This is a genomic window from Nostoc sp. DSM 114161, from assembly GCF_052692665.1.
On sequence record NZ_CP195141.1, the window covers coordinates 7,452,843 to 7,510,513 of the forward strand.

Below are 57,671 nucleotides of genomic sequence, written 5' to 3' on the forward strand. Positions count from 1 at the left end.
TTTACCAGTTGCTAGTTCTACTTTGATGATTGTGCCGCCTGCTTTTTGAATGCGTTGCTGTTCGCGGAACCAGTTCTCATAGGGAACTAGCTTAGTGAAGTAGGTGTTTTGCAGTTCGCGTTGGGTACGAATTCGGGTTTGGCTGGGAACTAGAGCAGTAATCTTAAACAAACGGGCCATGTTCTGAAAATCTCCTGTATTGTTTGTGGAAACTTTTTTATCTCTAAATCTTGAGTGCAAATCTTTAAATTATTTTTTCCAAGGCTGGAAATCAAACATCAATACTAGACCACCAACACTCATCACTGATAATTGACCAAGATAAGCAATATAACGTTCTAGCACTCACGGTTGATTTCCAGACCTTAATAAAGCCGCACCTAAATTCTTAAGCGCAAACCAGCTCTTAGCTTAAGCCAGAGGAGATATAGTCTAAGTAAACGCCCATTTCTTTACCGGCGTCAGAACCTACCAAACTAGCGGTTACTTCCTTGATTGCTTGGATAGCTTGCACGGTAGCACCAACGGGTACACCCAAGGAGTTATAGGTTTCCTTCAAGCCATTGAGTACGCGCTCATCTAGGATGGAAGGATCGCCAGCCAACATAGCGTAGGTGGCATAGCGGAGGTAGTAGTCTAAGTCACGAATGCAAGCAGCATAGCGACGGGTGGTGTACATGTTGCCACCAGGACGGGTGATGTCAGAGTACAGCAAAGATTTTGCTACAGCTTCTTTGACAATGGTAGCAGCGTTAGCACTGATGGTGCTAGCAGCACGTACCCGCAGTTCGCCAGTAGAGAAATAGCCTTTTAGCTTCTCTAAAGCAGCAGAGTCGAGGTATTTACCTTGAACGTCTGCAGAGTTAATGACAGCGGTAATTGCGTCTTGAGCCATGTTGTTAATTCCTTATTTCCAACCGTATTGCAATACTTCTGTTTCAACAGCTAAATAGCTTCAGCCTACAGTAGGGCGCCAACTAGATAGTCGAAGTAGCCACCAGCTTCAGCAGCATCTTCAGTAGATAGCAGTGTAGCAGCGCCATTCTTCAACCCACGGATACCTTCAGCAACACCATCGATAGGAGTTCCCAAGGACTTGTACAGTTCGCGGGCGCCGATAACACCAATTTCTTCGATGGGGGTAACGTCACCAGCAACGATACCGTAGGTAACGAGGCGGAGGTAGTAATCTAGGTCGCGCAGACAAGTAGCTGTCAATTCTTGACCGTAAGCATTACCACCAGGGGACACAACATCAGGACGCTTTTGGAACAGTTGGTCGCCAGCTTGCTTAACTAGCCGTTCGCGATTTTCTGTCAAAACTTGAGCAATCCGCAGACGGCGCTCACCAGCCGCTACAAAGGATTTGATCCGATCCAATTCACCGGGGCTTAGGTAGCGGGCTTCTGCGTCAGCATTCACGATCGCTTTCGTGACGATACTCATTAATGGATTCCTCCAATACGAATGAAACCAGGATTTGATTAAACTGGTGCGACTTTGATTTGGTTAACTGAGTTTATTTTCTCATTGTTTTAGACACAACAGTTTCATAACTGCTACGGCTAAGAAATTACGAGTTTGCTTGAGCCAACATCAGTACACAAGCTTTTAAACTCAGCTACCTTCCGCAAAACATTTTCCGGCATTCTGTTGAGCATTTATGACTGCTCTTAACACTTTGTAATATTACTTTTCAGATTTACTCTTTTAGCTGCAATCTGAGAGCAGTATTACGAAAGGTTGCGAAGGCTATTAGGGACTGGGGATTGGGTACTGGGTACTGGCAAGAAGATAGTAGGACAAAGAGAAAGACTTTTTGTAACTTGTCTCCTTGTCTTCCTAGTCCCCAGTCCCCAGTCCCTAGTCCCTAGTCCCTATTCCCTATTCAGCCGCCTGCACGCTGCCAAGGTAGTTACCTGCTGGCACAGATGGAAAGCGGTTGTAAGGCACAACATCTTCACCAAAGTAGCGGCTGTATTCTAAGCTTTCGACTATTGCTTTTACAGCCCCTGGCAAACCGCTATCATCTAGCAGTTTGTTGTACTGGCGAATTTCTTCTTGAGTCGCGGGTGCGCGTCCCAAGAGATGACGGAAGAGGAATTCAATTACCTTGGCACGCGGATAAGGTAAAAAGAAGCGCTGGCGATAGATTTCGGAACTAGCCAATTGGCAGACAAACTCGCGGACAGAAATTTCACCATTCTGGAGTTTGCTATCTAGGTCAGTCAGGCGGAAATTATCCGGCACTTGACCGCTGTAGATATCCAATACCTGAGAGTAAATGGCGTTAAGAGCCTGTTGTCTTTCTGCAAAGCTCGTACTTTCTGTCAAACGGTAAATACGTGCATGTTTTCGCACGCCCAGTTCTACGGGTTGTCCGCTACCATTGCTGTAAGAACGACCCAGTTCGGCATAGGAGGGCTGGCTCGCCTTTTGGCTTGCGATATCTGCGATCGCCTGGGCTAAAAGCGGTGTATCGCTAGATCCGGGACGGGTTTGCACGGGCTTAAAGCTCGGTACAACTACGTCGTCATTTTGCTTGGTCAGCTGATTGTAAAGCTTCTCGGTATTCGGGAAGTTTGCTGCTGGTAGGGTCGGGAAGCGACGGTAAGGTACAGTATCTTCACCGAAGACCTCGTTATATTCCACACTATTGACCAAAGTAGCGATAAAGGCACGAATACCTTGAGTCGCCAAAATCTGGTTATACTTGCGGATTTCTGCTTGGTCTAGTGGCGCACGTCCCAGGAAGTGTTTGGTTCCCAACTCAATTACTTTCGTGTTGGGGTAGGGTGTGTAGAATTCTTTCAGGTAGAGATTTGAGTAACCCAAACCTTCAATAAATTCTTTCACGCTGATTTCGCCATTACCTAGCTTGCTTTCCCATGCCGAAAATTCATTTTTGGCAATGTAAGGTGCAATATCGCGTTCAAAAATCTGACGATAGGCAGCGCTAATCAAAGTTTTCACTGCAACTTTGTCACCGGTATTCGCCACCAACTTGAAGATTTTGGTTTGTTCGCGCTGTTTGCTAACACCTTGGTTAATCCGGAACTGAATATCTGGTTCTGTCCGTTTTTCACTAACAGTACCCAGTGTCACAAAGCTCGGTGTTTGTTCCTTCTGGACATTCGGGGTAATATCTTCACGAATAGTACCAACGCGCAGTTGCCGCCCTGATACACCAGCAGGGGTCAGATATCGTTCGTAAGGAACTGTATCTTCACCAAATGCTTCGCTGTATTCTACGCTGTTAATGATGGTGTCAACCACCGCGTAAAAGCCTTGCTTAGCGGCGATATCAAAGTACTTGTTGATTTCTTGACGACCGTAAGTAGGACGACCCAACAAACGACGGTGAATGTACTCGATCGCTTTACAAACATACAGCGATGACCAGTACAAATTACGGAATACATCCGACTTAGCCAAAGCACGGACAAACTCCCGCACGGAAATATCACCGTTTTCCAGCTTGATTTCCAATACCTTTTGCCGCTGGCCTTCGTAAACATCCCGACCGAAAACTTGTAGGTAGGCAGCTCTAATCACTGCTTGGGTAGAGCTTTCGGAAAATCTGATACTAGAATTTTTCGGAGCCTTTCTACCAACAGTCCCAGGCAATTGATCCAGCTTGAACACCTTGCGTCCAAGGCTACCAGGAGCTTCACCCCGTGCCAAGGGATTGCTATTTTGGTTATTAATCCCTGGCCCTTGGTGAATCAGGATGCGTTTGGTATCCTTGCCAAAAGGAGCGGGACTGGTGCTGGGGTTGCGGGTTTCTTTCGGGAAAATCGCCCCAAATTGAATTTCTAAGGGGTCATTACCAGAACCGTAAGGATGTTGGTCTGGTAGCGGTTGCTCGTAAGCCGCGAATGTGGTGATGAACTGAGGTATCTTACGGAAAGGCGCACTGTAGTTAAACAGGTCTTGTTGCGGCCCCCAGTTGCGACATTCTTGGGCTTCTTGACCCAGACCCCGGAGGTAAGGTACTGTCTCTTCGCCAAAATAGTCACCGTATTCCGCAGAATCTACTAAAGCATCTACTAAAGCTGCCAGACCACCGGTAGAAATAATTGAGAAATATTTTTGTACTTCTTCGCGGCTACTCGGCCCCCGTCCCAGAATGTGACGGAAAGCTAGTTCGATGACTCGACTGTTAATAAAAGGCTGGTAAAACTGTTTTTGGTAAAGAGGAGATTTAGCTAGACGACGAACAAACTCCTTCATGGAGATGTCGCCATTCTTGACTTTGGATTCTAAGTCAGAAATAGACAAGCTGTAAGCACGGGTAATATCGCGCTCAAAGATTTGCCGATAGGCTGCTTTTACTACCTCATTTTTTTCGGTAGCTGACAACCCAGGTTTCATGACAAACTTGGGACGCCGTTCTGCCGCATTAAAGTAAATTTGTGGCAGTTGCAAGCCTTGTTGGTCGCTAGAAGGACGCTGGCGCAGTTTATTGGAAGGTGTGGCTGCTTTGAATTCTGTAAGCAAAACATCCATGTACTGAGACACAATTTCTGTAGCCTCAGGATCTCTACGGAAAAATGAAAGTGACGCGGCTTTAATTTCTTGCAAAGCCACTATTGTCGCTTCACCAGAGCAGGCATTTTCAATTATTTCCCGCAAACCGCGTGTATTCACTGCGATGATGTTGGGGTCGCCAGCAACGATCGCATAAGTAGCATAGCGTAAGAACCAGGATAAATCCCGCAAGCTCTTGGCCATGTTGCTCGGCCCGTAACGAGCAATGTTAATTGGTCTAAAACCTGGAGGTGTTGGGCCTGAGGGGGATGAGTTAAAGATTGAGCGTAAATTTTCTAGGAACCCACCACGGCTTTCAACGTAAGTTATTGTTCCTAGTTGCATCCCCTGTTGAACATCACCACTAGCAGCACTAGCAGCTACTAGTTCCGGTTCTCTGGGCTTTTCTAAAAAAGCCATTGGCGAACCACCGACAAAAATCCGGTTGGCAGCTCGAGATACGATGATCTCGGAATTCTCCGTGAGCGTCTGGGCAATTTCTAGACGCTTTGCTCCAGATGCAAAATAGCTTGCCAGTTCATTTAGTTCACCAGTACCCAAAAAACGGTCTTGCTGCTCCGCTTGGGTAATTGTAGCTACAGCTAGGGTTTGATATAGTTGCGGACGCGCAACTGAGCTTCCACCACTTGCCTTAACACTCATCGGATTTGTAAAACTCCCATCATAATCGTTTATGTGTTAAGTCTGGGTCGCTTTGAGGCTTGACACATTGGTGCGTCTATGCTTATGAGCCTAAGAGTACTGCCTGCAAAACTGCCAGTAAATTAACCCAGTTAGCTTTTAGATTAAAACGTTTTGGGTTCTTAAGGCTGCTTTATTAAGAAGTATGTAGAATATGTAGCTTTAATGCATCAAATCCCAATAGATAATCTTGTTTGCCTGAGACAAAACTAAGTTTTGTAACTAATTGTTATGGTCATTTGTCCTATGGCTAATGAAGAATGGGCAACCTTTGTACAACTGCCCTAGAGTCACCTCAGTGGACAGTGGTTATTAGTCAGTGCTAAGTTTTTTTTGCTACTAACAGCTTAATATTCATAAAATAACGTTACCGTGCAAATTCATCTTAATTCATGGAAATTAGGCTTTAGGTATCAACATTTTCTATGGTGAAAATACGTATGAGCAAAAGTTTTAAGCTGAACTATTTATTCAATGCTACTGTGTCTGCGATCGCAATTCTACTGGCTGTCACTCCTGCAAACGCGCTTCCCGGTCAAAATATCAACACCGTTGTCAAGTGGGCAAAAACAAGACCTCAACTACCCGCTTTGAGATACAACAGCGAAGCCCACGGCTATGACGGTACAAAGGGAAAACTCTACTTTTATGCGGATGTTACTTCTGAAGATGGGACTGTAACAAAAGAAGGAATCACTGTTAGTGGTGGCGGTCTCAAATTCACCACAAAAAATGCCAATGCTGTGAAATTGTTACAAAATATTTATAATTCTCAGATTGCTAATGACTTCCAGAAGTCTCGGTATGTGACCAAAGTTGGTCGCGACCTATATTATCGCGGGCAAAAGTTTGCTTACATCACTGCTGAGGTGCAAGACGGGTCGTCATTGCAGATAATACCCTTGAGAAGCTTGCAAGAATTTATCGACAATGCAAAATATTGTCAAACTAATCAATGTGACCTTTAAAAATCAGAATTCAGAATGAATTAATCAGGGAGTTACTTTCTTGCTGATTAATTCTATAGTCTGGAATTTACGTAAGCATTATCAATCAACAAGGGTACGCAATTACTAATATTAAATGCAGCCGCCAGTTCAACATCTGGTTCAAAACCTTTTTCTATCAACTCTTTACCAGAACCGCATTTTTTCAAATATCCTACTAAATCCTGCTGGAAAGCTTGAAATGCTGCTACGGCTGCTTTGGCTTCTGGGGATAAACTACCAGGTAAGTAGCTAAGAATTGCTCCAGCACCAATCAAATCTTCAAATGCAGGCCGGAGGCTACCATCATCTTTCCACCTCTCACCAGCAGGAATCACTGCGATTTTGTCACCATACTTTTGGGCAAACTCGGCTACAGCTTGGCAATTTCGCAAACAGCCAGCCAAAGTTGGTGTATTTCCAGTATGCAAAGTTAAAAAAGAACCATTAGGTGAAGGCAAAACTAATCTAGTTCCAGCGGGAATTTGTTCTAGTGACTTTGGAGAAAGAGAATATCCAGTTATTGTCCAACGTTGTCTATGACTCGCCAATTCTGCTTGTAGAGATTTGGCATAATCTATAACTGATTCATCTTTATATGCGTAGGGAAAAATTATTGCACCATTGTTCGTGGCAATTTCTACACAAGTAGAAAAAGAGAGAACATCAACTATTATTACTACATTGCTGATAGAAGCAAGTTGAGAAACTCCTTGTGCGCCCCATTCGCAACGTAAATCAAACTCTGATTGCTCGTAAATCATAAGAGCGATCGCTTTTATACAATATTATAGAAATTCAACCATAGATAAGTAAGCAAGTGTAAATAATTAAAGGTTTGTAGTAACCACTTTAGTGCTTTAACCCTGATAATATATAAATTAAATTTTTTACTATCTAGTTGATTACTTTAAAATAGTGTTTTTATTTAAACAAAATCCATACTTAATAAAGTTGGAATAATCAAGCGTCACATTTTCTGATAGCGATCGCAAGCAATTATCTGTCTACCCTGAAGTGTCCAGTATTCGATAAACTCAAAACTGCTGCGTTATTCCTCATCATGTCGGATTCCCAAACTGTTAGTGCTGCCGTTGCCAAACTCTACAATACCTACCCCTTTCCGCCAGAAGCTTTGTTGGATGAACCACCTCCAGGGTATAATTGGCGATGGAATTGGCTAGCCGCTTATAATTTCTGCACTAGTCAAAAACCCCAAAAGCAAGATGTCCGCATTTTAGATGCTGGTTGCGGTACCGGTGTAAGTACAGAGTACTTGGTTCACCTCAATCCTCAGGCTACTGTTGTGGGGATTGACCTCAGTAGCGGTGCTTTGGATATTGCAAAAGAGCGTTGTCAGCGTTCTGGGGCTACCCGTGCTGAATTTCATCACCTAAGCTTATTTGATGCGGAACAGTTACCGGGTGAGTTTGATTTAATTAACTGCGTCGGCGTTTTGCATCATACCGCCGACCCGATTGGTGGTATTCAAGCCTTGGCGAAAAAGTTAGCTCCAGGCGGCTTGATGCACATTTTTGTCTACGGTGAGTTGGGACGCTGGGAAATTCAACTCATGCAAAAAGCGATCGCACTTCTCCAAGGCAACAAACGCGGCGACTACCGCGATGGTGTCCAAGTCGGACGCAAGATATTTAATTCTTTACCAGAAAACAATAGACTTGTCAAGTATGAAAAACAGCGTTGGTCGTTAGAAAATCACAAGGACGAACACTTTGCTGATATGTACGTTCATCCCCAGGAAATTGACTACAATATCGAGACGCTGTTTGAATTAATCGACGCTTCGGGATTAGAGTTTATTGGTTTCTCGAATCCGAGTTTTTGGAATTTAGAAAGACTTTTGGGTAAAGCGCCAGAGTTGATAGAACGGGCACAAGGTTTGAGCGATCGCCAACGTTATCGGCTGATAGAATTACTAGATCCAGAAGTTAGCCATTACGAGTTTTTCCTCGGTCGTCCTCCCTTAGTTAAAGCCGACTGGTCAGACGATAACGCGCTATTGGCAGCAATTGGGGAACTGAATCCTTGTATCGAAGGATTTCCCAGTCAATCTTTCTTTAATTACGATTATCAGATTGTGAAATTGTCAGTTCCAGAGTTTGAATTTATGCAAAGGTGTGATGCTAATTCCACAGTGGCAGAAATTTTGTCAGGTGTGGAATTGGAATTAGATGGCGTTAGAAGGCTTGTTCAACAGCAGTTGATTTTATTGACACCTGCTTAATGACAGTTTAATTTAGAGTTTTGGTGATGGGCGATCGCTCATCACGAATTTTGGCAAATCTGATGTAAATTAGAAAAGTGCCCCATCAACTGAGTGTTGCACGCTCAAAAAGTTAGAATTTTCTGGAATTCAGCAGTGGTGCAAAGTCAAACAACAAGGCGCTACTTTACAAATTCTGCTTTGCAGTTAGCGTCTTTACTCCTCAATAACGACTTAGTTTCAACACCAAGATGCTGATGATACAAAAATCTTGGAGGACAATTATTCACTAAAAAAACCAAAATTTGCAGAAATTGGGAATTCTTCAGGCATTAATTCTTGATTATTGCCACATTTTCTGATAGTACCTCATGGAACGCTCTATTAATACAACAGAGCGTGACTTTGTTTCGTTTTTCACATTGGATAAGAAGTTAATTGTTTTTTTCTAAAGTATTGTTACCGGATCGTGATATGATTCAGCTGACTGAATGTGCAGTCATCCTCTTTAGCTGTACTACTTTCGAGTTCCGTGAGCTTGTCAGAAGAACCAATTGCACCGACTCCGACGACACGACAAGATGCTAAAACTGATTCTGATAACGCAGAATCAGATAACAGTATGGGAGAGTTCTATCAACTTTACCAGAAGTTATTTGTAATCACACTTGTCTTGACGGGGATTATTTTTATCTCTGTGTGGATTTTTTATTCCTTAAACATTGCTCTCAATTATTTGATTGGAGCGTGTACAGGTGTGGTTTACTTAAAAATGCTGGCTAAAGATGTCGAGCAACTCGGTAGTGAGAAAACCCGTTTGAGCAAAACTCGTTTTGCGCTGTTTATTGGGTTGATTGTATTAGCAACTCAATGGCATGAGCTAAAGATTGTGCCCATATTTTTGGGATTTTTAACCTACAAAGCGACGCTCCTCGTCTATATGGTGCAAACTGCGTTCATTCCTGATTCTTAAAAAATCAGGCTCACTAAAGACAATACTCCCAATCCTCGCTCGTTGGGGAAATGCTTGAAGAATGCAAATGCTTAGTGTCTTAAACGCCTTTAATTCTTTTCCCCTAGCCGAATTAGAAGTAGGTCATCATTTCTACTGGCAGTTGGGCAATCTTAAAATTCATGGGCAAGTTTTTCTGACCTCGTGGTTTGTGATTAGCATTTTAGTAGTGGCGTCAATCGCTGCTACTCGCAACGCTCAAAGAATTCCCAAGGGTATCCAAAACTTGATGGAATATGCCCTGGAATTTATTCGAGATTTGGCAAAAAACCAACTTGGTGAGAAAGAGTACCGCCCTTGGGTACCATTTATTGGTACTTTGTTCTTGTTTATTTTCGTATCGAACTGGTCAGGTGCGTTAATTCCCTGGAAGCTCATCAAGCTACCTTCAGGTGAATTGGCAGCTCCCACCAATGACATCAATACGACTGTTGCATTGGCATTGCTAACTTCTTTAGCGTACTTTTACGCGGGTTTTAGCAAGCGGGGTTTGGGCTACTTCAAGAAATACATAGAGCCAACACCTGTTTTATTGCCGATCGCAATTCTCGAAGATTTTACCAAGCCCCTCTCCCTAAGCTTCCGTCTATTCGGCAACATATTGGCGGACGAATTGGTAGTAGCGGTGCTGGTTCTGCTAGTTCCTCTATTTATACCTCTGCCTGTAATGGCTCTGGGTTTGTTTACTAGCGCCATTCAAGCCCTAGTTTTTGCTACCCTAGCCGGAGCCTACATTCATGAGGCGATGGAGGGACATGGTGGAGAAGAGCATGAGGAGGCACATTAGAGTCCCTCAGTTGATGTAATGTTAGATTTTGGATGCTCAATTTGGATGCAATTCCAAATCTCAACACAAAAATTGTTCGTTTTGTACTCAAGGTAAGGTAAATCAACATGGGTTCATTAATTTCTGCTTCTTACGTTCTTGCGGCAGCCGGCACTATCGATCCTTTAATTTCTGCTGCTTCAGTTCTAGCTGCTGCTTTGGCGATCGGTTTAGCTGCAATTGGCCCTGGTATCGGTCAAGGAAACGCTGCCGGCCAAGCAGTAGAAGGTATCGCTCGTCAACCTGAAGCAGAAGGAAAAATTCGGGGTACTCTACTGTTAACCCTGGCTTTCATGGAATCCTTGACAATCTACGGTCTAGTTATTGCTTTGGTGTTGCTATTTGCTAACCCCTTCGCATAAAAGGTAAAAATTTCTGAGATTGTAGAGACGTGAATTATCGCGCCTCTACCTTCTAAAGATTTTGGGCAATATGCCGAAGCTTGTAGATAGAAGAAATCCCAAATCACTAATCTAAAATACCCAGAGCAACGTATCCTTGGGTTGGTGTTAATCTAAAACCGCTCGCTCTAAAATCCAAAACCCCTTGACCCTTGTTGGCTATCGGCCTGTAAAAATATCAAAGGTTGGATGATTTTGCTAGCCATGAAAACTGCTACTCCAGCCAAAGAGGAGAGAAATGTTTGATTTCGATGCTACCTTGCCCTTCATGGCATTGCAGTTCCTGTTATTGGCAGCTTTGTTGAATGTAATTTTCTATAAGCCACTCACCAAGGTACTAGACGATCGCGATAACTACATCCGGACGAATACCCTTGATGCAAAAGAAAGCTTGGCAAAAGCCGAGCGGTTAGCCGCAGAATACGAGCAGCAGCTCGCAGACGCTCGCAGACAATCGCAAGCTACTGTAGAAGCAGCTCAAGTTGAAGCTAAGAAAATTACTGCACAAAAAATCGCTGAGGCGCAAAAAGAAGCTCAGTCTCAACGAGAACAAGCTGCTGTTGAAATAGAACAACAAAAGCAGGAAGCTTTGCGTACCTTAGAGCAACAAGTTGATGGTCTAAGTAGACAGATTCTAGAAAAACTATTGGGACAACCGGTAGTTAGATAAGCTGGCACGAGTAGTTCTGTGTCAGCATAGGCGCAGCTGGACACTAGTTCCAGAGCGCTAAATTAAGTGTCAAAAAAAAGGCACTTTTTTCCTTCGGAATGAAAGATACTTGATTTCCCTTCAGGATTTATTTACCTGATTCCCTTACGGGATTTATTTAGCTAATTCCCTTAGCGGAAAACACTAACGTACAGCAAGCAGCGCACTTGTAAATGGGTATCATGGGCACATTCTTATTACTTGCCGCAGAAGCGAACGCTGTTGGCTCTGAACTGGCAGAAGGCGCAGCAGAAGGTGGTTTCGGTCTAAATCTAGACATATTAGAAACCAATCTGATCAATCTAGCGATTCTGGTTGGCATATTATTCTACTTCGGACGTAAAGTTTTAAGCAATATCCTGAACGAGCGACAATCCAATATTGCCAACGCCATTCAGGAAGCAGAAGGGCGCTTAAAAGAGGCCAAGGTTGCCCTATCCCAAGCGCAAAAGCAGTTAACCGAAGCTCAAGCAGAGGCAGAACGCATCCGCAAAGCTGCTGAAGAAAACGCCCAAAAAGCAAAAGAAGCTTTATTGGCGAAGGCAGCACAAGACGTAGAACGCTTGAAACAAACAGCAGCAGCGGACTTAAACACCGAACAAGAGCGGGCGATCGCCCAACTGCGCCAACGGGTAGCTACACTAGCATTGCAAAGAGTCGAGTCGCAACTCAAAGGCGGAATTGCTGACGATGCTCAACAAAGTTTAATTGACCGCAGCATCGCACAATTGGGAGGCAGCATATGACAAGTCAAGTAGCGGCAGTCGAAGTAGCCCAACCGTATGCACAGGCACTTTTGTCAATAGCGCAATCGAAAAATTTGACAGAAGAGTTCGGAGAAGATGCGCGTACTCTCCTCGGTCTGCTCTCAACAAACAAAGAGCTACAAAACTTCTTGGGCAACCCATTTATTCAGCCTGAGAACAAAAAATCTCTTATCAGACAACTAGTCGGTGAAGGCGGTAATCCCTACTTACGCAATTTTTTGCTGGTACTGGTAGATAAGCGACGCATTGCTTTCTTGGAACCGATTTTACAGCAATATCTAGCGCTGTTGCGGCAGCTGAACCAAACCGTATTGGCGGAAGTAACTTCAGCCGTTCCCCTCACAGAAGCTCAACAGCAAGCAATTAGAGAAAAAGTGATTGCCATCACTAATGCTCGTCAAGTCGAACTGGAAACCAAAGTAGACGGCGAATTAATTGGTGGTGTGATTATTAAAGTCGGCTCCCAAGTAATTGACGCCAGCATTCGGGGTCAGCTGCGCCGCCTTTCTTTGCGCTTAACTAGTGGTTAGAAAGTTAGGAGTTAGGAGTTAGGAGTTAGGAGTTGAGAGTTAAAAGTAAAGTAGACAGTAGTTTATTTTGACTTTTAATCTTTGCTTTTTTAACTCACCACTCTTAATTCATCATTCCTAACTCATCACTCCTAACTCTTAACTCCTAACTAAAATTACTTCTTCAGTCTCGCAAGCAAAAAAGATAGACACATGAGCATATCAATTAGACCAGACGAAATCAGCAGCATTATTCAACAACAAATCGAGCAATACGACCAAGAAGTCAAAGTTGCTAACGTCGGTACAGTTCTACAAGTTGGTGACGGTATTGCCCGGATCTATGGTCTGGAAAAGGCTATGGCTGGGGAACTTTTAGAATTTGAAGATGGTACAGTTGGTATCGCCCAAAACTTGGAAGAAGACAACGTGGGCGCAGTACTGATGGGTGAAGGGCTGGAAATTCAAGAAGGTAGCTCTGTAACCGCCACTGGTAGAATTGCCCAGATCCCCGTGGGAGAAGCCTTAATCGGTCGGGTTGTAGATGCTTTGGGTCGTCCCATCGATGGTAAGGGAGACATCAAGTCCTCAGAAACCCGCTTGATTGAATCTCCAGCACCCGGTATCATTGCCCGTCGGTCTGTACACGAACCCATGCAAACGGGTATCACAGCTATCGACTCCATGATTCCCATCGGTCGCGGACAGCGGGAATTGATTATCGGCGACCGCCAAACCGGTAAAACTGCGATCGCCATTGACACAATCATCAACCAAAAAGAAGAAGATGTAATCTGTGTCTACGTTGCAGTTGGGCAAAAAGCTTCCACCGTAGCTAACGTAGTCCAAACACTGCAAGAAAAAGGCGCACTCGACTACACCATCGTCGTTGCCGCTAATGCCAGCGACCCAGCCACCTTACAATACTTAGCTCCCTACACAGGCGCAACCATCGCTGAGTACTTTATGTACAAAGGCAAAGCTACCCTGGTAGTTTACGATGACCTCTCCAAGCAAGCCCAAGCCTATCGGCAAATGTCCTTGCTGCTGCGTCGTCCACCCGGACGGGAAGCTTACCCTGGTGATGTATTTTACATCCACTCCCGCTTGTTAGAACGGGCAGCCAAGCTCAGCGATGAATTAGGTAAAGGCAGCATGACCGCCCTCCCAATCATCGAAACCCAAGCTGGTGACGTTTCGGCATACATCCCCACTAATGTAATTTCTATTACCGACGGCCAGATCTTCCTATCTTCTGACTTGTTCAACGCTGGTATCCGCCCCGCTGTAAACCCCGGTATTTCCGTATCCCGCGTAGGTTCTGCGGCTCAAACCAAGGCAATGAAAAAAGTTGCCGGTAAAATTAAACTGGAACTAGCGCAATTTGACGACCTACAAGCCTTCGCGCAATTTGCTTCTGACTTAGATAAAGCCACCCAAGACCAGTTGGCACGGGGTCAACGCTTGCGGGAATTGCTCAAGCAACCCCAAAATGCTCCTCTTTCCGTATACGAGCAAGTAGCAATTCTCTATGCTGGCATCAACGGTTACTTAGATGATGTACCTGTAGATAAAGTTACCAGCTTTACTCAAGGTCTGCGTGAATACTTAAAGACAGGTAAACCCCAGTACGCCCAAGCAGTACAAACCAAGAAAGTACTCGATGCCGATGAAGAAGCAGCTTTGAAGGAAGCACTCACCGAATACAAGAAGACCTTCAAAGCAACAGCGTAATTAGTCATCGGTCATTAGTCATTAGTCATTGGTAACAACTAATGGCTAGTGACAAAGGACAAATGACAAATGACTAAGGACTAAGGACAAAAATATGGCCAATCTTAAAGCAATACGCGATCGCATTCAGTCGGTCAAAAACACCAAAAAAATTACAGAAGCCATGCGCCTAGTTGCGGCGGCGAGAGTCCGTCGGGCGCAAGAACAAGTGCTAGCAACTCGCCCCTTTGCCGATCGGTTGGCACAAGTATTGTATGGTTTGCAAACTCGTCTGCGGTTTGAAGAAGCAAACCTGCCACTGTTGAGAAAGCGGGAAGTTAAGTCCGTGGCACTTCTGGTCGTCTCTGGCGATCGGGGTCTATGCGGTGGCTACAACACTAACGTTATTCGTCGTGCTGAAAACCGGGCCAAGGAACTCAAGGCAGAAGGTGTAGACTATCAATTTGTGATTGTCGGACGTAAAGCTACACAGTACTTTCAACGCCGCAATCAACCCATTGATGCTACCTACAGCGGCTTAGAACAAATTCCCACCGCCGCGGAAGCAACTCAAATTGCCGACCAACTACTTTCCTTGTTCCTTTCGGAAGAAGTAGACCGGGTTGAATTAATCTATACCAGATTTGTCTCTTTGGTTAGCTCCCGTCCTGTGGTGCAAACTTTGCTACCCTTGGATGCCCAAGGTCTAGAAACAGGCGATGATGAAATCTTCCGCTTGACAACCCGTGGCGGTCAATTTCAAGTTGAACGCGAGAAAGTTACAAAGCAAGTGCGGCCGTTAGCTGCTGACATGATTTTCGAGCAAGATCCGCTACAGATTCTCGATTCTTTGTTGCCCCTGTATCTTAGTAACCAGCTATTGCGGGCGCTGCAAGAATCGGCAGCTAGCGAACTAGCAGCCCGGATGACAGCTATGAGTAATGCCAGTGATAACGCTGGTGAATTGATTAACACTCTTACCCTGTCTTACAACAAAGCGCGACAAGCAGCAATTACCCAAGAACTCCTTGAGGTTGTGGGTGGTGCTGAAGCATTAACTTAGGAAAATACTTGTTGTGGATCGTTCAAAATAGCCAATTGCTAGTTATTTTAAGATTAGCGATTGGCTATTTTTAGTTATTGAAGCCATAAATGCCGATTTTAATACCAATGCCCAGCGAGCTAACTCAGCTAAAGTTTATTGTTTTTGTGTTAGGGAAAACAGCTCTGCTATGCCCATAGAGCGATCGCTTTATCCCGGCCAAATTGAAAACGATAAACTTTTTACAAGAGAGATTTTTGCAAAAACTCAAAAGGTATAGGGCAATGGTGCGATTAAAGCTGTGGCAATGGGTTGTGTTGGCAATACCGATCGCTTTCATTATCATTTTCTTGCTGGTAGCTGCCGGTTTGCAAATCCATGAGTGGGGCATTAATTGGATTTGGGGTGTGTTCACTCTTTTATTCGTTGGCTGGCGTTGGCTGTTAGTCAAATGGACTCAACCCGCTCTACAGCAGGTAGAAGCTGTATTAGCCGAATTCCACCAAGAATTAGAATCGGCAACAGAAGATACTGTAGTATCAGCAGGAAGTGACACGACTAAGCAAGCCCAAGCCGCCCTGCAAGAGATTTTGCAAGCGGCACAAAGCGATCGCCCGATTTGGGAAGATTGGCAAACTTTTTGGACGCGATGTCAGGATTTAGTTGTAGCGATCGCTCATATTTACAATCCTCAAGTTCAATATCCGCTACTGAATATCTACGTACCCCAAGCTTACGGGCTGATTCGGGGAACGGTGGATGATGTGGATTTGTGGATGCAAAATTTATCCCCCGTACTCAATCAGGTAACAGTCGGACAAGCATACCAAGCCTACGGAGTCTACCGCAAGTTAGAACCATCTGCCCGGAAATTCTGGAAAGCGTGGAACTGGGCACAGTGGCTATTAAATCCGGTGGCGGCGGTGGCAAAACAAGTTAGCCAAGGTTCAAGTAACCGCGCAACTGAGCAATTATTGGTGAATTTGAGCCAATTATTCCGGGAAGTTGCTCTGAGGAATTTATGCAAGCAAGCGATCGCCCTTTACGGAGGTAGCACGCTAACGATTCCAGTATCTTCAACTACGCCAACCATACCCAAAGTAAAAACCCAAACACTCAAAGAAATCCTCGCTCAAGCTCAACCAGCCGAGGTAGTCGAACAAAAACCCGTGAATATTCTGCTGGTGGGGCGCACGGGTTCCGGAAAAAGCAGCTTAATTAACACGCTATTTCAAGCAGATCTCGCAGCTGTAGATGTCTTGCCTAGTACGGATCGCATTCAAAATTATCAATGGCAGTCTCAAACTGGGGAAACCTTGACGCTTTTAGACACACCTGGTTACGAACAAGTCAACCGTACAGATTTACGAGATTTAGTGCTTGATTATGCTGCCAATGCAGATTTATTGTTGTTAGCTACCCCAGCCTTAGATCCTGCATTGCAAATGGATGTAGACTTTCTCCAAGACATGAAAGGGGAAATTGCAGATTTACCAGCGATCGCAGTTGTGACTCAGGTAGATCGTCTGCGTCCCATCCGCGAATGGCAACCGCCTTATGATTGGGAATGGGGCGATCGTCCCAAGGAAATTGCGATTCGTGAAGCTACTGAATATCGCGCCAAGCAGCTGGGTGAGTTTTGCAATTTAGTTTTCCCCGTAGTTACAGCTGACAGCAAAACAAACCGAGCTGCTTGGGGAGTGGAACCGCTATCGTTGGGATTAGTAAATGCCATCGCCCCTGCAAAACAACTCCGTCTCGCCCGGTTTTTGCGTAATCTAGAAGCCCGTACCGTTGCTGCTGCGAAAATCATCGACCAGTACACTTTTCAAATGACCACAACCAAGGGATTAGCATCACTGCTTAAAAGTCCAGTTCTTCAGTTTATTTCTACTTTCTCAACTGGATCTCCAACCTTGGCTTATGTGTTAGCAGAACAAATTCCTGTGGAACAGTTACCAATTGTAATCGGGAAACTCCAAATGGCCTATGAGCTTTTCTCGCTTTTGAATACAGGTAACCGTAACCCACTGAATTTTGATTTATTATCTTTGTGGCCGTTGCTGTTAGAAAACTCTGCATCAGCCGAACAAAATGCTTGGGCATTTGGTCACGCTTTAGTGGAATATTGGACTCAAAATTTGACGGTGGAACAACTTGGCGATCGCTTTAAGAAATATTTATCTACGTTCAGTCAAAATTCCTAAAACTAAAAAACTACGAAGTACAGATCTATACCGCACCTCGTAGCAATAATTGAGAATCCCGTCGAGTTTAGTCAGGGGAAAATTCAAAATTTTCCAACTGAACTTTCTGCTTCAGAAAATAAAGTTGCCTCAGCTTCTTTCAAGAATCCGCTGTAGGCTTCCATACCGTGTTCGCCAATATCCAAGCCTTCTAATTCCTCTTGCTTAGATACTCTAATACCTAAAGTAGCTTTTAGTAGTAACCAAAAAATACTACTGAGTAAAACACTGATACCACCTACTGAGATAACGCCCAACAATTGAACGCCCAACTGTCCAAAGCCACCACCTAGAAATAAACCTTTTGCTGGGCCAAGTGTTTCAGTATACCAGGAGTAAACACCGGGGCCAACAGACCACAAACCGACTGCTAGAGTTCCCCAGATACCGCAAACTAGGTGAACTGAGGTAGCTCCCACTGGGTCATCAATGCCAAGTTTGTCAAAGAATGTGACAGAGAAAACTACGATTACTCCAGCAATTAAACCGATAATGAAAGCGCTACCGATACTTACGAAAGCACAAGCGGCTGTAACACCAACTAAGCCAGCTAAAATACCATTGATAATCATTGACAGGTCTGGCTTGCCTAAGTAAAGCCAAGCTGTAATTGTGGCGGCAATACCACCGGTAGCAGCAGCCATGTTGGTTGTTAAAGCAATGTGAGTAATTGCGCTAGGATCGGCAGCCATTACAGAACCGGGGTTGAAACCAAACCAGCCCAACCAAAGAATTAAACAGCCCAAGGTGGCAATACTCATGTTGTGGCCGGGTAGGGCAACAACTTGTTTATCTTGGTATTTACCAATGCGGGGGCCGAGAAATGCTGCTCCCATCAAAGCTGCCCAGCCACCGACGGAGTGAACAACTGTACAACCAGCAAAATCCCAGAAACCGTTTTTCGCCAGCCAACCGCCGCCCCAAATCCAGTGTCCGGTAATAGCGTAGGAAATACCTACGAGTAAGAGACTGAAAATGAGGAAGCCAACAAACTTAATTCTTTCAGCAACTGCACCTGAAACAATTGTTGCTGCTGTCCCAGCAAATACTAGCTGGAATAGAAACTTTGCAGCTAGGGGTACGCCAGCCCAACTCAGGGCACTGAAGACACCTTTATACGTATCTCCTGTTGCCGGACTGTTATCTTCTCCTGATAGAAAAAATCCATTCAATCCGATGAAACCATTGCCGTCGCCAAACATGAAAGCAAAACCAATTGCCCAAAAAGCAACGGTGGCCAGAGCAAATACAATCAAGTTTTTTGCAAGAACGTTGACTGCATTTTTCTGGCGACAGAAGCCGGTTTCTAACATACAAAAACCAGCATTCATAAAGAATACTAAAAAGGCCGCGATCGCAACCCACAAAGTATCGAGAGCAACTTTGAGTTCTGCTGTAGTTGGGGCGGCAGGTGGAGTTTGAGCAACTGCGGCATAACCCCAACCCAAGACAATCAGACAAGCTAAAGGTAAGCAGGCTTGCCAACTAGGAGTAAGTCGCTTAATTGCTAAGTAAAATCTTTTGACTTTTGAGTTTGATTTTGAAAATTCTCCGTAATTTCTTACAGACTGATGCCTTTTTTTTGGGTTCGATTTTTGTTTGTACATGAATTTGAACATCATCCTTCAAAGCATGGTTCAAAATAGGAAAAACTCAAGTCAGGAGTTAAATCCAGTAGTTTTTGATATTTTTCCTTGTGACCATTTGTTTTCCAATCAGAAAATCAAATAACCTTAGTAGGAGTGTAAAAAAAAATTGTACATCTGTAAATATTTTTCGTATATCTTCTTAAGAAATTCAGATATAGTTTGTTAAACAATTAAGTCTACTTTACTTAATCTTTATTATCTCAAAAAGATATTTTTACAGCTAATCCTCAAAATCGTTTGTTTAATGCCAATTAAAAATTTGATAGTACTGGATAACACACCTCATTGACTAACAATAACTATTTTTCAGCCATCAACACGATCGCTAACTCTATTCGCTCTCAAAAGTATTGATGTCAGGAGTCTGAGTGTGATTTTTTTCTGCTTCTGCGATGGCTACGCCCGCCGCAGGCATCGCGTAAACATCCGGCCATACCGATGCACCATGTTCGTAAGCATCAATACCGATACGATCGGCTTCAGGATTCACACGTAAGCGTCCTATTGCATTGAGACCGCCATACATTAAAAAGGCGAAGGCGACGCTGAAAACTGCGATCGCTACTAAGCCCAAAAGTTGTATAGCCAGCAAATCAAAGCCGCCACCTAAAAATAACCCTGCCTTTTTGTTCAACGTCAGTTCTGCTTGACCGAAGAAGCCTACTGAGAGAGTACTCATCATGCCATTGATACCGTGTACGGAAAATGCCCCCACCGCATCGTCGATGTGGAGTGACTCAATAAAATCCACTCCAAGTACAATTAAAATACCACCCGTTATGCCAATCAAAACCGCTGCCCAAGGAGCAACGAAAGCACAAGGCGCTGTAATTGCTACCAATCCACCCAGAGAACCATTGAGACAATAAACCAAATCCCATTTTCCTGTGCGGGTGTATTGGAAAAAGATCGTTGCTAGTGCCGCGGCTCCTGCGGATAATGTCGTATTAATTGTTACTAATCCCATTAATCCTGGATTAGCTGTGCTGAGGGTTGAACCAGGATTGAACCCATACCAGCCAAACCATAAAATCATTGTTCCCAGAGTTGCCAACCCCAAATTATGGGCTTGCGGTAGTGTCCCCCAAGGCGGACGGCCAGGGCGGGGGCCAAGTAAATAAGCACCAATTAGCGCTGTCCAGCCACCCACGGTGTGAACAACGGAACCACCAGCAAAATCATGATAGTACAGCTTGGTTAACCAGCCGTTGGCGTTCCAAGCCCAATGAACTACGATTGGGTAGCTAATTGCACCCATAATGGCGCTGTAAATTAAATCACCAATAAAATCCGTTCTTCCAGCCATTGAACCGGTGGTGATGGTACTGGCAGTAGCAGCAAAAGCAAACTGGAAGAAGAACAAGGTATACGTATTGATAGCAGCTGTGGAACCAGGTGCGCCCAATGGATAGCTACCATCAGCAGCTGGTAGCTGACTGAGGAAGAAGGTATCTATCCCAAACAAACCGCCAGCACTCGTACCAAAAGCGATACCAAAGCCGATCGCCCACCATGCCAAAATAGTTACAGCGGCATCAATGAAGTTTTCCAACAAGGCATTAACTACACTTCTCTGCCGCAGCAAACCTGCTTCTAACATGGCAAACCCGGTTTGCATAAAGAATACTAAAAAACCAGATAATAATACCCAAGTGGTATCAATCGAAATTTGCAGCTTTACGGTCGTTTCTGATAAAGATTGCACAGTAGGAGGATCTGCTGCCTGGACAACTGTCGGCGCTAAAACTGCAAATACCATTGAACCGATACCTAGCGCTATTAGGCGATACCAGGGTCGAATACGGTTATTCATTGCTTACTTTTTGCTGCTGGAAAAGCGATCGGCGATGTTGGTAATAGACTCAACAACATCTTGCTGCACTTTGGTAAATTTATACCTACAACGTATAAATTTGACTGATTCTCTATTTAGTTGAACCCAAAAACTGTATTAAAAGATACAGTTTTTCAAACTATGATGACAACATAACTCGCTATCCAACCAAATAAAGTAACTATATCCTTTGTAGCTAAGTATTTTCCGGTATTATAACCAGGTAACTTTGTATATTATTAAGTTTTTATACGAAAAATTAACTAGCTGTTACTTTTAAGCTTTGTTCTAGAGCAATGCAATGTAAAATTAAGAACTCAGAATTCAGAACTTGTTAAATATTGCTCATAACCGAGTTTTTCTAATTTTGCTTGCTTGACTAGTACTGATTCAGATAGGGTTTGGCGATATGTTTGCACTTTTTCTAGTAATTCTGGTTGTGCTGTTGCGAGTATTTGTACTGCTAAAAGTCCGGCATTTTTGGCATTACCGATCGCTACTGTTGCTACGGGAATACCACCGGGCATTTGTACTATTGAATACAGTGAATCCAGCCCTTGTAAGTTACGGGTGGCTACAGGAACACCGATGACAGGAAGAGGAGTTAAAGAGGCTACCATTCCAGGTAGATGAGCAGCACCACCCGCACCAGCAATAATTACTTTAATGCCGCGTTGGTGTGCGAATTTAGCATATTCCACCATGCGTTCTGGGGTACGATGCGCCGAAACGATCGCCACTTCGTTTTCAACGCCAAATTCGTCACAAACTGCGATCGCGTCTTTCATGGTGGGCAAATCAGAATCGCTGCCCATGATAATACCAACTAAAGGAGCCATAGAATTTTGGATTTTGGATTAATGGTCGATTGTTGAATTTAAAATCAGATTTAGCTATATTCTCGCGAATGTGATGACTCAAGCAACACAAAGTGCCCTAGAAATTATTAACGCTAGAGTCCCTGGTTACAAAGATTTGCAAATGCTCTTGATAAATCAACAGGGAATAATTGAGCAAATCTTACCAATGAATGCTGTAGGCGCCCACAGCTGTGCTACCCAACTAAATGTAGCAGATGACTGGATTTCTCTAGGCGGCGTTGATTTGCAAATTAACGGTGCATTGGGATTGGCATTTCCTGATTTGAAGACTGAAAACGCTCATATCCTTGAGAAAATAACGCAATATTTGTGGGATGTAGGAGTAGATGGATTTTTACCGACACTTGTCACAACTTCGGTAGAAAATATTCAGCGATCGCTTGCAGTCATAGCTAATTTTACTGAAAAAGACAGCTTGGGGGCGAAGTCATCCGCAAAAATTCTTGGGGTACATTTAGAAGGGCCATTTTTGAATTTTCACAAGCGCGGCGCACACCCAGCAGAGTACTTGTTACCCTTAACAATTGATGAGGTAAAGCGGGTTTTGGGAGATTATGCCCAGATTGTAAAAGTTATCACCTTAGCGCCGGAATTAGATCCTAGTGGTGAAGTAATTCCATATTTGCGTTCCTTAGGAATTACCGTCAGTTTAGGACATTCCCAAGCGACGGCCCTAGAAGCGCAACGCGCCTTTGAACTAGGCGCAACGATGGTAACCCACGCCTTCAATGCTATGCCAGCACTACATCATCGCCAACCTGGGTTACTAGGGGCAGCAATTACCGACCCGCATGTCATGTGTGGTTTTATTGCCGATGGAGAGCATGTTTCACCTACCATGCTGCAAATTTTACTGCGTGCTAGCAATGGAGAAAAAGGGCTATTTTTGGTTAGTGATGCCCTTGCACCTCTGGGATTACCCGATGGGGTGTATCCTTGGGACAGTCGGCAAATTGAAGTCAAAAATGGTACTGCACGATTACCAGATGGCACATTATCAGGAACGACTTTACCCTTATTGGTAGGAGTGCAGAATTTGGTAAAGTGGGGAATTTGCGACGTGGAAAGTGCAATTTTATTAGCTACCAATGCACCAAGACAAGCAATTGGTTTACCAGGAATTGCCCCAGCGAAAACCGCTAATTTATTACGCTGGCATTGGGATGAACAGACTAAAGAACTATTTTGGCAAAGATTATAGTAGCTTAACCCGCCAGAGGATTGATTCTCTAGCGGGTTAAGAGGTAAATGCAAGACCTAAAACTATCTAATTAATAATGACGTGGGCCTGCTTTGCAGACTCGCATTAGTAATGAGTACCGGTTTTACGATGGTTGATGGCAGTAACAGCATCAGGTTTGAGCAACTTACCTTCATCTACAGTTGCATACACAACCCAGTGGTCTCCACATTCGAGACGTTGGTTGACCGAACATTCCAGATATGCTAAGGCGTCGGTAAGAACGGTACAGCCGTTATCTGCAACTGCTGTGCTAAAGCTGGCAAATCGATCTTCTCCCGGCGCAAAAGATTTGCGGAAATGCTTCATGTAATCTTGATGATTGCCATCAGGTAAAATATTTAAGGCAAATTTACCACCAGGATACATTAAAGATTCGATCGCTCGATCTTTGGCGATCGCTACAGTCAGTCCAGGTGGATTAAAGGTAGCTTGAGAAACCCAAGCGCCTAGCATCCCAGTAGATACTTCTCCTTGCTTTGCTGTTAGTACGCAAACGGAACCAACAATTCGACCCACAGCTTGTTCCACTGGAGTCGCCGCTTGTTGCGGTACGCGTACCTTTTTAGCCTTTTTCAATGCTTGGGCAAAATCTGTACCTACTTCTTCACAGAATTTGAGAGTCACATCATCAGGTTTAAACTTCACCTTCAAAGTCTCAAAACCCAAACGATACCCAGCATCCCGGAGTTTACCTTCAATCAAATCGAATGCTTCGCCACTCCAGCCATAGGAACCAAACACCCCAGCCAGTTTGCTGTTATCACCGCTGGATAACACAATACCTAAAGCAGTATGAATCGGAGTTGGTGCATGACCGCCAATGGTAGGAGAACCAATGATAAAACCATCTGACTGTTGTAAGTTGATGCGAATTTCATCAGGGGTGGCAAATTCACAGTTAATCGATTTGACTGCGACTCCGCCTTTGGTCAGTCCCAGAGCCATCGCTTGTGCTAAAGTTGCTGTGTTTCCGTAAGCTGAGGCATAAAGTAAAGCAACGGAAATTTCGCGATCGTTTTGAGAACGGCTCCATTCTCCATAAGCTTTGGTCAGTTCGATTAAGCCAGTGCGTACCAAGGGCCCGTGACCCACAGCATACATTCTCACTTGCAAGTCTGATATTTTCTCCAAAGCTGCTTGCACGTGAGCAGCTTGGGGAGCCATCAGGCAGTTAAAGTAGTAACGCTGGTCTTCTTTAAGCGCCTCTGGATTATCATCAAACGCTTCATCTCCACAGATATGAGTTGCAAATAACTTATCTGTGTAGAGGATTTGAGTCTGCTGGTCGTAGGTACAAAGTCCTTCCGGCCAACGCGGACTAGGAATAGGGAGGAATTTTAAAACATGACCTTTGCCTAAATCCAGAGTTTCTTTCCCCCGCATCACCAAGACTTGCAAATCCCGGTCTAGGAAAGCAGCACGCAAATTATTAGCACCAGGAAGAGAACAAACAAAAGTTACCTGTGGTGCTAGTTCTAAAATTGCTTTGAGGGTTGCAACTCGGTTGGGATTAAAATGACCTAAAATCACATAATCCAAACGCGTCAAATCTAAAGTTTGCCGCAACGTCTCTAAATAAATTTCGGTAAAGCTTTCTGGTGGTGGATCGATTAGTGCGGTTTTATCAGCTTCAATTAAATAGCAATTGGAGGTAGTACCTCTTTCAAGTGCGTATTCAATTTCAAACCGCAGACGTGACCAACTACGTGCCCTGAGAGCCTTACTATTTGTGGCAATTGGTAAAACTTGAACGTCGCGTGGCTTGGAATTGATCATAGGTGTTGAGTGAGGTAGGGGAATTGATGGGGAAAGGGGAAAGGGGAAAGGGGAAGGGGGAAAGGGGAAAGGGGAAGAGTTGCCTCAGTACCCAGCACCTAATCCTTATTCGCTATTCCCCACTCCCTATTCCCTAGTAATAATTTCCAACTTTGCGATGACGGACGGCTGTCAATGCATCGGCTTTGGAGACGCGACCTTCTTGGACGGTGCAGTATAAAATACAGTGGTCGCTGCATTCCATACTGCTCTGTACTTCACATTCCATGTATGCCAGGGCATCAGTCAGAATTGGGGAGCCGTTTTTGGCGGTTTGAGTTTTCACCCCTGCAAATCTGTCAGCACCAGGATGCAAGCGTTTGAGGAAGTGCTTTTTGAGTTCTTGATAATTGCCTTCTTCCAACACGTTGAGGACGAAGCGATCGCCTACTTGCATTAAGGAATCAATGGCGCGGTCTTTGGCAACGGCGATTGTAAATCCTAGTGGTTGCAAACTCGCTTGTGTCACCCAGGAAGCTAGCATGGCGCTGCTGACATCACCTTTTTTGGCGGTAACTATGTACAGTCCGCTGCTAATCCGACCCAAAGCTTTTTCTAGGTTTACATCAATGGATTTGATTTGCTTGATGTTGCGATCGCGCACCAGCAATTGTCCCAAGTCTGTACCGGCTTCTTCACACAGTTGGAATGTCGATGCGGTGGGAGCTTCTTTAATCCGAATGGCGGGGAATGCTTCTTTGACACCCAGGTCGATAAATTTTCTCCGCAGTGTATCGATGGGTTCATCATCTCCGCCATAACATTCAAATAGTCCAACCACTTGTTTGTTCCTAGCTACAGCTAATAGGGAACTGATGCTGGCTTGGGCGGCGGCGCTGGTGGTGGGTGGCATACCAATAATGATGCCAGAGGCTCTACCAGCTAGCTCTTGGATTTCTTGGCTTTGGGCGGTACTCAGATCTAGGACTTCTACCCCAACTCCTGTTTTCTGAATTCCCTCAGCAATTGCGTGACCAAGGCGTTCAGCGTGTCCGTAATCTGAGACAAAGAACAAACCAACTGTTGTTTCTGCTTTGGCTTGTCTTTGACTCCAAGTTTCGTAACATCCAGTTAGAACATCTAGATGGTGATATAGTAATGGCCCGTGACCGTTGGCGATAATATTAATCTTCCCCAATTCACCCATTCTCTTCATGGCATTCAGCAGAGAACGAGCATTAGGGCCCATCAAACAGTCGTAGTAAAATCTAAAGTCAGCTTCGATCGCTTCTAAATCTTCGTCAAAGGTGCGATTGTCACAAAAGTGCATCCCAAATGCATCACAAGTATAGATGATTTGGGTTTTACGGTCGTAGCTAAAGATTGTGTCGGGCCAGTGCAGGTTAGGCGCACTCACGAATTCGATTTCGTGTCCTTTGCCGATATCTATGCGATCGCCACTTTTAACAATCCGTTTTGAAAATGGATCGTGTACTAAGCCTTCCAGAAATTGCAATGCAACTTTAGAAGCCAAAACCGTGGCTCTCGGCGCTAACTGAAGCACATCTTCCACTAAGCCGCTATGGTCTGGCTCTGTGTGACTAACAATTATGTAATCTATTGTCTTGGGGTTAACAAGACTTTTTAAGGTATCTAAATACAGCTGGCGAAACTTCTGGTGAGAAGTATCAATTAAAACTGTTTGTTCGCCCCTAATTAGATATGAATTGTAGGTTGTACCATTTTGCAGTCCGAATTCGATATCGAAGCGATCGCGATCCCAATCAAGAGAGCGAATCGCCGTTGTATTAGGGGCAATTTCTACAGTTTGTATAGTTAGCCGATGTTGAACGTTTTCTGCGATCGCTACCATTATCTGTCTCCGAGCGCAAATTATCAGATTTTTTCTCTTCCCATTATCCCTATATTTTTTTTTGAAAGTTGTAATGAATATTAGTTTTTGCAATTTTTAACTTGTATTAATCATTGCTATTTTTCTGCATTATTTTTAACTCAAAACATTTACTAAATACTAATTAATATCCCAATACATACTTAGTATTTAATTTTGCTAATTATTAAATTGTCTGATAATTACAAAATATCATGTGTATGATATCTTTTTTTATATCAAAATTCAAAAAAATACAAAATCATCCAAAATATGAAAAATATTTATGATATACCAAAATTCAAAAATAAAGCGTTGATTTGTGACACAAAATATTAGGCGATCGCACATTTCAATTTTTGATTTATTAGGTAATCCGTTAAGCAGCATCCCACTTTAGACAAAATACCAATAAAAAACAACACTTAATTTACATACTTATACCAATTTAATGTGAAGCTGCACTAAATGAGTAACTGTCTATTCTTGGCGCTCTTCTCTACGAGACGCTGCGCGTTCGCGAAGCGTTCCGCAGGAAAGGCGTACTTGGCGGTTCGTTTAATATTCTGTGCATCTTCATATAGAATTGGTATTACATTAAGTCTGTCTTTAAATTTGACGTTACTCTGACGTAAACTTGGTTTGTTATTCTCAGTGAAAAAGAAATGCTCTCCAGTCTGATAACTCAGCAATAAAAGTAAGAAAAGTAAGAAAGGTAAGAAAAGTAAGAAAAGTAAGAAAAGTAGGAAACTTTTGTTAGAGATTTTTCACAATCATCAAATACTAACCAGTCAGTAGTATCTTTTACAATAGAGAGTACATATTTTGTTTTATCTAGCGAAAATATTGATACCGAAAATGTAAATTTTATGTAAACTAGAGAAAACAAGAATATTTTCGGAGATAGTCAAAGCTAATTCCCTCAAGGCAGTGTAATAAAAAAACTGGGCTGATACATTCATTTTTCTACTCATTCAAGTCGAAAATGGCAGCAAAACAATTTTTAAAGTTTCGATAAACATCTCTAGCAATATAAAGGATTGAAAAAGATTAATGATACAGTCTTGTATGATCGACATTAGGCACTAATCAAGGCAAAGCCAAAAAATTACTGGTTTCATAGCCGTCAGCTATGGCCTCTGGCTATGTAATAAAGATACCTATAAAACCCAAGGCTCTATTCTTAAAGATGCCTACTTTTTCATGGTAAATTTCAACATTGAAAATGTTCTCAAGCCAAAATTTCTGTGTATAAGCCATCAAAATAGACTACGGTAGCATTAATACTTATTGTTTGGTTTTTAAACTTTTGTTTGAATGTGTGCCGTACTCAATTGAGAGGTCTGATATAGACGTAAAAATGCCAAAGATTGACTGTGTAAAAGGTTATTGTTTATGGGATGCCGATTGAAAGTTTTTCTAAGTGAAGAAGAAAAGCTAACTCTAGAAGAGTTAAGAAAAGCTAAAAATATTCCTCAACGTACCAAGGATCGTGCCCAAGTTTTACTGTTGAATGCTCGTGGTTTAAAAAATGAGCAAATAGCTAAAGGCTTGAATTGGGCGATTTCAACAGTACGCCAAACCCTTCATCGCTGGGAAAAGTTGGGGTTGGCAGGCTTATGGGATGCTCCTGGTCGAGGAGGAAAGCCGCGATATTCGGAATCAGATTTGATTTATCTAGAAAATTGCTTAGCTCAAGAGCCAAAGGCTTATAATTCTCAAGAACTAGCAAAAAAATTGGCGTCCGATCGCCAAGTAAATTTAAGTGCAGATCGGCTGCGACGGGTACTCAAAAAAAGGCGAAGGAAGTTTGCAAATACACCCACACATAAAGAAGAATTCAGAATTGGCAGAGAACTCTGAGCGATGGTTTACGCCGCTCAGAGTTTGGAGAACTAGAATCAAATAGTGGGAAATTGAGCAGATCGAAAGTTGGCACAGGATTTGGGTAGCGATCGCAGATCTTAACTACAAGTACAGTAACAGTCAAACTCAAGAGGCGATCGCTACTCGTTTGCCAAACCCAAGTTATACCAATCGGCAATACCCGCTGCATCAAGAAGCAAGCTACGCAATTCAGAAAATTAGATGCAGCAGGACTTTCCTGATTTAGATCTGTTGCCTCATTTTGGAGAATCGCTACATATAGTTCTGTTCGGACAGTAAAAAACAAAATCCACCTGGCTATCAAATTATCAGGTGGATTTGTTAGTTGTTCTGTTAGTGGATCCGAGCAGAGTCGAACTGCTGTCCAAATTGGGTATTGACCCCCCGCTCATTCACAGGTTTAGCCTATCTGACCCTCAAGGCGGGAATCGTTCATTATCCCGAACGTAGGATGCTTTGGTTTAATCTTAGCCAGCAAGCCAACCAAAGAACGCTTGCTAGAGCATCCGTTGGGGTTTGTCCCTAGCCCTTAACGGAGTCGGACTAAAGACGCTCGAACCTGTAAGAGGCGTTTTAGGCTGCTACTAGAGCTTCCCGACGAGCAAATTTTACGATGTTATTCGCATTTACTTTTGTTTTGAGCCTTTGATTTCCGAGAGATGACTCGCTCTCGACCTGAATCACAGAGCAGCGTTCGCCAACCTGTCGAAACCGTGACGGACCCATGCGCTTTATATTCCTATTATAGTAATAAAATACGCGATTTTTAATTCGTGTAGATCTATTAACAGTTAACTTCACCAAATTAGACACTTCGTTAACTTTAGAGCCTGAGAACTATTAATGCCATACTCAACAGACTCTCGCTGATGCCCCCGTCTAAAGGCGCTGCTTTTAGAGGCAATGTTGGTTGAAGCAAGAATCCCTGCGGTTGAACGGTGGGGAGTTGTCAAATTTTCCCCTGTGCCCGAAGATAATCTAAAACTGTTTCTACACATTGATTTACAGTTTCTTTATGAGTTTTAAGAATTATATCTGGATTTAAAGGCGGTTCATAGGGAGAAGAAATTCCAGTAAATTCAGCAATCTCTCCAGCTAAAGCTTTTTTATACAAACCTTTAATATCTCTTGTAATACAAACTTCCAAAGGAGTATCAACAAAAACTTCGATAAAATTGGGTATTTCAAGTTTAAGTTGTTCGCGGGCATCACGATAAGGAGAAATTAAAGCCACAACGGTATTAATGCCGTGTTTATTTAAAAGTCCACAAATAAAACCAACTCTGGCAACATTGGTATTTCTATCTTCACGAGAAAAACTTAAACCTTTAGAAAGATTAGTGCGGATGACATCACCATCTAAATATTCACACGTAACTGATAATTGCTCTAATGCTTTGGTTATTTCTATTCCTAAAGTTGACTTTCCTGCGCCAGATAATCCAGTTAACCAGCAAGTGAAACCAAATGATTTCAAGTTATTCATATTTTACAAAGTATATTATGACAATGAGAATATTCCATCTAATTTAACGTGCGATCGCCAAACCTCTATTTAACATAATTTAACCAGCGCTCGCCACTACCTTAACAACTATTTCGAGAATCTTTTCTCCATCTCAAAATATTCAGTTACCCTACTCAAGGCAACTTCCTTGGGCGTAGGTTCTTCAACCAGCCTACCGAACGTTAGGTTTTTGTCTCTAACGCCAAGTCTATTGTTTTATAATTACAGTAGTTTTCATGTATCTTGACACAATCTTGTTTCTTGCTTAGTGTCAAATAAAAATAATGTGGTTCATTGCCCAGAAAATCGCTGTAAAATATCCTTTTACGAAAACTGATTAGTTAGAATAATGAACGCTGATTTGAATAATGGCTACGAGCGAAATATTTTGATTGAAGCTATACATACTGCTGTCAAAGGCAGAGCTAGATATAAAGTAAGTGGACTGAAGCATTCTCAGAGTCTAAAAAACTACTTAGTATCAAGGTTATCACAGGAGAAAATAATTGGCCAATTTCAAGTCAATAATTTGACCGGAAATGTTCTAGTAATTTTTAATCGAGATTTGAGTCCAAATGCGATCGCTTTAATTCTCCAAAATATTGTCTTAGATTACACAAAAAAATTTAATAAACTACTTATACCAAAACTTGATATTAGCGAAAAAGCGAAAAATTTACCTATATATACAGTAAACAATCACCTTATTGAATTATCTGGGGCTATTTTTTCCTTAGCTCTTTGTAGTGCATTGTTGCACAGATATGGTCTTGATCGCAGTATTTTGCTAGCAATCCAAAAGCTGCATACTCCACTTCTCGATCGGGTCATTGTTGGTATAACTTTTTTTGGCGAACCACTGGTTTTACTATTAATTAGTTTAGGAGTAGAAATTAATTTGTTATATGATGACCGTCGCTGGCAAGCAACTACTTTGGGTATAGCTACCAGTGGTGCAATGGTTTTAATGGCGTTGCTAAAACTACTTTTTGGTAGAGCGCGTCCAACACTGTGGAAGTGGATTATTAATGTCGGCCACCCCAGCTTTCCCAGCGGTCACGCCATGCTCTCTTTAGTAGTCTATGGCCTCATAGCTTACCTTTTTGCCAAGCAATACCCTCAATGGCAAAAGCAAATTTTCACGTTGACTGCTATTTTAATTCTTGCTATCGGTTTTAGTCGGCTTTATCTAGGTGTTCACTGGCCTACTGATGTCTTCGTTGGTTATGCTGTAGGTTTATTATGCTTAGCGACCTGTATAATTACCTTACAATTAGAACAAAAATATCTTGCTTCTCGGTAAATTTATTGTCGATTAATTCAAAGCGATCGCGAATCATTTATTAATCAAATCAAAAAGAAGAATTAATCTTCAATTTATTTTGCTTTTGCCTATTGCCTTCTACCCAGTTCAGTAATTCTTCTGTTTTATATGTATACTTTGTTGTGAATTTAACATTATGTTTACAATTAGTGCATTCCAATTAGCTAAACTTCACATTTTAGAGTAGAATTTATTTCTTCACGGTTAATCGAGAAATATAGCATTTATCTTCATTATTTCTTAAATGCGATTTCATTGATTATACCATTGTAGTAACAGCATAAAAAACTGATATTAGAGAAGTACCTGCAAAAACATAGTTTGTTGAATCATGAATAAAAAATGGGCTGTTAAACGATTTACAATCAATCTGGCATCAGAAGAGGCACAGAAGCTTGAGCAATACTGCTCAACTACAGGTAGACCAGCAACCGATGTCATTCGCGAGTTAATTCGCTCTCTTTCTACTAATGAGGAAAAACTTTCTCAAAAATAGAGTGTATTTGTTGAGCTAAGCAATAGGCAATAGGAAAGATTAATTGCAAAATTTAAAGCCTCTCCCCTATCAAGGGAGAGGCTTGGATACTTTTGCCTTCAGCATAGCTAGCTGCTTCCTGCCTTCTACTGATAATTTTTAGAGTTATGGATACAGTTAAACTCACAGAAAAATTTGAATCAGCTTTAGTCTATGCGACTCGTCTTCATGCCAATCAAACACGCAAAATTAGCGGCGTTCCTTACATATCACATTTACTGAGTGTAGCAGCTTTGGTAATAGAAGCTGGCGGAAGTGAGGAAGAAGCGATCGCAGCTTTGTTACATGACAGTATCGAAGACCAAGGCGGTAAAGTCACCCGTGAAGACATCCGCCAACATTTTGGTGAAACAGTAATAGCAATAATCGATGGTTGTACGGAGTGGGATACACCTCCTAAACCCCCCTGGCTAGAACGGAAACAACGGTATTTAGAAAACCTGCGCCATGCATCGCCATCTGTAAAGCTGGTATCTTTAGCAGACAAATTGCATAATGCTAGATCCTTATTAACAGATTTACAACAACGGGGAGATGCCGTTTGGGTTGAGTTTAATAATGGTAAAGAAAAGACTTTTTGGTTTTACCAATCATTAATTGAAATCTATCGTCAAACAGATAATTATTGGATGACAAAAGAACTCGAACGAGTTGTTAACGAATTACAATCAAGTTAACTTGTTTGAGTTCATCTGGTTTAATTTAAGCTCGAAGTTTGCCGTCCACCTAAACGTTGTTCTGAGGCTGTAGGTAAAACATTAACAGAGATTATTTATGGGCTTTCCCTTCAGCATAGCTGCCTTCTCAAATTAGTCTTTCTAAATCTAAATCTGATGCTATTTGAGCAAGTTTCTCTAAATCAGTGGGATTGTCTACATAAGGTAAGCACCCTAAAACTGGCGTGTTAGTTAACGATCGAATCAATTCTGGTGGCGTCCAGTCGGCTATCTCTGCATCCGAACGCGGCTGTACGCAGTTCAACACAATGCCTACCAGATGTACGCGCGATTGTCTAGCTAATGCCACATTCGCCACAGCAGCAGCGATCGCTCCTAATCTCACGGGCACTACCAATACTGTTGGTAAACGCCATTCTGCGGCTAGATCGGCCACTGTCAATTCATCTGTAACTGGCGAACCCAAGCCACCCAAGGCTTCTACTAGCACAAAATCACGCTGCGATCGCAATTTAGACAAGGCTTGCCACACCAAGGCTAAATCTACTTGGCGATTTTCTCGTGCTGCGGCGATGGGAGGAGCGAGTGGTGCTTGAAAATACAAAGGTGTAATTTCTTCTGGAGATTGTTCTAAGGCGAATAAATTTTCGTACCATTCGCGATCGCCAATTCCTGATTGAATCGGTTTCATGATTCCCCAGCTACGCTGCGGATAATGTTTTTGCCAATAGGCTGCTAAAGCTGTGGTTAAAATAGTTTTACCAGCCTCGGTATCAGTTCCAGTAATTAATAATGCGTTCAACAATGATTGCTAAATACTTAACTAACGTTTTTGTTAAGAGCAGATTCAGTGAAGTTGAAAACCAAACACAGAGTTTGTTTTACTTTTGAATTCTGCTGTAATTATTAGTGATGATATCAACACTAATAACTAATAAATCATTTTAGTACAATTTCAACAATTAAATTCATCGCTCGTTGATTCTACGATCTTACACAGCAAGCGAATGTTTCGGCTATCCAATCCAAAATCGTCTCGTTTTTAGGGCGAAATTGTCGGATCGGGAATTGGTGTGGGTGTGCTATCAATCAACGGGTTATTATTTTGATTATTGTTTCCTGTCTCTGGAGTTGGAATTGGTGTGGGAATTGGTGTGGGAATTGGTATTAATGTTTGTGTGGGAATTGGTGTCGGAGTTTCTGTTGGAGTTGGCGTTGGTGTAAGGGTGGGTGTCGGGGTTGGGGTTGGTGTGGGGGTGAGTGTGGGTGTTGGTTGAATAAGTTTTTGTAATCCAACATTGAGATTATAATTACTTTCGGTAACTTCTGGAGGCAGAATTAATTCAATAGTGTAGACACCAGGAACTAGCAATGTACCTTCATAAGATCTAACTCGCACAGCATTATTATCAATTGGTTGTTGATTGGGATTTAATACTGTTAGTAAAACACTGCTTCCTGCCTCAACAAATGTACTTAATTTGTCTCCTTCCTGGGCAAGAAAAGTATAGCGGCTGATTTGATTTCTTTTGAGAGTACCTGCAACTGCGGTGGCGTTAAATGCTCCCAAATTCAAAGGCTTAGTAGATATAACAGGTTGTTCTTGAGTAGGTGTAGGCGTGGGTGTGGAGGTGAATGTAGTGCCCCCAGAAATTACTGGTGAAGGAAAATTTTGGGGAAGCGTCTGTTCTGGTTGTGGTTTTGATTGGCTGCGAATCGAACTTACCAATGCCCAAGAACCAAATCCCGCTAAGATAACTACAGCACCACCAATTGCAGCGATCGCTAAGGGATTATCCAAGACTGAGCTAGTCTGGTTTGGTGGAATTACGGGAGCAGGTTTTTTGGGCGAAGCAGCTGGTGTCACCAAATCAGGGCGACGACCGACAGCCATTGTCTGTAACTGAGAAAAATCAGGGGTAGGGGCGCTAGGTTGCTGTAAAGATTGTAATGCTTGGGATACATCAGCAGCAGTTTGGTAGCGATCGCTCGGAATATGATTTAACATTCGATTCAAAACCTGGGCAAATCCTGGCTTTACTTGTGCCCAACGCTGCCAATTCCAAGTTAATTGATTTTCATCAAATAAATCTCTTGGTTCTCTACCTGTCAGCAAAACAATCGCACTCACCGCTAATGCATACAAATCACTACTAGGATACGCTCCTCCTGTTTGTACTTGTTCGCTTGGAGAGTAGCCTAATTTTCCCACACTAGTTACTGGCATTACGCTATCTGGCGATTGTAAACGCGTTGCCAGTTCTTTTACCACTCCAAAGTCAATTAATACAGGCTTGCCATCGCTATCTCGCAAAATAATATTTTCTGGCGAGATATCCCGGTGAATAATTCCTCGGCTATGAATATGCTCTAAAACAGGCAACAAAGACTGAATTAACCCAAATACTTCTGCTTCAGTGAAAGTTTCACCCACAGCTTGCTTCTCACTCAGCAAACTTCGGTAAGTCTGACCTGCAACGTAGTCTTCCACCAAAAACAACCGTTGGTCTTGCTCAAATCTTTCCCGGAATTTTGGCACTTGTGGGTGTTCGATTTGATACAAAATAGCAGCCTCTCGGTGAAAAAGCTCTTGTGCCTTTTCCCAAGCCCCAGCTTCCATTGCTGTTGGAATCAATTCCTTAATCGCACAAAGTTCGTTAAAGCGTCTTTGGTCTTCTGCCAGATAAGTTCTACCAAATCCCCCCTGTCCGAGAATTTGAATTATCCGGTAACGGTTTTGCAAGACAGTGCCAACTGTAATTGGTGATTGCATGATCGAATGATTGAGTTGTAATGGCAACTGAGGAGTAAGTCACCGACAAAGATTAAGTCCAAGTGGCGACGGACAGTTACATGCAGCGATATTTTACCTTACCAAAACGGATTTTACGTTGACTGATGACTGATGATTGATAATTGATGACTGTTAAGCGTTAACCATCAACATCTAAATTTCGTTAAATACGCGTATTTTCGGTTTGTATTGTGTTAATTAGAACTTACAATTAAATCTGGCAGTTTATTTATTTGCGGTTAAAATCGTAGAATATAATACAATACCCCCTGAACACTTAGTCACAAGGCTTCTTCTGTCGAAAGAAAAATTTCAATATCACTTAAGTTGTAAATACTTTGCTCTCAGTTATAAATGAGGTAGTTAGAACAATCTATTCTATCGCGCCAATCTTTGAGGGATTAGGATTATTTACCTCAACACCAAAAAAATTCAACTAGTATATCTAGTGGGGCGACTTGACTGATTACCACAAAAGGTATCAATACTTTGTGAGCCAAGAAAATTAGACAATTACCAAATGATAATTTTATGGAAAAATGTTTAAATTTTGTATGGAAGCTTCAATAAAACTCACAGATGTTTTTTTAGGCTATTTCTTGGTTAAATCTATAAAATCTCTAATGATAATATTGCTATGAATGCACATCGAGGATCTGCTGTGCTCAGTTCTGCAACTTTCAAAGTGGAAGCATCCGCAATAAGACTGACTGATAATCATCGCCTGCGGCTGTTTTCTGGTTCTGCCAATCTCCAACTGTCTCAAGAAGTCTCTCGTTACCTGGGCATGGACTTGGGGCCAATGATCCGCAAAAGATTTGCGGATGGAGAACTTTACGTTCAAATTCAAGAATCGATTCGGGGTTGTGATGTCTATTTAATCCAGCCATGCTGTCAACCCGTAAACGATCACTTGATGGAATTATTGATTATGGTTGATGCTTGTCGTCGAGCTTCTGCACGACAAGTAACCGCTGTAATTCCCTACTATGGGTACGCCCGCGCCGATCGCAAAACGGCAGGACGAGAATCAATAACCGCCAAGCTAGTTGCTAACTTGATCGCAGAAGCAGGTGCTAACCGCGTTCTAGCAATGGATTTACACTCGGCTCAAATTCAGGGCTATTTCGACATACCCTTTGACCATGTTTACGGTTCGCCAGTATTGTTAGATTATCTGGCAAGCAAACAACTGGCCGACCTTGTGGTTGTTTCCCCAGATGTTGGCGGTGTTGCAAGAGCTAGAGCATTTGCCAAAAAACTTAATGATGCCCCACTAGCAATTATTGACAAACGCCGTCAGGCCCACAACGTTGCAGAAGTCTTAAATGTGATTGGTGATGTTAAAGGTAAAACCGCAGTCTTGGTCGATGATATGATCGACACCGGCGGTACAATTGCCGAAGGAGCGCGACTACTACGTGAAGAAGGAGCGCGTCAGGTATACGCCTGTGCCACTCATGCAGTGTTCTCTCCACCAGCTGTGGAACGGTTATCCAGTGGCTTATTTGAAGAAGTCATCGTCACAAACACGATTCCCATACCAGAAAGCAATCGCTTTCCACAACTAGTGGTGCTGTCAGTGGCTAATCTCTTAGGAGAAACTATCTGGCGAATTCATGAAGATACCTCAGTCAGCAGCATGTTCCGCTAGTCAATAAAACACTTTCATTGACGTTAAAGGCTTGAAGAATGAAGTCTAAAAACTTTATTCTTCAGCCTTAATTTTTTATTTATCAAGTAAAGCTACAGATTCTTAAAAGATAATGCAATCTGAGTCTAAAATTGAAGTGTCCGTTAAGCTTGCAATCACATTATCATGACCGGCGAACAAGTAACAGTAGAGTCTTTGTATGCTGTCACTGATGAAGAATTAATGTTGATGAGCTTTCAAAACCCAGAACTGCGGTTTGAACGCAATGCTAATGGAACGTTAGAAACTATGCCCCCAACTGGTGGAATTTCTGGTAATCGAGAAATAAAAGCAGGAGCCTATCTGTTGAATTGGGTAGAAAGTCAAGATTTAGGTGAAGTTTTTGGCCCAAGTACAGGTTTTAGATTAGCAAATATGGCAGTCCGGTCGCCTGATGCCGCTTTTGTGGCTAAAGGACGTTTACCAGAAGGTTGGGACGAGCAAGAGGACAAATTTATTAACTTAGCGCCCGATTTTGTGATTGAAATTCGTTCTAAAAATGACAGCTTGGCAAAGCTCAAAGCCAAGATGGAAGAATATATTGCTAATGGTGTTCAATTAGGATGGTTAATTGACAGCAAAAATCAGCAAGCTTTAGTTTATCGTCGGGATGGTTCAGTTACTCAATATCCAGCTACAGCAACCTTAAGTGGAGAAGATGTTGTGCCTGGTTTTATGTTGCCTTTAAAAAAATTATTGTAGAGGCGAATGATACTAAGATCGGTTTATCCATTCTTACAAGTGGATATGATTTCACATTGATTAACTGGATAATTTATTTTTTGGATTTTCCCCAAGTACTGTTGTTAATTAAAATTTCAAATCATCTGTGCATTTTAAATTTTTAACTTTAAATTTCTTCCAGAGATTGCTGTGATTTCAGTTGAGAACCTATTAAAGGAACTTTTGGTGCGAGAAAAAACCCGATCAAACTAGCAAACAAGATTGGCGTAAAAGGGGTAAAATTAGTCAATTTTGATAACAACAAAGTTGTACTTATGGGTGTGCGTGTCACCGCTGCATTGATAGCTGCCATTGTACAAATCATAGCTAGTGCAGGATTCAAGCCCGGAATTAAAATTGCAATTGCTTTACCAATACAAGCACCGGTAAAAAATAAGGGAATAATGAAACCACCACGCCACCCACCAGTAACTGTGATGCTGATGGATGCCATTTTACCCAAGGCTAAAATTAACAAAAAAACAAGTGAAAAATTAGCGGTTAGGACTGATTCTAATTCTTCATGTCCAAAAAAGCGGGTTAAGGGTAAGAAGGCTGCCAAAATACCTAAGCCTAATCCTGCTAATGTGGTGCGTACATAAACCGGGCCTGAAACCATCGCTAAAAGTCTGCCACAGCCGCGAAAAATGCCCATAAAAATCCAACCTGCAACAGCACCGATGATTCCAAACAGGATAGCCAAAGCAAAATCATCGATGTTCTGTAAGTTGTATTGGGGAAAATGCCAGGTGGGGCCAATTCCCAAACGGGTGATAAAGGCAAATACTATATAACTAGCGCAACTAGAAACGATCGCTGGCATTAAAGCTTCGTAGTATTCGACGATATGCTGATGATGGAGAATTTCTAAGGCAAACATCGCCCCACCTAATGGTGCGCCAAACAAAGCCGTAAAGCCAGCCGCCATCGCTGCTAAACTCGTGGATCTGAGTTCTTCGCCCTCAAGACCCAGGCGATCGCCTACCCATGTGCCAAAAGATCCTGTAACCTGTACTAATGGCGCTTCCGGCCCTGCACTACCCCCAGCAGCAATACTCACCAAGGAAGCAAGAATCATCGCCGGATTTTTTCGTGCGTCCAAACGTCCGCCACGAAAATGGATATTATCGACAATGACAGCAATTTCCCCTGGGTTGCCTAAAAAATGAATTACCAAGCCAACAATTAATCCAGCTATAGGCATAACTATTAGCAGACTCAAACCCTCAAATCTTTGTAGTTGGTGAGTCATCAGTTCCAAAATATTCCAGTACAAACTAGCAAATAAACCACAAACAGTCCCCACTACTACCCAACGTAAAACCCACCGTGAAATCGAAAGAGGATTACGTCTTACCAGTCCAAAAAGTTGCAAAAACTTCCAGCGTTGAGTTTTGTTTGTGGGAGTACGGTTATTTGGTAGCACTGCTGATTTCCTAACTGAAATAATTAAATGTTATAGTTTTTTGACATTTATTATAGTAATGTAATCTGAGTTCAAAAGATACAAACACAAAAAAAATATTAAAATTTATATTCTTATACTTTTAGATAGACAACATTTATAAGTTTACTACATCGCCAGATAGATAAATTTGGGATGCAAATTTATTAAATTAACTCAAGGATATGATATTTCAATTAGGAGTTAATTTAATAATGCCAGAGAATCCTGGATTAGGAGAAGAGGCGCTAAATAAAGCAGCAGAAATGGGATTATCTAGCCAATTAGATGAAGTAGAAAATTTAGATGTAAATATCAAAACCGATCCGCTAAAAGCAGTTCAGGGTCAGGTAGATGAAGTCAAAATTGAAGGCGAAGGTTTAGTAATGCAGAAAGACCTCCGAATGGAGGAACTTGAAATGCAAATGAATAGTGTTGCTATCAATCCTCTGAGTGTGGCTTTTGGCAAAATTGAACTCACAAAACCTACTGAAGCTAATACACGAGTTGTTTTAACCGAAGCTGACATCAACCGCGCCTTCAACTCGGAATATGTGCGATCGCAACTACAAAATCAAAAAATAGACATTAACGGCCAGCAGAGGACTATCGAACCGCAAAATGTAGACTTTCGACTGCCTGGTGATGGAAAAGTAGCGCTAAATGCCAACATTAAATTAGCAGAAACAGGCGAGAATCAACAAGTTGCTTTTTCAGCAGTACCGACCATTAGTGCTAATGGAAGAAGTGTTTCGCTGGAAAATGTTGAATATGGCGAAAGTGAAGAAACATCGCCAGATTTGACAAAAGCTTTGATAGATCAAACCAGCGAAATTCTGAATTTGAGCAACTTTGATTTGCAAGGAATAAACCTACAAGTTAATCAACTACAAGTAGAAGTAGGTAAACTAACCCTGCAAGCCCAAGCTTATGTAGAGCAAATTCCTTCTGGTTAGAAATCAAGTAAGAATTCAGAATTCAGAATTTAGAAAATCTTGAAATGTCAGCTTAATAATAATTGGAAGAAAATTAAAAAGCTATGAAATTCTTGTTTTTCCAATAATTATGAATTAGGAGTTCTGATTCCTGAATTCTTACAAAATAGACACTTATTAACTCAGGTTACTAATAATGGAAACTACAGAAAGAACCGAAACAAGTTCAACACCTTTTCCAAATATCCCACCAGTTATTGAAAGTAACGATAGTGAATATCGTGATACTGGCGTACCTAGCACTGTGGCGATCGCCGGACATCCCTTACACCCCTTGAGTGTAATTTTCCCCATCGCCTTTTTAGCCTTAGCCTTGGGAACCGATTTTGGCTACTGGTTAACTCGCGATTTCTTCTGGGCTAGGGCTTCCATATGGTTGATCGGACTGGGGTTAGGTGGAGGCGTCCTTGCAGCTGCGATCGGTTTGAGTGACTTTTTGAAAATCGAACGAGTCCGCAAACGTACTGCTGGTTGGGCCCACTTGATACTTAACGTTTCTATTCTAGTCTTAACATTGGTCAACTTCCTTCTACGTTTGGGCGACGCCGAAGCCCGAATTCTACCTTGGGGATTGCTTCTGTCCCTAGTTGTTGGTACTCTCACTAGCGCTTCCGGCTGGTTCGGCGCTGAACTCTCCTATCGCCACAAAATCGGTGTAGTCGGTGCAGGTAGTCGAAGATATCCATAAATGGGGGTTGGGGAGATGGGGAAGTGTGGGGAGTGTGGGAAGAGGGGGGGAAAGATTTCTTCACTATCCTCCCACACCTCCCACACCCCCGTCTCCTCCCACACCCCCCTCTCTTCCCACACCTCCCACAGAGGCTAAAATTTTGCTTAGTCTCTAAGGTTTCAAAAAATGGGCCGCAATCAAAAACAAACAATATATATTCTTCTCTCTATACTCATCGTTGTACCGATGGGTTTTTTCTTTAAGTATTACACTGGCCCTGGCTATAAGTGGTTTAATGATTACGCAGGAGATATAGCTTACGAAATATTTTGGTGTCTGTTTGGATTTTGGTTTTTTAGAAGTCGAGCAGCGGTAATCCAAATTCCAATATGGGTTTTTGTCATCACCTGTATAATAGAATTTTTGCAACTTTGGCATCTGCCACTATTAGATGAGATTCGCGCCACCTTTATCGGTAAATTGTTACTTGGTACTACCTTTGTTTGGTGGGATTTTCCTCATTACTTATTGGGTTGTATTTTAGGTTGGTTCTGGCTGCAACAATTACAAAAAATCGGTTATGCAAAAAAAAGTCAAAGTTAAACCTAACTCCAAACAGCAAAAAATATTAGAACAATCTGATGATAGCCTGATTGTATATTTAAAATCGCCCCCAGTTGATGGCAAGGCTAATCAAGAGTTAATTAAGCTTTTAGCAGAGAAATTTGGTGTAGCTAAATCTGATATTACAATTAAGTCTGGTTTGTCCTCTCGACAAAAACTGATTGAAATTGACACCGCTATGTAGTGCTGACTATCTTATCTTTAGTTGTGCGTTGCTTGGTAAAACTTCATGTAATGTGATGTATCACTGGATGGGACTATAAATCGAGAGGTACAAGCTTGGAAAACAGAATTTTTAAAATTCTATATCTTTGTGTATATCCTTAATACTAATATACCTGGGCTGAGCTTTGACTTTTTCTATCCAAGCTTGGATAGCAGAAAATTGTGTTAAATCAAACCCACCTTCATCAGCTACATGAGTGTAAGCGAACAAGGCAATATCAGCAATTGTGTAACGTTCTCCCACAAAAAAAGTATGAGAACTTAAGTGTTTTTCTATCAAGTTAAGTGCTGCATAACCTGGTTCGCGTTTTTGCTTTAAAGCTTCACCATATTCTTCAGCTTTACCTAAAATAGAAATCCAAAATCTTGATGGGGCAATAAAAGGTTGATAGCTGTATTGTTCAAAAAATAACCATTGGAAGACTTGCGATCGCAAGAAGCGATCGTAGGGTAAAAATTCTGTACCTTCACTCAAATAAACCAATATAGCATTTGACTCTGCCAAATATTTTCCTGGCTCAATTTCCAGAACTGGAATCTTACCGTTGGGATTTTTACTTAAAAATTCTGGCGTTCGAGTCTCGCCTTTCAATATGTTAACCTCTACCCTCTCAAAAGGCATACCTAGTTGTGTCAATAAAAGACGTATCTTGTAAGCATTACCAGAAGGTAAAAAATCGTACAAACGCAGTAGTTCCATGTTAAAATACAATAACGAATGTGTTGATAACTAAGGGTTCAAAATACAATATCTTACCAAAATATTTTACAAGAACCGGATAATCTCTTTTATATTTAACTTCTGAGTACGAAAGAAAATCATCCTAAAAAATAAAAAAGTATTATTTATTTCTAGATTGAGATGTTTAATTTATTCAGCGATCGGGAATAAAAGTATGTGTGGAAGATTTACGCTAAACCAGCCAGTAGAAGCTTTAGCTAAAGTTTTCGATGTTCGGGAACTTCCGGATTTAGCAGCCGAATATAACATTGCACCTACGCAAAAAGTAGCATCAGTGTTACAAAATCCTGAAAGCAAAAAGCGTGAATTTCAGCAGTTGCATTGGGGGTTAATTCCTTCATGGGCAAAAGATCCGGGAATAGGCGCAAAAACGATCAACGCCAGGGCGGAAACTGTTGCAGAAAAACCCGCTTTTCGGTCAGCTTTTAAGAATCGCCGCTGTTTAGTGCTAGCTGATGGGTTTTATGAATGGCAACGTCAACAAGGTAAGAAACAGCCATTTTATTTTCGTCTCCAAGATGGGCAACCCTTCGCTTTTGCCGGTTTGTGGGAGAGATGGCACTCCCCTGACAACGAAGAAATAATTTCTTGTACAATTTTGACAACAGCAGCCAACGAATTACTCCAACCTATCCACGAACGGATGCCAGTAATTCTAGACCCACAAGATTACGATTTATGGCTAGATTCCCAAGTGCAAACGCCCGAAACCCTACAACAGCTATTGCGTCCTTATCCAGCCCAAGCCATGACTGCTTATGCAGTCAGCACCTTAGTAAACAACTCTCGGCATAATAGTCCGGAATGCATTATGCCGATTAGTGGGGGCTAGGGACTGGGGACTGGGGGCTAGGGGCTGGGGATTAGGACTGTATACTATGGACTAGAGAAGAGTTTTCATAAGGCCCAGTCGCCAGGCGCCAATACCCATTCCCCAGTCCCCAATACGCAATACCGAGAGACAACTATGCCAAGAACGCAAAAAAACGATAACTTTATTGACAAATCTTTTACAGTCATGGCGGATATCATTCTGAAGATCCTGCCAGCCAACAAAAAAGCTAAAGAAGCCTTTGTATATTACCGAGATGGCATGTCAGCCCAAGCAGAAGGAGAATATGCCGAAGCTCTGGAATACTATGAAGAAGCGTTAACACTAGAGGAAGACCCCAACGATCGCGGCTACATTCTCTACAATATGGGGCTAATCTATGCCAGCAACGGCGACCACAACAAGGCTTTAGAACTGTATCACCAAGCAATTGAGTTAAATCCACGTATGCCCCAAGCCTTGAACAACATTGCCGTGATTTATCATTACCAAGGCGAAAAAGCAAAAGAAGCTGGAGATAACGACGCTGGCGAAGCACTGTTTGACCAAGCCGCAGACTATTGGATTCGAGCCATTCGCATGGCACCCAATAACTACATTGAAGCTCAAAACTGGTTGAAGACTACAGGGCGATCGCAAATTGACGTATTCTTCTAGTCATTAGTCATTAGTCATTGGTCATTAGTCCTTTGCAAATGCCCAATGACTAATAATCAATGCCCCATACTCAATGCCCAATGCCCAATGCCCAATGCCCAATAAAAATTTATGATCGATCGAGAACAAGTCCACAAAGTAGCTAATCTTGCTCGTTTAGAGTTAACTCCAGAAGAAGAAGAACAATTTACCAATCAATTGGGAAGCATTCTCGATTATATTCAACAACTCAACGAACTCGATGTTAGTGATGTGCCTCCAACAACACGGGCAATAGATGTAAGTAATGTTACGCGAGAAGATGACTTGCAACCCTATCCTGACCGTGAAAGCATCCTCAACAGCGCCCCCGAACAAGAAGGCGAATTTTTCAAAGTACCAAAAATCCTCAACGCTGAGTAGTCTAAAGCTATTCTGATTTCGGACTCTACTGTATAAGTTAATATTATTCAGGTGTCGCAAAAAAACATCGATCTTGCCAAAATCGCCGCGATCGAGTACAAATACTGAAATCGACGACACACCAATAGCGTCTAAGGGCATTAATAGGGTTATGAAATTATTTTTCACAAGGAGTTAGGTGCTTCCTTTTTGCCACCTAATTTTTGAAGATTAATTTTATAGCTCTATATCAACTTTGATTTGTATAAGCCAATGTGTTGGTTTCGCTATTAATTATGTGAATCCTGTACAGAGCAATTCTGACACCAGGGATTGACATGTTTAACTAGCAAAGTTCTAACACAGAAACGTTTCTCTTTTCCTTTCCCCTTGGCGAGGCCATCTCCCTGCACTACCCCATCTCTTCATCTCCCCATTTACTCACTCCCCTCAAACTAAAGAGAAAGCTCTTCCGGAATTTTTACGGTTATAACAGAAGACAAGAGTAGGATAAACTGGCTTTTGAATACATCAAAAGTTCATCAGCGATTTGATTTGCCGCTGCTGCTTCTTCCCTAGTATCCTACTGCTTTTTCTTGTATGAAACTTACTCAAATCTACGGTAAGTCCCCCCAAGAACGTTTTTTTGCATCTATTAAAGACTCCCACTGTTTTGGGTCTATAGCTTTAGAATATTTACAAGCTTTAATTACAAATTAGCTCTCTCTAGAAAAACTGCCGTTTTCGCTGTCTGGGCTTACGTCCTACCTGTTTATATCTCAATTTGTGTAGCTTAGCTAACCAGCGAATTCAGTTAATATTAAGCCTGTTTTACTATTTAGTTTCTTACCCTGACTATCAGACTCCTAGTGTTCATTTCATTTTGTTCAATAGCTTTTAGCCCTTATCGCTCCCATGCTGACCCATCACCGCAAGCCCGTGTGCTTATCAATTATTTCTACTGACCTACCAATTTGGTCTGTTGTTGAAACTGCCGGGACATTGTATCAAAAAGACACCGACCGATTTCATTTACTGTTAACCGCACCACCCCTAATCACTTGCGAAGTCGAGAGTGTCCTCAGTCCAGAAGACGCTTCTCCTCAAAGTAAGAGCAAAGCTTATGTCCCTAGCAGTCCCAGAATTTTATGGTTAGAAATTTCCCCATATCGGGTAATTATGACTATGCAAGGTAACGCCCAAGTGAGTTATCGCCACTTCTGGGAACAGGGTGTTTATGGTATCAGTCGCTATTGGTTGCCAACTGAGTCGTTGCCATCTAACGATCCGATTCGTTTACGAAACTTTACTAGCAGCCTAGCTCTCAACGCACATCCTTTACCAGAGCATTTGCGACTGGAATATGAATTGTGGGCAGAAAAAATCCAACTAGGACGCTACATTCTGAATTTGGAAATTAAGCACTGATATCTGGGGAGATGGGGAGATGGGGAGATGAGGAGATTGTAATAAAATTTCACCCTACTACTCCTAACTCCTAACTCCTAATTTCCTGCCTGCCTCATACCCCTTTCAACCAAAATAACTCGGTTGGTTTCCAGGTTTCCATTTAATGTTGCAACCAACACTCGGCTTTTGCTCAGTTGCAACAGGTTTATCCGCTAATACTGCTTCAATGGCTGCACGTAAATCTGCACCTGTCACGGGTTTACCATTACTAGGACGGCTATCATCTAATTGTCCTCGATAAACAAGTCGGCGCGAGCCATCAAATAGAAAAAAGTCTGGCGTGCAAGCTGCTGTGTAAGCTTTTGCCGTTTCCTGGCTTTCGTCATAGCATAAGGTAAACGTCAATCCTTGTTCTGTGACAAATGCTTTTAAGGAATCTGGCGCATCATCTGGATAATTTTTGGCATCGTTAGCGCTGATGGCAACGATCGCTAAATCACTCGTAAAATAATCTTTTCCTAATTGCGCTAATTCTTGTTGCACATGCTTGACAAATGGGCAATGCCGACAAATGAACATTATCAACAGCGCTTTTTTATCTGCGAATGTAGAAAGTGAAGTTGCCTTTCCAGATACAACTTCCGGTAGATCGAAATCTGGTGCTTTAGTGCCTAGCGGCAACATTGTTGAAGCTGTTAAAGCCATAGTTCACCCGATATTTTTACCCCGATATTTTCAACATATCACTAAATTTTCTGTAAAAAATTTAAGAGACGAGATATTTCTCGCCTCTGAGATTTGTTGAAAATTCTTTTACACAATCGAGTTATTACAGGCTGGTCAAAAACCCCACGATCCCGTGTCCTGTTACTACTTCTAATACTATCAGAGAAACAAAACCAATCATTGCTAAACGACCGTTGAGCAGTTCTGCATAAGGTGTAAAGCCAGTGCGATCGCCTTGCTCGTCTACATAAACCTTTGGCTCTAGGGCAAAGTTGTTCAGTTTGCCTTGATCGTCAACTATAGCGGTACTTGTACGCATGTGATTATCCCCTGTTCTTTTTCTATGTAAAGAAGTGTAACAACTTTATTAACATTTGTAAAGTATCTTAATCTGCTCAAGTAGAAGTCCAAGGCAGAGATATGATTATGGATTGAGTTCAAAGCCATGTTGAACGACATAGGCTCTGTTCTCTGTTGCCATCTCAATCACTAATCCACTTCCATACAGCCAATGCATCGATTTCGAGTAGAGGTTATTGCCAAAACCCCAAACCCGCAGCAGGTAATTTACGCCGCGATGCACCAAGACTATACCGATGGGTTCGTGTTTGACGAGCGCGACTCATGGCCAACGGAATCACAAAGCGGCGAAATTATTGTCAAGCGACTTTTGGCGGGAGAAAGAGGACACTATGGGCCTCTAGAGCATCCCCAGATTATTTTCAACTGTGGCTACTTTCCCCACAGCGTTATGCAACAGGCGCGTACTCATAGAGTAGGAGTATCATTTGATGTACAATCTTTTAGGTATACAGGCAACCAATTTATCGACGTAGTAGAAGGTAAGAAAGACATAGAAGATGTTATTTATCTGCGTCCCATTGGTTACTACACTGATAGACAAGGTAAAAAGTACCACTACACGCCAGAACAACGTGCAGCGGATTTGGAGTGGTGCTTAGAAGCAGCTAAACGATATAAAGCTGATTTTGAAGGTGGAATGTCTGAAGAACACGCCAGAGGTAAAGTACCTTTTGACTATCGTCAGCATTTTGTAGTTAGTTTCAATTTAAGGTCTTTCTTGCATTTTTGCGACTTGAGAAATAAGAAAGACGCTCAACTTGAAATTCAAAAGTTGTGCGAACTGATGTGGCCTCACTTTGCAGACTGGGCACCTGCGATCGCTCAATGGTACGAAAAGCAACGTTTAGGCAAAGCAAGGTTAGCACCTTAAAAAAGTCAGAATTCAGAATCAACAATTTGTGAATACAGGATTCATATTTGATTTTTGGAAAAAATTAGTACAGTTTTGCCTCGCCTCTTCCCTGTTCCCTCTGTACAAAAATAATTTCAGAAATCAAACTGGATTCCTATATAAAAAATATGATTAGTTAAAGGCGATCGCGTTTACCATGCTACGTGCTGATGAGCAATTACACCAATTTGCAGTTGAATAGACCACAGTAGGGGCACAACATTGTTGTGCCCTTACGATAGGATTGTTGTAGTAAATACAAGAGAAGACTTACGGAATGTTTTGTAATTAGATTTTTGATTTCGGGCGATCGCTGTGGGGCATCAAAAGCAGTATCTAGGTTAGCTACGATTAGCACCTTCAGCAAAAATCTAAACACGAGCCAAAGTCACAATTTCTAACTGATCTTGGTATTTACCCTGTCTTGCTTCATAACTAATAGCACAGGGTTCGCCTTCTAAAAATAGCAATTGCACCACACCTTCGTTAGCGTAAATGCGACAATCAGCGCTAGAAGAATTAGAAAATTCTAAGGTAAGATGACCCCGCCACGCGGCTTCAGCAGGTGTTAAATTTGCTATAATACCACAACGAGCATAAGTAGATTTCCCTATACATATCACTGTAATATTACTTGGAACCTCTAGTTTTTCTAAAGCAACGCCAAGTCCATAGGAGTGAGCAGGCAAAATAAAGTAACTGCCATTAACATCTGTGTGGAGTACTGTTGGCTCAAGATTGTGGGGATTAAAGTTTTTGGGGTCAACAACAGTTCCAGGTATGTGGCGAAAAATGCGGAACTCAGCCGGAGAAAGGCGTATATCGTAGCCATAAGAAGATAAACCGTAGCTGATTACAGGTTGAACTGCTACAGACTCATCCGTCTTAGAAAGTTCCGATCCCAGGGAACCTTGGCTCAGACTTTCCGCTTTTTGTACTTTTCGGATTAAACTTGGCTCAAAAGGTGAAATCATGCCTTTTTGAGCCATTTCAGTAATCCAGATATCGTTTTTAATCACAAGTTCACAGCTAATTCAAACCGAACTACTAGGATACCTTGAACTGAGTTTTTTGTTTAGGGTCGATGACTGCGGCGAATTTCTGTAATTTGATCTGCCACATCCAACAGAGATTTCGGCATCTCTGGCCCTGTGAGAATGATATCGACATGAGGAGGGCGTTTTGCTAGGAACGCTAAAACTTCAGTTTCTGGAATGAAACCAAAGTTAATCGCTAAACTTAACTCATCTAAAACTACGAGAGAATACTTACTTTCATGTACTACCCGTTGTGTATACTGCCATAGTTGTTGTAAGGCTTGGTTTTCTGAATCGTCGAGATGTGCTGTATCAATGCAACGAGGTAAATCACAGCGAATCCAATCTAAATTTTGTCCTAGTTGTATGGGTCGTTCGTGTCCTTGACGGATACCTCCTTTGAGGAACTGCACTATTAACACTGGCGTCCCTTGTCCAGCGATTCTCAGTGCTTGAGCCATTACACTTGTAAAAAAATTGCGATGAGAACTAGTAAAAACTTGTATTAGTCCTTCAACTGGATATGGTAAGTTAAGGGCTGAATTTATACTTTGCGTTTCTAGCTGGGCGACCATAGGTAAAGTTCAAAAATTTACAATAAGTTACAGACTATTACTTAAAATTAGTTATTGCGAATCTACCTATATAATCAATCTGTTTTTCACAGGTGCAGTGGTTTGGGCAAATTGCATTCTTAGTCAAACACTACCTTTGTGTTGAAGTCAAGAGTTATTTTGATTGAAATTTTCGTTTTCTCTCTGAAATTAGCGTAAAAATGATAACAAATAAGTTACAGTTGCGATCGCTTAAAAAATCTAGAGCTAGCGGCTAAAAGTCTTTATATACTTGATTTTCCGATTATTTGTATAAAACAGACTATAAAGTAGTAAATTTGACACGATGAGGGGTGAATTGTTGTGAGATTAGTGATTCTGGGAGGTTCAGGATCGGGTAAAAGCACTCAAGCACAAAGGCTTTGCAGATACTTTGATATTCCTCTGATTTCTACAGGTGAGATTTTACGAGAAGCCATATCTGGTGGCAAGTCCTTGCCGAACTTGCAATGGTCGCAAACCGATTCCCGGAATTATCTTTCTGTTTTCACTAACCTGAATGAATTAGGCTACCATGCACGGCCATATCTAGAAAAGGGGGAATTAGTTCCAGACGAAATGATTATTGAATTGATCCGAATTCGCCTTAGACAACCAGATATTAACTGCGCTTGGGTATTGGAGGGCTATCCCCGCACTGCTTTTCAAGCTGAAGAATTAGATTTTTTATTAGATGATTTAGGTCAAAAACTAGATTGGGCGATTTATCTACAAGTTCCAGAAGCGGTTATGGTTAGCCGATCCTTGGGGCGATCGCTACCAGATGACCAACCGGAAATCGTACAGCGCCGTGTAGAATTATTCTACGATCGCACCATCCCCATCCTAGAATATTACGACCGTCGTCGCCGCCTATTAACCATCAATGGCGATCAGTCACCAGAGATGGTGCTGCAAAATATTTTGACTCTGCTTTCTGTTCCCTAAAAATGGGCAGGGGGGCAGGGGGCAGGAGGTAGGGAAAAGGTTAAAGGGAAAAGGAAAAACGAAATAAATTTAATCTTTCCCCTTTTCCCTTTCCCCTTTCCCTTTCCCCATGTCCTGTTTGCCCCACTAAGGTAACCTTAAGGCAGTATTCTATTTAAAAAATCTTGAGGCAAATCCAATGGCTTGGCAGCGTCCAGACGGTCGTCTTCCCTACGAACTACGTCCGTTGAGTTTTTACCCCAGTTTTACTAGGTTTGCTCCCGGTTCTGTTCTGGCAAGATGCGGCGATACTCAGGTACTTTGTACCGTCAGTGTAACTAAGGGAGTTCCTAAGTTTCTGGAAGGAAAAGGTAAGGGCTGGTTAACTGCTGAATACCGAATGCTTCCATCTGCTACACAACAACGGCAAGAAAGGGAATTATTGAAATTATCTGGACGGACGCAAGAAATTCAGCGTTTAATCGGACGCAGTTTACGCGCAGCATTGGATTTTGAGGCATTGGGAGAGCATACGCTGACTGTGGATGCTGATGTCCTGCAAGCAGATGCTGGAACTAGAACCACAGCGATTACGGGTTCTTTTGTGGCTTTGGCTCATGCCATTTCTAAATTATTGCAGCAGGGAACGTTGCAGCGATCGCCCCTGTGCGGACAGGTAGCAGCGGTTTCCGTAGGGTTACTAGAAAAAGAGGCGTTTTTAGATTTAAATTATATAGAAGACGTAGCCGCAACAGTAGACTTTAATGTGGTGATGAATCAACATCTGGAAATCATTGAAGTCCAAGGCACAGCTGAAGAAGGTAGCTTTAGTCGGCATCAGTTGAATCAGCTTTTAGATGTGGCCCAAAAAGGAATTGAGCAATTGTTAATCGCTCAACGGGAAGCGATCGCTGATTGGAAAGACTTATTCGTAGGCGATTTTTAATATAGCAGGGAACAGGGTTGAGGCAACAGGTTTAAAAGTCTTTTGCTGTCGGTGTTTAACAAGAAAGAATTAGGACTTACGCAAAAACTCTCTCTTACTCTTATTTCTTTGTGTCCTTTGTCTTAAAAAGTTCCGATGTCTTACGACAAGCCGCCCTTTGGGGGTCTACGCCGGAAGTCGGCGCTCAGACTTTTCGCTGCGTCTTTTGCGGTTTGTTTTTTCATGATTTTGCGTAAGTCCTGGATGTACTACGTAGATTTTAAGTAGGTGGACACAATTATTTATAAGGCGCATTTCGACTCCGCTCAATGCTCAGTAGCCTGACTAAAAGAGGGTTGAGCGCAGAAGAGGGTTGAGCGCAGTCGAAACCCGGTAATTTTAAGTTAGGTTTAATTTAGTCCTTCTACTTAGTTGACACCAATGCACAGCTAGGCTAGCGTACTAACCAAAATTAAGTAATTAGTTATTTTTATAAATTTTTATAAATTTTGAATAAATTTTTCCCATCTAGCGTCAATCAATCAAGTATGAAGTAACTGGATGTCAAGAAAAATAATTATGTACAGTAGTTAGTACGACTGACTACTGACAACTTAAATGTGAAAGGGATAAGGTACGTCAAGGTACGTCTACGTTTATTCAAGTAGACGCTCTTATGATAAATCACACAACGAGGGGAGAAAAATATTTATTTCCCAGTTATCAGTCAACACTCAACAGTCAACGCTATGTTAAATGTTTCAAAAGTTAAAAAGGGGGATTGTAAGAAGTTAGGTATTGTATTGCTGGAAGCCAGCAATATGATGATAAAGCTATGAACAAAACGGTTGAAGTTCTACCGGATCAGCCAGCGCTGGTTGCTAGAGCGCTAGAATTAATTCTGTCCAAGTTAGAAACTGCCATTGAGCAGCGGGGGCGATTTACCATCGCTTTATCAGGCGGTAGTACACCTAAGCCGTTATATGAAGCGATCGCCAATAAAAAATTGCCTTGGGATAAAATTCATGTATTCTGGGGGGATGAACGTTACGTACCGCCAGATCATCCCGATAGCAATGAACTGATGACGCGTCGTGCATGGCTAGATCGTGTTGATATCCCAGCTGCTAACATTCACGCCGTACCGACTTTAGAAGCCGACCCAGCCCAGGCTGCTGCTAAGTACGAACAGCATCTAAAAGAATTTTTTAATTCTTCTGGGGCAGAGTTTCCCGTGTTGGATGTAATATTACTGGGGATGGGTGATGATGCACATACCGCATCTTTGTTTCCCCACACAGAGGCACTAAAAGTACGCGATCGCTTGGTCGCTGTGGGCAACAAAAACGAAAGCCAGCGGATAACTTTTACATACCCCTTCATCAACTCTGCTCGCAGCGTGATTTTTCTGGTTGCTGGTGCTAACAAAAGACCTGCTTTGGCGCAAGTCTTTGCACCTGTAGCCGATGACTTCACTTACCCATCCCGTTTAATTCAGCCCCAAGGAGAACTTTGGTGGCTTCTGGATGCAGCAGCAGGTTCGGAACTCCAAACTTAAGTAAAGGGGGGTATTGGGCATGGGGCAAAGGGCAAAGGGCAAAGGGGAAAAGAAAGATCCCTCCTTTTTCCCTTTTCCCTTTTACCTTTCCCCAAGGCGAAGCCATCTCCCCATCCCTTTAGGAGTAATTGCTAGAATCGAAAGCTAAGGCCGCCCCTGGAGCTTGCCAGTCCTAAGCTATTACGCTTTTAAGTTGCACAGTGATTCATGAGGTTCGTTGACCGTCAAAAGTCAACAAACAAAACGAAAAGATGTGCTGCGTTAGATGCGCGACAGCTTTCTTTATTTTTATGATGATCTTGAACAAAGGCTAAAATCGATGATCGTCTGCCCTAATTGCAATCATCCCAATCCTGACGGTGCTGTCCAGTGTGAAGCTTGTTATACGCCGTTACCAGCAACTACTCACTGTCCCAGTTGTGGGGCATCAGTGCAGGCTGATGCTGCATTCTGCGGTCAGTGTGGCTATAACTTGCACTCATCAGCAGTTCCACACGTTCATGCCCCAGTGGCTGCAACTGTGACTCCCGATATCCCCGTGGAAGTACCGCCGTTAGTTACACCCGATCCTCTTGTAGAACTTTTACAGCCAGATGCCTTGGGAATTAACGGATCTCCGAACTCCCATCCTCCTGTTAGCTCATCCTTACCACCAACAGCGGTGGCGGCTGCTCCAGTAACTCCGCCACAGCCATCTGTTACAGAAAACAGTCCCCCAACACCACCGCCAACCATCGCTGCTCAACCTGTGGTATCTAGCCAAGGTATTCCTACACCACCACCTTTGGAACCAGCACCAACCCCACCAGCTGAAGTACCTCCACCAGTAGCACCACCACCAACGGTAACTGCTGCCAGAACCCAGTTGCAGCAGGTGAATGCAAGGCTAGTCCACGTTCAAACGGATAGGTTGATTGAATTGCCGCAAAATCTCTCTGTGATTCATATCGGCAAGCCTAATGACCGGATTCCTCCAGATATTGATGTTTCAGGATTTCCCAATTCAGAAATTGTCTCCCGCATTCATGCAGATATTCGCGTTGAAGGTGACGCTCATTATGTAGAAGATGTAGGAAGTTCCAATGGCACTTACATTAATAATTTGCCGCTGTTACCGGGAAATCGTCACCGCTTGCGACCAGGCGATCGCATTAGTTTGGGCAAAGGAGACTTGATGACATTCTTGTTTCAACTTGCTTAACTGATTTTCGAGCAATCGTGACATCAGTGTAGATATTTTCTTTCTTCACCATTCATTTTGGATGATAAACAAATCAACGGCATCGGCCAAGCAATGGATAACTATGTTGTTCAGTTTAGGTAATTAAATGCTGTGTAGTAACTCCCCTTTTTGGGGAGTATTATTAATATCAATTCAAAATTCACGCATTAAGAAAACTAGATGTAAGTTGAGTTGCGGAACGTAGCAATATCCCACAGGGTAACCCAACGTTCTTGGGGAAAAGGGTAAAGGTTAAAGGGGAAGGGAACAATACAGAACATTTTCCCCTTCCCCCTTTCCCTTTTCCAGACTTATACAAGAAGTCTATTGAGTAACGAAAAATCTTTATTTGAAGTATTTTATGAGCATTTCCTTAGCTTGCTCTGGACTCATCGTTAAATTTTGCAAGCTTCGATTTGATAACTCATATTGTTGTTGTAAACCGCCGATTATCTGCTCTATTGACCAACCAGACCAAACCCGAACAATCTTTTCTAAGATGTAGCCTCTTTCTCTCGGCTTTCGCCACCAAATATATATTTTTTTATTAATTTCGTCTATGTAAACACCGCTTTCAATATGGTCGTGGGAACGATCGCCTTCATAGTTAGGTGCTTCGCTAGGCAAAACAGAGGTTGGCTGTTTTGTTTGAAGCATTGCTAGTAATTTAGTACCTAAAAGTAGAATATTTTGTATGTCCCAAGGAAAGCAATAGTCAGAAATTGAACTATTTAGATACTTTACTGTAATCAAAGATTCTATCCACCTACTTTCAAGATAAATTACTTCACCTGTATCAAAATCAAATGCTCGTGGGTCTTTCTCTTGATATGAAAAAAATTCTGTTTGATTTACAGACTCAAAATTTAAATAATCTTTAGGAAGCACAAACTTAGGGTTAAGTCCAATATATTCAGATATTTCTGCTATACCCTGATATGCCCAATTTACACTCCAACCTACCCAACGTTCTTGAGCGAGTGACACAACAGCTTGTATGAGAGGATAATTAAAAGACCATCCATTTGCTTCTGCACCAATAAAGAACTTTAAAACTTGATTATAATCATCAATTAATACTGCGCTATCGCACCAAGTTTCATTTAAAAGATAATCGGAATCTGGCTGCATAGACCGTAAATCAGAAATTGCTTGTTCGGAGTTAGAAAGCAGCCATCGACTAATTGTTCCAAGACACCATTTATCATAATAAGTACGTAGATTATTATTTTTGTCAATTAGGATATAATTTGCGCGATCGCTCATTTTAAGAAGTCCTAAAGTACAGTAAAAATCCCTCTCCAAACCTTTACCTAAAAGGTTTAGAGGCATTGAAATCGCCATTAGTTTAATAATTACACTAGGATAGATGAAAATACACTTGCCAATTTGAGATGTTGAAAATCTAAAATTGAATGCCTCTCAATCGCTCCGTGCAGAAAATCTAAAATCTAAAATCTAAACTTGAGTTATCTATGAAAGAACCAAGCAAAAATTCTGAAACCTTGCTGACAAAAGAAGCTCCACCAGTTGTTGAACGCATGGGGCTAAAATGGCTAGTTGCTGCGGCGATCGCTACTGCTTTATTGTGGCAAGTTCCCGGAGGAGATTATATCTTATACCCATTTACGATCTTGGCAACTTGGTTTCATGAAATGGGTCACGGCTTAATGGCACTCCTGTTAGGAGGACAATTTCAGAAATTGCAAATTTTTAGTGATGGTTCGGGCGTTGCAACTTATGGTATTCGGTCATCATTGGGGCCAATCGGCCCCGCAATGGTCGCAGCAGCAGGGCCAATGGGGCCACCTCTTGCCGGTGCAGCCTTGATTCTCGCTTCCCGCAGTTTTAAAGCAGCTTCCTTAAGCTTAAAAATCTTAGGGAGTTTTTTGTTATTTTCTACATTAATTTGGGTGCGTTCTTGGTTTGGGTTGGTGGCAATTCCTTTGTTGGGTTTAATAATTTTGGGTATTGCCTTGAGGGCACCTCGTTGGGTACAAGGCTTTACGATTCAATTTTTGGGCGTACAAGCTTGTGTGAGTACATACCATCAACTAGATTATTTATTTAGTAGCTCTGCTGGTTATCTTGGACTCTCAGATACAGCCCAAATGCAGCGGTATTTACTTTTGCCTTATTGGTTTTGGGGCGGGTTAATGGCGATCGCATCTGCGGTGATTTTAGTTCAAAGTCTGCGCGTTGCCTATCGGTAAAATAGTATATTTACGCTCACAACCAAATCATGGCAAAAAAACTGACAGGAAAAGTTGCATTGGTTACTGGTGGCTCCCGTGGCTTGGGGGCAGCGATCGCTAAACGTCTAGCGGAGGATGACGCAGCCGTAGCCCTCACCTACACTAGTTCGCCACAAAAAGCCGACGAGGTAGTACAGGCCATCGAATTGGCTGGTGGAAAAGCCTTGGCGATACGCGCTGATAGTGCCGATGTCCAAGCAGTAAAAAACGCCGTCGCTGAAACCGTGAAAGCCTTTGGTCGTCTCGATATCCTCGTGAACAATGCTGGCGTCGCCGTTTTAGCCCCCATCGACGAGTTCTCCTTGGAGGACTTTGACCGACTCGTTGCAATTAATATCAAGGGTGTGTTTGTAGCTACCCAAGAAGCTGCCCGCCACATGGGCGAAGGCGGACGAATCATCAACATCGGCAGCGTCAACAGTGACCTTGTGCCGTTTGCTGGCGGTTCCGTTTATGCCTTGACCAAAGGTGCGATCGCTAGTTTCACGCAGGGTCTTGCCCGCGATCTCGGCCCTCGCGGCATCACCGTCAATAACATTCAGCCGGGGCCAGTGGACACCGACATGAACCCAGCAGACGGCACCTTTGCCGACAATATCAAAGGTATGACTGCCCTCAAACGCTACGGTCACAGCGACGAGATCGCTGGCATGGTTTCCTACCTCGCCAGTCCCGAAGCTGGTTTCGTCACCGGCGCAAGCTTGAACATTGACGGCGGCTTCACGGCTTAATTCAGTGAATATGGAATGGGAGAGATGAGGGAGAGGGGAGGCTCTTGAGGCAGGGGAAAAGGTTAAAGGTTAAAGGGAAAAGGAATAAATTTAATCTTTCCCCTTTTCCCCTTTCCCCTTTGCCCCATGCCCATCATCCTTCAAACAACACTAAGCCATACTTCTCGCCGGTAGGTACAAAGCCAATTCCTCGATAAATTGCTTGTGCTGCTTGGTTAGCGTGACTTGTAAATAGGATGGCACGTTTTACTCCGTGCGATCGCGCTTCTAACAATGAGCCAGCTACAACACATTTGGCGTAGCCTTTACCCCGTAGCGCTGGCGGTGTCCAAACTCCACCAATTTGGACAATATCAGGTAAGGTGGCATTAAACGCAGAGTAGGAAATTGGAGTATTTTCTG

At 42.5% G+C, this 57,671-nt stretch carries 54 protein-coding genes, 1 other RNA gene and 1 pseudogene (2 of these 56 cut by a window edge); 33 read left to right on the forward strand and 23 right to left on the reverse strand.

All coding sequences use genetic code 11. The features are described from left to right. From NSTC745_RS30985 to NSTC745_RS31000, 4 genes and pseudogenes are all read right to left on the reverse strand, one after another. Positions 1 to 180: the 5' portion of a phycobilisome linker polypeptide gene (locus tag NSTC745_RS30985; protein WP_073640732.1), read on the reverse strand. 27 nt of this gene lie to the left of the window's left edge; the window shows 180 of its 207 coding nt (coding positions 1-180); the start codon lies at positions 178 to 180; the stop codon falls past the left edge of the window. Positions 181 to 406: 226 nt separating this feature from the next. Continuing rightward, on the reverse strand, positions 407 to 895 hold the full coding sequence (gene apcB / locus NSTC745_RS30990) for an allophycocyanin subunit beta (protein ID WP_096538187.1): 489 nt from the start codon (positions 893 to 895) through the stop codon (positions 407 to 409). Between the two features lie 65 nt (positions 896 to 960). Beyond that, positions 961 to 1,446 carry an allophycocyanin subunit alpha gene (gene apcA, locus NSTC745_RS30995; protein WP_445634431.1) on the reverse strand — a complete coding sequence of 162 codons (486 nt, stop codon included), beginning with the start codon at positions 1,444 to 1,446 and terminating at the stop codon, positions 961 to 963. Positions 1,447 to 1,890: 444 nt separating this feature from the next. Continuing rightward, positions 1,891 to 5,193, reverse strand: a pseudogene (locus NSTC745_RS31000) (phycobilisome rod-core linker polypeptide); the annotation flags it as partial. Positions 5,194 to 5,672: 479 nt separating this feature from the next. Between NSTC745_RS31000 and NSTC745_RS31005 the strand changes: the two are divergent. Then, a complete protein-coding gene (locus tag NSTC745_RS31005; RefSeq protein WP_445634432.1) occupies positions 5,673 to 6,200 on the forward strand; it encodes a hypothetical protein in 528 nt (175 codons plus the stop codon). Between the two features lie 53 nt (positions 6,201 to 6,253). On the opposite strand, the gene NSTC745_RS31010 is transcribed toward NSTC745_RS31005, so the two are convergent. After that, on the reverse strand, positions 6,254 to 6,982 hold the full coding sequence (locus NSTC745_RS31010) for a 2-phosphosulfolactate phosphatase (protein WP_445634433.1): 729 nt from the start codon (positions 6,980 to 6,982) through the stop codon (positions 6,254 to 6,256). Between the two features lie 299 nt (positions 6,983 to 7,281). Between NSTC745_RS31010 and NSTC745_RS31015 the strand changes: the two genes are divergently transcribed. The 10 genes from NSTC745_RS31015 to NSTC745_RS31060 all read left to right on the forward strand — a co-directional run bounded on the left by NSTC745_RS31015 (position 7,282) and on the right by NSTC745_RS31060 (position 17,628). Continuing rightward, positions 7,282 to 8,463: a class I SAM-dependent methyltransferase gene (locus NSTC745_RS31015; protein WP_445634434.1), complete on the forward strand. Its 1,182-nt coding sequence runs from the start codon at positions 7,282 to 7,284 to the stop codon at positions 8,461 to 8,463. Between the two features lie 511 nt (positions 8,464 to 8,974). After that, positions 8,975 to 9,415 carry an ATP synthase subunit I gene (locus tag NSTC745_RS31020; RefSeq protein ID WP_445638727.1) on the forward strand — a complete coding sequence of 147 codons (441 nt, stop codon included), beginning with the start codon at positions 8,975 to 8,977 and terminating at the stop codon, positions 9,413 to 9,415. A gap of 61 nt (positions 9,416 to 9,476) precedes the next feature. After that, complete coding sequence (gene atpB / locus NSTC745_RS31025) at positions 9,477 to 10,241, forward strand: ATP synthase subunit a (protein ID WP_445634435.1); 765 nt, start codon at positions 9,477 to 9,479, stop codon at positions 10,239 to 10,241. 155 nt (positions 10,242 to 10,396) lie between these two features. Continuing rightward, the gene (gene atpE / locus NSTC745_RS31030; RefSeq protein WP_009457001.1) at positions 10,397 to 10,642 is read left to right on the forward strand and encodes an ATP synthase F0 subunit C; all 246 of its coding nucleotides are present in this window, start codon (positions 10,397 to 10,399) and stop codon (positions 10,640 to 10,642) included. Between the two features lie 277 nt (positions 10,643 to 10,919). Beyond that, a complete protein-coding gene (locus tag NSTC745_RS31035; RefSeq protein ID WP_096538203.1) occupies positions 10,920 to 11,351 on the forward strand; it encodes a F0F1 ATP synthase subunit B' in 432 nt (143 codons plus the stop codon). Positions 11,352 to 11,563: 212 nt separating this feature from the next. Beyond that, on the forward strand, positions 11,564 to 12,136 hold the full coding sequence (locus NSTC745_RS31040) for a F0F1 ATP synthase subunit B (RefSeq protein WP_445634436.1): 573 nt from the start codon (positions 11,564 to 11,566) through the stop codon (positions 12,134 to 12,136). Beyond that, positions 12,133 to 12,687, forward strand: a complete 555-nt coding sequence (gene atpH, locus NSTC745_RS31045) for an ATP synthase F1 subunit delta (RefSeq protein ID WP_445634437.1) — start codon at positions 12,133 to 12,135, stop codon at positions 12,685 to 12,687. Before NSTC745_RS31040 ends, atpH begins: the two co-directional genes overlap by 4 nt. Before the next feature lie 192 nt (positions 12,688 to 12,879). Next, entirely contained in the window at positions 12,880 to 14,400 is a 1,521-nt protein-coding gene (gene atpA / locus NSTC745_RS31050; protein WP_445634438.1) for a F0F1 ATP synthase subunit alpha, read from the forward strand. Between the two features lie 94 nt (positions 14,401 to 14,494). Continuing rightward, a complete protein-coding gene (locus NSTC745_RS31055; RefSeq protein ID WP_445634439.1) occupies positions 14,495 to 15,442 on the forward strand; it encodes a F0F1 ATP synthase subunit gamma in 948 nt (315 codons plus the stop codon). A gap of 263 nt (positions 15,443 to 15,705) precedes the next feature. Next, positions 15,706 to 17,628, forward strand: a complete 1,923-nt coding sequence (locus NSTC745_RS31060; protein ID WP_445634440.1) for a GTPase family protein — start codon at positions 15,706 to 15,708, stop codon at positions 17,626 to 17,628. An 83-nt stretch (positions 17,629 to 17,711) separates the two neighbouring features. On the opposite strand, the gene NSTC745_RS31065 is transcribed toward NSTC745_RS31060, so the two are convergent. The 3 genes from NSTC745_RS31065 to purE form a co-directional block, all read right to left on the reverse strand. Next, a complete protein-coding gene (locus tag NSTC745_RS31065; RefSeq protein WP_445634441.1) occupies positions 17,712 to 19,274 on the reverse strand; it encodes an ammonium transporter in 1,563 nt (520 codons plus the stop codon). 373 nt (positions 19,275 to 19,647) lie between these two features. After that, positions 19,648 to 21,129 carry an ammonium transporter gene (locus NSTC745_RS31070; RefSeq protein WP_445634442.1) on the reverse strand — a complete coding sequence of 494 codons (1,482 nt, stop codon included), beginning with the start codon at positions 21,127 to 21,129 and terminating at the stop codon, positions 19,648 to 19,650. Positions 21,130 to 21,467: 338 nt separating this feature from the next. Further along, positions 21,468 to 21,989, reverse strand: coding sequence for a 5-(carboxyamino)imidazole ribonucleotide mutase (gene purE, locus NSTC745_RS31075; RefSeq protein WP_445634443.1), 522 nt, complete (start codon positions 21,987 to 21,989; stop codon positions 21,468 to 21,470). Between the two features lie 73 nt (positions 21,990 to 22,062). Here purE and nagA point away from each other — a divergent pair, with 73 nt between their 5' ends. After that, the gene (nagA, locus tag NSTC745_RS31080; protein WP_445634444.1) at positions 22,063 to 23,232 is read left to right on the forward strand and encodes an N-acetylglucosamine-6-phosphate deacetylase; all 1,170 of its coding nucleotides are present in this window, start codon (positions 22,063 to 22,065) and stop codon (positions 23,230 to 23,232) included. A 105-nt stretch (positions 23,233 to 23,337) separates the two neighbouring features. Here the strand turns inward: nagA and NSTC745_RS31085 are convergent, their stop codons facing one another. Together NSTC745_RS31085 and NSTC745_RS31090 are read right to left on the reverse strand one after the other, a co-directional pair. Further along, positions 23,338 to 25,050 carry a diflavin flavoprotein gene (locus NSTC745_RS31085; protein ID WP_445634445.1) on the reverse strand — a complete coding sequence of 571 codons (1,713 nt, stop codon included), beginning with the start codon at positions 25,048 to 25,050 and terminating at the stop codon, positions 23,338 to 23,340. Positions 25,051 to 25,183: 133 nt separating this feature from the next. After that, positions 25,184 to 26,902 (reverse strand): diflavin flavoprotein, encoded by a 1,719-nt coding sequence (locus NSTC745_RS31090; protein ID WP_445634446.1) that lies wholly within the window; start codon positions 26,900 to 26,902, stop codon positions 25,184 to 25,186. A 1,425-nt stretch (positions 26,903 to 28,327) separates the two neighbouring features. Between NSTC745_RS31090 and NSTC745_RS31095 the strand changes: the two genes are divergently transcribed. Continuing rightward, entirely contained in the window at positions 28,328 to 28,783 is a 456-nt protein-coding gene (locus tag NSTC745_RS31095) for a helix-turn-helix domain-containing protein (protein ID WP_445634447.1), read from the forward strand. Here the strand turns inward: NSTC745_RS31095 and NSTC745_RS31100 are convergent. From NSTC745_RS31100 to cysC, 3 genes are all read right to left on the reverse strand, one after another. Then, positions 28,761 to 29,093, reverse strand: coding sequence for a hypothetical protein (locus tag NSTC745_RS31100; protein WP_445634448.1), 333 nt, complete (start codon positions 29,091 to 29,093; stop codon positions 28,761 to 28,763). The two genes, NSTC745_RS31095 and NSTC745_RS31100, sit on opposite strands and share 23 nt — an antisense overlap. A gap of 48 nt (positions 29,094 to 29,141) precedes the next feature. Further along, positions 29,142 to 29,531, reverse strand: a transfer-messenger RNA (tmRNA) gene (gene ssrA, locus NSTC745_RS31105). 225 nt (positions 29,532 to 29,756) lie between these two features. Then, positions 29,757 to 30,293: an adenylyl-sulfate kinase gene (cysC, locus tag NSTC745_RS31110; protein WP_445634449.1), complete on the reverse strand. Its 537-nt coding sequence runs from the start codon at positions 30,291 to 30,293 to the stop codon at positions 29,757 to 29,759. Between the two features lie 370 nt (positions 30,294 to 30,663). Between cysC and NSTC745_RS31115 the strand changes: the two genes are divergently transcribed. From NSTC745_RS31115 to NSTC745_RS31125, 3 genes are all read left to right on the forward strand, one after another. Continuing rightward, positions 30,664 to 31,617: a phosphatase PAP2 family protein gene (locus tag NSTC745_RS31115; protein ID WP_445634450.1), complete on the forward strand. Its 954-nt coding sequence runs from the start codon at positions 30,664 to 30,666 to the stop codon at positions 31,615 to 31,617. A 352-nt stretch (positions 31,618 to 31,969) separates the two neighbouring features. Next, positions 31,970 to 32,134: a CopG family transcriptional regulator gene (locus tag NSTC745_RS31120; RefSeq protein ID WP_445634451.1), complete on the forward strand. Its 165-nt coding sequence runs from the start codon at positions 31,970 to 31,972 to the stop codon at positions 32,132 to 32,134. A 146-nt stretch (positions 32,135 to 32,280) separates the two neighbouring features. After that, positions 32,281 to 32,850 (forward strand): HD domain-containing protein, encoded by a 570-nt coding sequence (locus tag NSTC745_RS31125; protein ID WP_445634452.1) that lies wholly within the window; start codon positions 32,281 to 32,283, stop codon positions 32,848 to 32,850. Positions 32,851 to 32,977: 127 nt separating this feature from the next. Here NSTC745_RS31125 and bioD read toward each other — a convergent pair whose 3' ends face one another. Beyond that, complete coding sequence (gene bioD / locus NSTC745_RS31130) at positions 32,978 to 33,652, reverse strand: dethiobiotin synthase (protein ID WP_445634453.1); 675 nt, start codon at positions 33,650 to 33,652, stop codon at positions 32,978 to 32,980. 240 nt (positions 33,653 to 33,892) lie between these two features. Beyond that, positions 33,893 to 35,623 (reverse strand): protein kinase domain-containing protein, encoded by a 1,731-nt coding sequence (locus NSTC745_RS31135; protein ID WP_445634454.1) that lies wholly within the window; start codon positions 35,621 to 35,623, stop codon positions 33,893 to 33,895. A 658-nt stretch (positions 35,624 to 36,281) separates the two neighbouring features. On the opposite strand from NSTC745_RS31135, the gene NSTC745_RS31140 reads away from it, so the two are divergent. Both NSTC745_RS31140 and NSTC745_RS31145 read left to right on the forward strand, forming a co-directional pair. Continuing rightward, positions 36,282 to 37,298 carry a ribose-phosphate pyrophosphokinase gene (locus NSTC745_RS31140; RefSeq protein ID WP_445634455.1) on the forward strand — a complete coding sequence of 339 codons (1,017 nt, stop codon included), beginning with the start codon at positions 36,282 to 36,284 and terminating at the stop codon, positions 37,296 to 37,298. Between the two features lie 165 nt (positions 37,299 to 37,463). Beyond that, positions 37,464 to 38,039 carry a Uma2 family endonuclease gene (locus NSTC745_RS31145; protein WP_445634456.1) on the forward strand — a complete coding sequence of 192 codons (576 nt, stop codon included), beginning with the start codon at positions 37,464 to 37,466 and terminating at the stop codon, positions 38,037 to 38,039. Positions 38,040 to 38,187: 148 nt separating this feature from the next. Here NSTC745_RS31145 and NSTC745_RS31150 read toward each other — a convergent pair whose 3' ends face one another. After that, positions 38,188 to 39,486 carry a chloride channel protein gene (locus tag NSTC745_RS31150; RefSeq protein WP_445634457.1) on the reverse strand — a complete coding sequence of 433 codons (1,299 nt, stop codon included), beginning with the start codon at positions 39,484 to 39,486 and terminating at the stop codon, positions 38,188 to 38,190. Between the two features lie 233 nt (positions 39,487 to 39,719). On the opposite strand from NSTC745_RS31150, the gene NSTC745_RS31155 reads away from it, so the two are divergent. The 4 genes from NSTC745_RS31155 to NSTC745_RS31170 all read left to right on the forward strand — a co-directional run bounded on the left by NSTC745_RS31155 (position 39,720) and on the right by NSTC745_RS31170 (position 41,977). Continuing rightward, a complete protein-coding gene (locus NSTC745_RS31155) occupies positions 39,720 to 40,460 on the forward strand; it encodes an LmeA family phospholipid-binding protein (protein WP_445634458.1) in 741 nt (246 codons plus the stop codon). 175 nt (positions 40,461 to 40,635) lie between these two features. After that, positions 40,636 to 41,187, forward strand: coding sequence for a DUF2231 domain-containing protein (locus tag NSTC745_RS31160; RefSeq protein ID WP_445634459.1), 552 nt, complete (start codon positions 40,636 to 40,638; stop codon positions 41,185 to 41,187). 168 nt (positions 41,188 to 41,355) lie between these two features. Then, positions 41,356 to 41,772 carry a ribosomal maturation YjgA family protein gene (locus NSTC745_RS31165; protein WP_445634460.1) on the forward strand — a complete coding sequence of 139 codons (417 nt, stop codon included), beginning with the start codon at positions 41,356 to 41,358 and terminating at the stop codon, positions 41,770 to 41,772. Further along, positions 41,750 to 41,977, forward strand: coding sequence for a DUF167 domain-containing protein (locus tag NSTC745_RS31170; protein ID WP_096538248.1), 228 nt, complete (start codon positions 41,750 to 41,752; stop codon positions 41,975 to 41,977). The genes NSTC745_RS31165 and NSTC745_RS31170 overlap by 23 nt, the downstream gene beginning before the upstream one ends. Positions 41,978 to 42,088: 111 nt before the next feature. Here NSTC745_RS31170 and NSTC745_RS31175 read toward each other — a convergent pair whose 3' ends face one another. After that, positions 42,089 to 42,718, reverse strand: a complete 630-nt coding sequence (locus NSTC745_RS31175) for a glutathione S-transferase family protein (RefSeq protein WP_445634461.1) — start codon at positions 42,716 to 42,718, stop codon at positions 42,089 to 42,091. A 196-nt stretch (positions 42,719 to 42,914) separates the two neighbouring features. Here NSTC745_RS31175 and NSTC745_RS31180 point away from each other — a divergent pair, with 196 nt between their 5' ends. The 4 genes from NSTC745_RS31180 to NSTC745_RS31195 all read left to right on the forward strand — a co-directional run bounded on the left by NSTC745_RS31180 (position 42,915) and on the right by NSTC745_RS31195 (position 46,058). Further along, complete coding sequence (locus tag NSTC745_RS31180; RefSeq protein WP_445634462.1) at positions 42,915 to 43,592, forward strand: SOS response-associated peptidase; 678 nt, start codon at positions 42,915 to 42,917, stop codon at positions 43,590 to 43,592. A gap of 135 nt (positions 43,593 to 43,727) precedes the next feature. Further along, positions 43,728 to 44,249 carry a photosystem I assembly protein Ycf3 gene (locus NSTC745_RS31185; protein WP_445634463.1) on the forward strand — a complete coding sequence of 174 codons (522 nt, stop codon included), beginning with the start codon at positions 43,728 to 43,730 and terminating at the stop codon, positions 44,247 to 44,249. Positions 44,250 to 44,360: 111 nt separating this feature from the next. Further along, positions 44,361 to 44,651, forward strand: a complete 291-nt coding sequence (gene gatC, locus NSTC745_RS31190; protein ID WP_445634464.1) for an Asp-tRNA(Asn)/Glu-tRNA(Gln) amidotransferase subunit GatC — start codon at positions 44,361 to 44,363, stop codon at positions 44,649 to 44,651. 894 nt (positions 44,652 to 45,545) lie between these two features. Then, the gene (locus tag NSTC745_RS31195; protein WP_445634465.1) at positions 45,546 to 46,058 is read left to right on the forward strand and encodes a hypothetical protein; all 513 of its coding nucleotides are present in this window, start codon (positions 45,546 to 45,548) and stop codon (positions 46,056 to 46,058) included. Between the two features lie 105 nt (positions 46,059 to 46,163). Here NSTC745_RS31195 and NSTC745_RS31200 read toward each other — a convergent pair whose 3' ends face one another. Beyond that, complete coding sequence (locus tag NSTC745_RS31200; protein ID WP_445634466.1) at positions 46,164 to 46,745, reverse strand: thioredoxin family protein; 582 nt, start codon at positions 46,743 to 46,745, stop codon at positions 46,164 to 46,166. Between the two features lie 124 nt (positions 46,746 to 46,869). Continuing rightward, the gene (locus tag NSTC745_RS31205) at positions 46,870 to 47,085 is read right to left on the reverse strand and encodes a chlorophyll a/b-binding protein (RefSeq protein ID WP_445634467.1); all 216 of its coding nucleotides are present in this window, start codon (positions 47,083 to 47,085) and stop codon (positions 46,870 to 46,872) included. 192 nt (positions 47,086 to 47,277) lie between these two features. On the opposite strand from NSTC745_RS31205, the gene thyX reads away from it, so the two are divergent. Further along, a complete protein-coding gene (gene thyX, locus NSTC745_RS31210) occupies positions 47,278 to 48,000 on the forward strand; it encodes an FAD-dependent thymidylate synthase (protein WP_445634468.1) in 723 nt (240 codons plus the stop codon). A 392-nt stretch (positions 48,001 to 48,392) separates the two neighbouring features. Here the strand turns inward: thyX and dcd are convergent, their stop codons facing one another. Next, on the reverse strand, positions 48,393 to 49,040 hold the full coding sequence (dcd, locus tag NSTC745_RS31215) for a dCTP deaminase (RefSeq protein ID WP_445634469.1): 648 nt from the start codon (positions 49,038 to 49,040) through the stop codon (positions 48,393 to 48,395). 56 nt (positions 49,041 to 49,096) lie between these two features. Next, positions 49,097 to 49,633 (reverse strand): P-loop NTPase family protein, encoded by a 537-nt coding sequence (locus tag NSTC745_RS31220; RefSeq protein WP_445634470.1) that lies wholly within the window; start codon positions 49,631 to 49,633, stop codon positions 49,097 to 49,099. Positions 49,634 to 49,975: 342 nt separating this feature from the next. Between NSTC745_RS31220 and NSTC745_RS31225 the strand changes: the two genes are divergently transcribed. The 4 genes from NSTC745_RS31225 to NSTC745_RS31240 all read left to right on the forward strand — a co-directional run bounded on the left by NSTC745_RS31225 (position 49,976) and on the right by NSTC745_RS31240 (position 54,262). Further along, positions 49,976 to 50,599, forward strand: a complete 624-nt coding sequence (locus NSTC745_RS31225; protein WP_445634471.1) for an adenylate kinase family protein — start codon at positions 49,976 to 49,978, stop codon at positions 50,597 to 50,599. A gap of 178 nt (positions 50,600 to 50,777) precedes the next feature. After that, positions 50,778 to 51,524, forward strand: coding sequence for a ribonuclease PH (gene rph, locus NSTC745_RS31230; RefSeq protein ID WP_445634472.1), 747 nt, complete (start codon positions 50,778 to 50,780; stop codon positions 51,522 to 51,524). An 814-nt stretch (positions 51,525 to 52,338) separates the two neighbouring features. Continuing rightward, complete coding sequence (pgl, locus tag NSTC745_RS31235) at positions 52,339 to 53,061, forward strand: 6-phosphogluconolactonase (protein WP_445634473.1); 723 nt, start codon at positions 52,339 to 52,341, stop codon at positions 53,059 to 53,061. A gap of 319 nt (positions 53,062 to 53,380) precedes the next feature. Then, positions 53,381 to 54,262, forward strand: coding sequence for an FHA domain-containing protein (locus NSTC745_RS31240; RefSeq protein WP_445634474.1), 882 nt, complete (start codon positions 53,381 to 53,383; stop codon positions 54,260 to 54,262). A 366-nt stretch (positions 54,263 to 54,628) separates the two neighbouring features. On the opposite strand, the gene NSTC745_RS31245 is transcribed toward NSTC745_RS31240, so the two are convergent. Further along, positions 54,629 to 55,615, reverse strand: a complete 987-nt coding sequence (locus NSTC745_RS31245; protein ID WP_445634475.1) for a hypothetical protein — start codon at positions 55,613 to 55,615, stop codon at positions 54,629 to 54,631. A gap of 143 nt (positions 55,616 to 55,758) precedes the next feature. Here NSTC745_RS31245 and NSTC745_RS31250 point away from each other — a divergent pair, with 143 nt between their 5' ends. Both NSTC745_RS31250 and NSTC745_RS31255 read left to right on the forward strand, forming a co-directional pair. Continuing rightward, positions 55,759 to 56,496, forward strand: coding sequence for a M50 family metallopeptidase (locus NSTC745_RS31250; protein WP_445634476.1), 738 nt, complete (start codon positions 55,759 to 55,761; stop codon positions 56,494 to 56,496). Positions 56,497 to 56,525: 29 nt separating this feature from the next. Continuing rightward, the gene (locus NSTC745_RS31255; protein ID WP_445634477.1) at positions 56,526 to 57,269 is read left to right on the forward strand and encodes a 3-oxoacyl-ACP reductase family protein; all 744 of its coding nucleotides are present in this window, start codon (positions 56,526 to 56,528) and stop codon (positions 57,267 to 57,269) included. 133 nt (positions 57,270 to 57,402) lie between these two features. Here NSTC745_RS31255 and NSTC745_RS31260 read toward each other — a convergent pair whose 3' ends face one another. After that, on the reverse strand, positions 57,403 to 57,671 hold the 3' portion of the coding sequence (locus tag NSTC745_RS31260; RefSeq protein ID WP_445634478.1) for a GNAT family N-acetyltransferase. Its footprint extends 595 nt past the window's final position; 269 of the gene's 864 nt are visible here — the last part of the coding sequence; its start codon lies off the right edge, out of view; it ends in the stop codon at positions 57,403 to 57,405.

Excerpts from the sequence above, each read along its gene's own strand:
- NSTC745_RS31035 (WP_096538203.1), top strand. The coding sequence starts at position 10,920 with ATGTTTGATTTCGATGCTACCTTGCCCTTCATGGCATTGCAGTTCCTG.
- NSTC745_RS31055 (WP_445634439.1), top strand. The coding sequence starts at position 14,495 with ATGGCCAATCTTAAAGCAATACGCGATCGCATTCAGTCGGTCAAAAAC.
- NSTC745_RS31085 (WP_445634445.1), bottom strand. The coding sequence starts at position 25,050 with ATGATCAATTCCAAGCCACGCGACGTTCAAGTTTTACCAATTGCCACA.
- cysC (WP_445634449.1), bottom strand. The coding sequence starts at position 30,293 with ATGAATAACTTGAAATCATTTGGTTTCACTTGCTGGTTAACTGGATTA.
- gatC (WP_445634464.1), top strand. The coding sequence starts at position 44,361 with ATGATCGATCGAGAACAAGTCCACAAAGTAGCTAATCTTGCTCGTTTA.
- nagA (WP_445634444.1), top strand. The coding sequence starts at position 22,063 with ATGACTCAAGCAACACAAAGTGCCCTAGAAATTATTAACGCTAGAGTC.
- NSTC745_RS31180 (WP_445634462.1), top strand. The coding sequence starts at position 42,915 with ATGTGTGGAAGATTTACGCTAAACCAGCCAGTAGAAGCTTTAGCTAAA.
- NSTC745_RS31250 (WP_445634476.1), top strand. The coding sequence starts at position 55,759 with ATGAAAGAACCAAGCAAAAATTCTGAAACCTTGCTGACAAAAGAAGCT.
- thyX (WP_445634468.1), top strand. The coding sequence starts at position 47,278 with ATGCATCGATTTCGAGTAGAGGTTATTGCCAAAACCCCAAACCCGCAG.
- NSTC745_RS31220 (WP_445634470.1), bottom strand. The coding sequence starts at position 49,633 with ATGGTCGCCCAGCTAGAAACGCAAAGTATAAATTCAGCCCTTAACTTA.
- NSTC745_RS31015 (WP_445634434.1), top strand. The coding sequence starts at position 7,282 with ATGTCGGATTCCCAAACTGTTAGTGCTGCCGTTGCCAAACTCTACAAT.
- NSTC745_RS31160 (WP_445634459.1), top strand. The coding sequence starts at position 40,636 with ATGGAAACTACAGAAAGAACCGAAACAAGTTCAACACCTTTTCCAAAT.
- NSTC745_RS31175 (WP_445634461.1), bottom strand. The coding sequence starts at position 42,718 with ATGGAACTACTGCGTTTGTACGATTTTTTACCTTCTGGTAATGCTTAC.
- NSTC745_RS31125 (WP_445634452.1), top strand. The coding sequence starts at position 32,281 with ATGGATACAGTTAAACTCACAGAAAAATTTGAATCAGCTTTAGTCTAT.
- NSTC745_RS31065 (WP_445634441.1), bottom strand. The coding sequence starts at position 19,274 with ATGTACAAACAAAAATCGAACCCAAAAAAAAGGCATCAGTCTGTAAGA.
- NSTC745_RS31155 (WP_445634458.1), top strand. The coding sequence starts at position 39,720 with ATGCCAGAGAATCCTGGATTAGGAGAAGAGGCGCTAAATAAAGCAGCA.
- NSTC745_RS31115 (WP_445634450.1), top strand. The coding sequence starts at position 30,664 with ATGAACGCTGATTTGAATAATGGCTACGAGCGAAATATTTTGATTGAA.
- apcA (WP_445634431.1), bottom strand. The coding sequence starts at position 1,446 with ATGAGTATCGTCACGAAAGCGATCGTGAATGCTGACGCAGAAGCCCGC.
- NSTC745_RS31170 (WP_096538248.1), top strand. The coding sequence starts at position 41,750 with ATGCAAAAAAAAGTCAAAGTTAAACCTAACTCCAAACAGCAAAAAATA.
- NSTC745_RS31255 (WP_445634477.1), top strand. The coding sequence starts at position 56,526 with ATGGCAAAAAAACTGACAGGAAAAGTTGCATTGGTTACTGGTGGCTCC.
- NSTC745_RS31245 (WP_445634475.1), bottom strand. The coding sequence starts at position 55,615 with ATGCCTCTAAACCTTTTAGGTAAAGGTTTGGAGAGGGATTTTTACTGT.
- NSTC745_RS31240 (WP_445634474.1), top strand. The coding sequence starts at position 53,381 with ATGATCGTCTGCCCTAATTGCAATCATCCCAATCCTGACGGTGCTGTC.
- NSTC745_RS31120 (WP_445634451.1), top strand. The coding sequence starts at position 31,970 with ATGAATAAAAAATGGGCTGTTAAACGATTTACAATCAATCTGGCATCA.
- NSTC745_RS31090 (WP_445634446.1), bottom strand. The coding sequence starts at position 26,902 with ATGGTAGCGATCGCAGAAAACGTTCAACATCGGCTAACTATACAAACT.
- NSTC745_RS31195 (WP_445634465.1), top strand. The coding sequence starts at position 45,546 with ATGCTGACCCATCACCGCAAGCCCGTGTGCTTATCAATTATTTCTACT.
- NSTC745_RS31165 (WP_445634460.1), top strand. The coding sequence starts at position 41,356 with ATGGGCCGCAATCAAAAACAAACAATATATATTCTTCTCTCTATACTC.
- atpH (WP_445634437.1), top strand. The coding sequence starts at position 12,133 with ATGACAAGTCAAGTAGCGGCAGTCGAAGTAGCCCAACCGTATGCACAG.
- NSTC745_RS31145 (WP_445634456.1), top strand. The coding sequence starts at position 37,464 with ATGACCGGCGAACAAGTAACAGTAGAGTCTTTGTATGCTGTCACTGAT.
- NSTC745_RS31040 (WP_445634436.1), top strand. The coding sequence starts at position 11,564 with ATGGGTATCATGGGCACATTCTTATTACTTGCCGCAGAAGCGAACGCT.
- apcB (WP_096538187.1), bottom strand. The coding sequence starts at position 895 with ATGGCTCAAGACGCAATTACCGCTGTCATTAACTCTGCAGACGTTCAA.
- purE (WP_445634443.1), bottom strand. The coding sequence starts at position 21,989 with ATGGCTCCTTTAGTTGGTATTATCATGGGCAGCGATTCTGATTTGCCC.
- NSTC745_RS31005 (WP_445634432.1), top strand. The coding sequence starts at position 5,673 with ATGAGCAAAAGTTTTAAGCTGAACTATTTATTCAATGCTACTGTGTCT.
- atpB (WP_445634435.1), top strand. The coding sequence starts at position 9,477 with ATGCAAATGCTTAGTGTCTTAAACGCCTTTAATTCTTTTCCCCTAGCC.
- NSTC745_RS31140 (WP_445634455.1), top strand. The coding sequence starts at position 36,282 with ATGAATGCACATCGAGGATCTGCTGTGCTCAGTTCTGCAACTTTCAAA.
- NSTC745_RS31070 (WP_445634442.1), bottom strand. The coding sequence starts at position 21,129 with ATGAATAACCGTATTCGACCCTGGTATCGCCTAATAGCGCTAGGTATC.
- NSTC745_RS31010 (WP_445634433.1), bottom strand. The coding sequence starts at position 6,982 with ATGATTTACGAGCAATCAGAGTTTGATTTACGTTGCGAATGGGGCGCA.
- pgl (WP_445634473.1), top strand. The coding sequence starts at position 52,339 with ATGAACAAAACGGTTGAAGTTCTACCGGATCAGCCAGCGCTGGTTGCT.
- rph (WP_445634472.1), top strand. The coding sequence starts at position 50,778 with ATGGCTTGGCAGCGTCCAGACGGTCGTCTTCCCTACGAACTACGTCCG.
- NSTC745_RS31185 (WP_445634463.1), top strand. The coding sequence starts at position 43,728 with ATGCCAAGAACGCAAAAAAACGATAACTTTATTGACAAATCTTTTACA.
- NSTC745_RS31135 (WP_445634454.1), bottom strand. The coding sequence starts at position 35,623 with ATGCAATCACCAATTACAGTTGGCACTGTCTTGCAAAACCGTTACCGG.
- atpA (WP_445634438.1), top strand. The coding sequence starts at position 12,880 with ATGAGCATATCAATTAGACCAGACGAAATCAGCAGCATTATTCAACAA.
- NSTC745_RS31205 (WP_445634467.1), bottom strand. The coding sequence starts at position 47,085 with ATGCGTACAAGTACCGCTATAGTTGACGATCAAGGCAAACTGAACAAC.
- NSTC745_RS31060 (WP_445634440.1), top strand. The coding sequence starts at position 15,706 with ATGGTGCGATTAAAGCTGTGGCAATGGGTTGTGTTGGCAATACCGATC.
- NSTC745_RS31200 (WP_445634466.1), bottom strand. The coding sequence starts at position 46,745 with ATGGCTTTAACAGCTTCAACAATGTTGCCGCTAGGCACTAAAGCACCA.